Consider the following 56,180-nt stretch of genomic DNA (forward strand, 5'->3'; position numbering starts at 1 on the left):
ACGCCGACGAGGCCAACGGCACCCAGCGCCATCCAGGGCAGGGTCAGTCCGTCGTCGCCGGAGTAGAAGAGCAGGTCTGTTTCAGCCATAACGCGGGTGGCCGCAACGAAATCGGCCTTGGCGTCCTTGACGGCCACAATGTTGGGGTGCTGCGCCAGGCGGATCATGGTCTCGGGTTCGATGGCGATCGAGGACCGGCCGGGGATGTCGTAGAGCATAACGGGCACGTCCGCGGCGGAGGCGATGGTTTCGAAGTGTGCGCGCAGTCCGGCCTGGCTGGGCTTGTTGTAGTAAGGGGTGACCAGCAGGATGCCGTCGACGCCGAGGGCTGCAGCCTGCTGGGAGAGGTGCACTGAGTGTGCGGTGTCATTGGTGCCGGTGCCGGCAATGATTGCCGCCCGGCCTCCGACCGCTTCCTTGACGGCCCGGAACATGCCCAGGTTCTCTTCGTCGGTGAGGGTGGAAGTTTCGCCTGTGGTTCCGGTGACCACCAGGCCGTCGCAGCCGTCGTCCACCAGCTTGCTGGCCAGTTCCGCGGCCTGCTGGTAGTCCACTGTGCCGTCCTTCGTGAACGGCGTGACCATGGCGGTCAGGAGGGTGCCAAGGGCAGGGATGCGCGCGGAAGTGTCAGCCATGGAAAAAACGTTACCCTGTCCCCGGCCGGTTAGGACAATAGGGGCGGCGTGATGAACGTCAAACAGCCGCCTCGCCGGAGGGGCCGCCGGTGTGCTTGCGGTATTTTGCGAGGCGGCTTCGCTGCAGGATGCAGGGAACAACTTCGGTGCCGATTCCTGAGGCTTGCTTCAGCGGAAAGCCGTCAGGACCCCACAAGCCGCTCAAGCCGCACGATTCACCCAAGGGGCTCCTGCCGCCGAGGTTGGCGAGCAGCGTGAACATCCTGTTGTCCATGGCCCGTGCTCCGAGGTGGAGTGCCAGCCGGTGTTCCTCGTCCCTGGTGTAAAGGGCGGACACGCAATACACGTCAGCTCCTGCTGCAGCGGCGTCGGCTGCGTGAGCCGGTACGGAGGTATCGAAGCAGAGAGCGAGTGCAATGGTCCACCCGTCCACCATGATCAGGGTGGCGCCCTCCCCCGGCGTGAACAGCTCTTGCTCCTGGCCGTGCAGGTGCGTCTTGAACGCCGTTTCCGTGCTGCCGTCCGGATGAATGGCTACTGATGCCAGGCGCGCCGCACCATCACTTTCGCGGAGGGCAGCGCCGACAACAGCCGTAACCCCGGTCCTGCGGCAGATCTCCCGGACGTCGCCGAGGCGTTCGTCGTCCGGCATCAGCCAGGAATCGGAGCCCCTGAGGAGATCCAGCCGGTAGCCGGTGAGGGACAGTTCCGGGAAGACCACCAGGCGGGCGCCGTGATCATCGGCGTCCTCGATGAGGCGCACGTGCTCGGCAGCGTTTGCGGTGATCCCTCCGTCCAGGGGCTGGTACTGGATGGCGGCGACGGGGAGGGTGTCTGTCACGCCTCCATCCTAGGCAGCTGCCCTGACGCCCACCTCAGCAGCGGTCCTTTTGAGCGCGTGGCGGTTCACCAGGACCATGCTGGCAATACCTGCCGACGGCCGCCTGCCGCAGCCCTTCCGCCCACGCGGCCAGCCTCTGGGCTGCCCGGACGTAGTGGAACAGTTCGACCGGAGTCAGGGCGTCGATATCCGTCTCGCCGAGCCGGCGCGCGAGCTCCGCCCCCTCCGGCTGCGCGGACAGGCTGATGCCCTCCTGCTCCCACTGGATATCCTCGGAGGATTTTCCAGTCACCAGCTGGCGGAAGAGGTAGTCAACAACACCCGGGCTCATTGCCTTCAGTGGCCCGGCATCCTGTGACTCCGAAGCGGGGATATCGGGTGATGGGGTTTGCATGCGATCCATGTTATTCGAACATATATTCGAAGACAAGAGCAGTTTATTGACAGCTCCGGTACAGGCAGGTGTGAGACGATCTGGTCATGACCTCCCGTAACGCCGCCACCGCTTCCAGGACGGCTGCCGGCCGGTCGATACCGGGCCGGCTGCATGGCATCGACGCGGCGCGCGGGCTGGCCCTGCTGGGGATGATGGCCACCCATCTGCTTCCCACGTTCGAACCGAACGCCGACCTTACGCCCACCTGGATCGGCCTGACTTTTTCAGGCCGGGCAGCCGCTCTGTTCGCAGTGCTGGCAGGCGTTGGCCTTGCCTTGTCCACGGGTAAGCACAGGCCGCTGGATGGCCCGGACCTGTCGGCAGCCCGGCGCGGCGTTGCCTTGCGCGCCCTGGTGATTGCCGCCGTCGGACTCAGTTTGGGCGGCCTCGAAGTGAACCTGGCCATCATCCTGGTCCACTACGCAGTGCTGTTCCTGTGCGTCCTGCCGTTCCTGGGCATGAAGCTGAAGCCGCTCGTCGGATGGACGGTCGGTTGGATCCTTGCCTCACCGGTTTTGGCGTACTTGCTGCGCCCCTGGCTGCTGGCTGCGAACCCGCCCCTAAGGCTCGGCCACAACCCTTCCTGGGAGGATCTGTCCACCCCCACCCGGCTCCTGGCGGACCTCTTCTTCACCGGCTATTACCCCGTCTTCCAATGGCTGTCCTACCTGCTGGTGGGGCTCGTCGTCGGCCGCCTGATGCTCAACAAGGCCCTCGTCCCGTGGGTGCTCTTGATCGGAGGCACCATCGTTGCTGTCCTGGCCAAAGCCCTGGGAACCGCGGCGATGGAAAGCTGGGGCGGGCGGGCTGCCCTGGAAAAGTTGCTTGATTCCCCCGGCTATCCGTTGCACAGCGTCCTGCAGGTAAACCTGACGGGCATCCCGCAGGAGGGGTCCTGGTGGTGGCTGGCCTCGGCGGCGCCCCATTCGGCCACGCCGCTTGACCTGCTGCATACGTCCGCCGTGGCAGCGGCGGTGATCGGGGCCTTCCTCCTGCTGGGCAGGCTGGCCGAGTGGGTGGCCCTGGACCTGTTGCTGCCGCTTCGCGGTGCGGGGGCCATGACCCTGACCCTCTACTCCGTCCACGTGTGGGTGGTTTCGGGCTTCTACCTCAAGCCGCTCCCGGCCGGCTGGACTGAGGACGCGATGTACTTCGCCCACGCCGCCACAGCAGTGATTGTGGGCATGGTGTTCGTGCTGCTGAAGTGGCGCGGGCCCCTGGAATGGCTGGGGCATGCGGCAAACCAGGTGGGCCGCGGCAACGCCAAGGCCCTGCGCTGAATGCACCGCCGTTTGATGCACCGCCGTTAGATCCGCCGCTCCAGGGAGCGGGAGGGCAAAACAGGTCGCCGAAGCCCTAGGCCGGAACCTGGCCGCGGAAGAGCTTGACGGCGTCGCGCATGGAGGCGCGGGCGCGCTTGCGGTCGCCGGCGGCGTCGTAGGCGCAGCTCAGCCTGAACCAGGAACGCCAGTCTTCGGGTGCTGCTTCAGCCTCCGCCCGGTACTTCTCGAACTCCGCATCCGCTGCGGAACGGACGATCCGCCCCGCCGGGGTCCTGGGCAGCTCGTCCACGGGAAGGCCGCCCTCGGCCTCGAGGACCTTCGCCATCTGCTCGGTGCGGGCTCCGAACATGAGTTCCCGGACGAGCGCCCAGGCACCAATCACCGGCAGCACGAGGTAGGCGGCTCCGATGGCGACGGCGGCAGGATTGCTGTCCGTCAGCAGCAGAACCGAGCGCTGGAAGGACACCACCAGATAGAAGACCAGGAGGAGCGTGACTGCACCCACCCAGATTTTGGTGCGGTTCTTCCGGAGGCCTTCAACCAACCCGCCCACGGCTACAGCCCCAGGTCCAGGTAGCCGTCGAGGCCCACCGTGAGCCCGGGATGTGCGGCGACGCCGCGCAGGCCAAGCAGTACGCCGGGCATAAAGGAGGCGCGGTCGAAGGAGTCATGGCGCAGCGTCAGCTGCTCGCCGGCGCTGCCGAGCAGGACTTCCTGGTGGGCGACGAGGCCGCGAAGCCGTACGCTATGGACGCGAACGCCATCCACCTCACAGCCGCGCGCACCGGAAAGTTCGCTGGTGGTGGCATCGGGGCTGGGTGGCACCTGGACGGCCCTGCGTTCGGCGGCGATGAGCTCGGCCGTCCGGACTGCCGTGCCCGACGGCGCGTCCACCTTGTCCGGGTGGTGCAGCTCAATGATTTCGACCGACTCGAAGTACTTGGATGCCTTCGCGGCGAAGGCGGAGGCCAGCACGGAGCCAAGGGCGAAATTGGGTGCGATCAGCACACCGGTCTCCGGCCGGCTTGCCAGCAGGTTTTTCAACCCGGACAGCTTGCCGGCGTCCCACCCGGTGGTGCCGACAACGGCGTGGATGCCATGTTCAACGGCGAAGCGCACGTTCGCTTCAGTGCTTTCGGGAACCGTTAGGTCCACCACGAAGCGTGCCCCGGCAACGGTGAGCTGGTCCAGCGAATCTCCCCGGCCCAACGCGGCGACGAGCTTCATGTCAGGGGCCGCTTCAATGGCTTTTACGGCTTCGGCGCCCATGCGCCCATTCGCGCCCAGCACGGCAACGGGCATGGGAGCAGAGTGTTGTTCGGTCATGGCGTTAACCCTACCGGTGGGCCTGCGGGGCACAGGAACTGTGGAGTGTGCGTTACCTCGCAGGAACAGGCCCGAGGGAGCCTGGGCGAACCAGGCACAACAGCAGGATCAGCTGCCCGCGCCTACCCATTCCACGGTGCCGTCGGCGAAGAACTGTTCCTTCCAGATGGGCACCTGCTCCTTGATCCTGTCCACCAGCTCCGAGCACACGGCAAAGGCCTGGCCGCGGTGGGCTGCGGAGACGGCACACACGAGCGCGGGATCCCCGATGTCGAGCATGCCGATCCGGTGGGCTGCCCAAATCCGCACCGGCTGGGAAGGAGCACCACCGGCCCCTTGTGCCTCTGCCGTTTGTTCCGCTGCCAGCCGGGCAACGACGTCGGCCATCACCTGGTGGGCAGTGGGATGCGCGCTGTAGCTGAGGCGGTTGACCGCCTTGCCGCCGTCGTGATTGCGCACCACGCCGCTGAAGCTGACCACCGCCCCGGCGGTGTCACTTTCCACTGCCGCAATGGCCTGGTCAACGGAGATGGGCTCCGCGCTCAGGACCGCGCGGACCACCTCGAATGCTGTTTCAGTGCCCATGTCCGCCTTCCAACTGGTCGCAAAGGTGCCCGATCACCGGATCCAGGACGGTGAGTCCGTCCATCACCCCTTTGGGTGACCCGGGCAGGTTGATGATGAAGGTGCTTCCGGCGGCGCCTGCGTAACCGCGGCTGAGTGCCGCAAGCGGCGTTTTCGCTGCGCCGGCGCGTCGGATGGCTTCCATGATGCCGGGGATCTCGCGGTCCAGCAGCGGCAGCGTGACGTCCGGTGTCCTGTCGTCCGGGCTGAGGCCCGTGCCTCCGCTGGTAATGACGACGGCGGGGCGCTGGGTCAGCAGGGCGCGGATGGCTGCGCCCACGGGCTCGCCGTCGGGAACCACCATGGCGGGGAACACGTCAAAGCCGTGCTCGGTCAGCCAGTCGGTAATCACGGGGCCGGTTTCGTCGTCGTAGATTCCGGCGGCGGCCCGGGTGGAAGCGATGACGACGCCGGCCTTCCGGCCTTGGACGTCACCGTGGCGGTGGGGTTCCGGGGCATTCAGGATGCTGGGGCTGCTCACAGTGTCCAGTCCCCGCTCTTGCCGCCGCTCTTGGCAAGCACTTTGATGTCATTCAGTACCGCGTGTTTGTCCACGGCCTTGATCATGTCGTACACGCTCAGGGCCGCGACGGAGGCTGCCGTGAGGGCTTCCATTTCCACGCCGGTGACGCCGCGGGTCTTGACCGTTGCGAGGATGGCGACGGACTCCGTGCCAAGCTCAAAGTCCACGGTGACCTTGGACAGCGGAAGCGGATGGCACAGCGGAATCAGTTCCGGAGTCTTCTTCGCGGCCATGATTCCGGCGACGCGTGCCACGGCCAGGGCATCTCCCTTGGGCAGCCCGCCCGAGCCGAGCAGGGCCATGACGTCTGCCGTGGTGTGGACCGTGGCGGTGGCGGTGGCCTCGCGGGTGGTTTCGGCCTTAGCGGAGACGTCCACCATCTGGGCGCTGCCGTCCTGGCGCAGGTGCGTCAGTGCGGCCGGGGGTTGTTGTGCATTCACAGCATCCATACTTCCACCTCTGCCCCGGCCGCGAGCGCGGCCACTCCAACCGGGACATGAACCAGCACGTTCGAACCGGCGAGCGCATGCATCAGGTGCGAGCTTTCCCCGCCCTCCAGCTTCACGGTCCCGTCGGGCTGCAGGGTGCCGCGGCGGACCTGGTGCTTGTGTTCAGTAGACGTGAGCGGCTGGCTGAGGCGGGCACGGAGGGGCAGGCGCGGCGCCGGTGCGCCGAGCAGGCCGGCCAGGACGGGGCGGAGGAACATTTCAAAGGACACCAGGCAGCTGACCGGATTTCCCGGGAAGCCCAGGAATGGGCGTCCCTCGAAGGTGCCGATCCCCTGCGGACCACCCGGCTGCATGGCCACGTGCAGGAAGTCCACCGGCTGGTCCTGCATCGCCTGCCGGACCACCTCGTACGCGCCCTGGCTGACTCCGCCGGTGGTGACGATCAGGTCCACGGCGTCGGGCCCGGCGCGCAGCAGCGTGCGAAGCCGGTCCGGGTTGTCTGTGACGACGCCGGTGCGGCGGACGTTCAGTCCCGCCTGCTTCATGGCCGCTTCAAGGAGGGTGGCGTTGGAGTCGTAGATCTTGCCGGCAGGCAGCTCCTGGCCGGGCTCCACCACTTCGTCGCCGGTGGTGACCAGCAGGACAGTTACTGCTTTGAAGACCGTAACCTCCGGAATCCCCAGCGCCGCGAGCAGCCCCAACTGGGCCGGGCCCAGGAAGGTTCCGGCGGCCAGGGCTGTCCTGCCCGCCTCCACGTCGCTGCCTGCTGCCCGCACGTAGGTGCCGGGCGCTGCTGGAGGCAGCCACACCGTGGCCTGCGCCGTGTGCGGCAGGAAACGGTCCGGAATGGCCCGTTCAATGGGGACGACGGCGTCGGACCCCTCCGGGAGCATCGCACCGGTCATGACCGGAACGGCCATCCCGGGTTGGAGTGGTGCAGGGAATGCTCCGGCTGGAACGGGGGGCATAACGCTCAACTCCGCTCCGCCGTCAGGCACGTCAATAGAACGGATGGCGTAGCCATCCATCTGGGAGTTGGGGAAGGGCGGCAGGCTGATGGGAGCGCGGACGGCGTTCACCAGGCCTCGGCCCAGCGCCTGGTGCAGGGGCAGCAATTCCGCCCGTTCCGGTGCCCGCACATGCTGCAACAGTTCAGCGACGGCGGCGGCATGGTCAGCCACGGACCGTGCCTGGTGCCCGCCCTGATGCCGCCGGTTTGGCCCCTGGGCGCCGGGCTGGTGTTCCGGCTGGTGCGGGGCTTGCCCTACAGACGTTCCATGGTGTTGCGGGCTGGTCATGGTTCCGCCTTCGGTAGCCGTCAGGGTTTCACCTCCACTCTAATCGTGTGGAACCCGGTGGCTCCGTCCGGGGCGACAGGCCGGCTCTCCTCGTCCTGCGCCTTACCCGTCAGGTCCGTGGCACGGACCTGGAGTTCGTACTGGCCTTCCGTCAGTTCCAGGCCCAGTTTCCATTGGTACCAAGTGTCCAGCGAGATGCCTTCGGCCAGCTCCGCCTGCTGCCACTGGCCGCGGTTTACGCGGACCTCCACCTTTTCGATGCCGGTGTGTTGGGCCCAGGCGATGCCGCCGATCATCACCGTTCCCGCCTTCACCGGCCGGCCATTTCGTGGCACATCAATCCTTGAGGACGTTTTGATCGGGCCCCGCTCCGACCAGCCCCGGGGAGTCCAGTAGGCGACGTCGTCCGCGAAGCGGGTGACCTTGAGCCCGGTGACCCATTTGGTGGCCGACACGTACCCGTACAGCCCTGGCACCACGAGCCGCACCGGAAATCCGTGCTCAAGGGGCAGCGGCTCGCCATTCATTCCGACGGCCAGCAGGGCGTCCCGGCCATCCCTGAGCACCTCAAGGGGGGTGCCTGCGGTCCAGCCGTCCACACTTCGTGAGAGCACCATGTCTGCGCCGGGCTGGGGGCGGGCGAGGCTGAGCAGTTCGCGGACCGGCCAGCCGAGCCAACGTGCGTTGCCGATGAGGTCTCCGCCCACGTTGTTGGATACACATGCGATGGTTATGTGGCGCTCCACCATGGGCTTGGCCAGTAGCTCGGCGAAGGTCAACTCCACCTCCTTGTCCACCATGCCCGTGACTTTCAGGACCCCCGTGTCCGGGTCGACCGCGGGAACCACAAGCGCGGTGTCTATGCGGTAAAAGTCGGCGTTGGGAGTGACCAGTGGTTGCATGCCGTCCACCTTCACCTCCGCAGTTGGCGGAATGGCTGGCGCCAGTGATGCGGGGGCCGGCAGCGTCACACGGCTCCGGGCTTCGCTGGCCACGGCGGCGGCACCGCGCCATACTCCCGCCAGCGCACCGCCGATGACAGTGAACGCAGCTCCGCCTGCGACGGCTTGCAGGAAGCGACGGCGGGCTGGCGCTTCCGGGGACGCTAATTCCGCTCCCGCGCTCCCCCACTCATGCAGCCAGCGAATCAGGAACCTAAGCAGCACTCCGGCAGCGACTGCGGTGAGTACTGGCAACACCATCGAATTAAAGGTGACCTGGGCGCGGGTCAGGACGGCCGCCAGACCCACGAGCCCAAAGACAGCGACCACTGCGGCGCCCATAAAGCGGCGGCGGTACTCCGCTACCCCCGCCACCGCGGCCAGGGACGCCATGACCAGAGCCATTCCGGCCAGGAGAGCCACCTTGTCGGCAGTACCGAACAGCGCCACGGCCCAGTCCTTGACACCGGGAGGAACGGCGTCGATGACAGCGCCGCCAACAGCGGTAGTCGGCGACAACGACGGACTGAAAATACCCGCCAACAGCTCCCCCAGCACCACGGCGCTGCCCACCGCAACTGCCCCTGCGGCCGCTGCCCACCGCCCCTTCAGGCGTGGCGTTGACTGGTGCGGCAGCGGAGGGTGCGCGGGTTCCCGCAGCCCGCCCCCGCCGTCGTGCGTTGCCTGCCTTGGCTGGGAGCTGTCCACACTTCCAGCATAGGTTCGCAGAGTTCAGGTGGCGCGGGCTCTGCCGTGAATTCCGCTGGGTATTCTGTTGCAGCCCTTTGCGCTGTCACGGGTGTGATGCACAGCCCAACGTGGCGTAGCCTGAATTCATGAGCGTCCAGCTAGGCATGCCCCAGCCGCGGGAGGAAGCAGCGTCCCTACCGTCGGTTCCCGCTGCCCGCCCCGCTGGTGCTCCGGCCGGACTGGCGGACCGCTATGGGCGCCGGGCCACGGACATGAGGTTGTCCCTGACGGACAAATGCAACCTGCGCTGCACTTACTGCATGCCTGCCGAGGGCCTGGAGTGGCTGGCGAAGCAGGCAGTCATGTCGGCCGAGGAAATCGTCCGGATCGTCCGCATTGGCGTGGAGCAGTTGGGTGTCCGGGAACTGCGGCTTACGGGCGGCGAACCGCTGGTGCGGCACGACCTGGTGGACATCATCGGCGCGCTGCGCAGCAACCATCCCAGCCTGCCCATCTCAATGACCACCAACGGCGTTGGCTTGGCGAAAAAAGCGGCGCCGCTGAAGGCGGCAGGGTTGACGCGCATCAACGTGTCACTCGATTCCCTGCATGAGGAAACCTTCACCCAACTGACGCGCAGGCCGTTCCTGAACCAGGTACTGGCCGGGGTGGACGCAGCCTGGGCAGCCGGCCTGGGCCCGGTCAAGCTCAACGCTGTACTGATGCGCGGCATCAACGACGCCGAGGCGCCATCGCTGCTCGCCTGGGCACTCGGACGCGGCTACGAACTGCGTTTTATTGAGCAGATGCCGCTGGACGCGGACCATGGCTGGACGCGGCGGAACATGATCACGGCCGCCGAAATCCGCGAGTTGCTCTCCACCGATTTTGTCCTCAGCGCTGATCCCCGCGCGCGTGACGGCGCACCGGCTGAACGCTTTGAAGTACGACGGCGGGTGGCCGGGTCCGCTGATGGCGCTGCCGGCCCTGTCCTGGGAACCGTGGGGATTATCGCATCGGTCACCGAGCCGTTCTGCTCAGACTGCCGCAGGACGCGGATTACGGCAGAGGGCAAGATCATGAGCTGCCTCTTCTCCCGGGAAGAGTTCGACCTGCTGGGCCTCTTGCGTTCCGGGGCCAGCGACGATGCCCTTGCCCAGCGGTGGCAGGATGCGATGTGGATCAAACCTAAGGCTCACGGAATGGACCACGTGGGACTTGATGCTCCGGACTTCGTCCAGCCGGACCGCAGCATGAGCGCCATCGGGGGCTGAATCTTTTGAACGTACGTTACTTCGCTGCCGCGCGCGCTGCGGCAGGGGTGGAGGAGGAGCGCTTCGACCTGGCGCCGGGCTCCACTGTTGCCGACCTGCTGGAGACCGTTCTGTCGGTGGAGCGCCCCGAGCCTCCTGCGGGGACTCCCCCGCTGCCCCGCATCCTGTCCCGAAGCAGCTACCTGCTGAATGAAGTCGCCGTCCGGGACCATTCCGTTGTGCTGGACACGAATGACGTGGTGGATGTGCTGCCTCCCTTCGCAGGGGGCTAGGAGCAGCTTTCCCGGCAGCGTGGTAGCCCGCTCGCAATCGGGTCGCCGGCGCCGACAGTGTCAGTGCCCGCAACGCTGTTTCCTGCCGCGCTGGCTGCTCGGGTCCGCCCATCAACCGTTCCCTCAGAATGTCAGTGACTCCTTAGATGATGTTCATATGGAGATTCACTCGACAGCCCAGGCGGATGGTGCGGCAACGCTGTTTCCTGCCGCGCTGGCTGCTCGGGTCCGCTCTTCAACCGCACCGGGACCCGGACCAATTGTCAGTGCCTCCGTAGATGATGTTCATATGGGACACAGCGTGGATGGGGCAGTGGCGATGGAGGGCATTCATGCTTCTGTTGATGCCCTCCAAGCGCTCTTCCTCCAGGATGCGTCTTTGGAAGTTGCAGCGGCAGCCGCTGCAGGGGTTCACGTGCTGCAGCGCGGGTACGAGCTCCGTTTGGACCGGATGGCTGTGGTGTCACGTCTGGAAGCACAGCTCGCTGCGCTCAAGGCCCGGGATGCGGCCGAGTGCATCGAACTGCAAGAGGCCATGACCCCACCGGACGCGCCGGTGCACGAGCGGACCTATGCAGAGATGTCCGCGGTTGAGGAAATCGCTGCCGTCCTGACAATAAGCGCCGCAGCAGCAGGGGCACTCGTCACCCACTCCCGGCAGCTGTGCGCCCTGCCGCTGGCTCTGGATGCCCTGTCCTCGGGAACAATCTCGTGGCAGCACGCGAAAATCATCGCCGACGAAACCGACAGCCTTGACCCCGCCGGCGCGGCCAACCTGGCCGCCCATTTCCTGGACCCGGACGCCCCCAACCCGGCCCGCGGAGCCGCCGCCGGTGAGCTGGTCCCCTCCCGGTTCCGGACCAAAGTCCGCGCCTGGCGGGAACGCCACCACCCCGAATCCCTTGAAAGACGCCACACCAAAAGCGTCGCCGACCGGAGAGTGGAATACAGCCCCGACCGGGACGGCATGGCCTGGATCTCGGCCTGCCTCCCCGCCCACCAGGGCTTAGCCATCTGGAACCGCACCACCGCCCTCGCCCGGGGCGCCCAGGGCCCGGACGAACCCCGCACACTCACCCAACTCCGGGCCGACATCCTCGCCCGCCTGCTCCTCAGCGCAGCACCGGCCCTAAACGCCGCCCCGGAAGCCAGCGAAGACAGCACCAAAGACTGCTCCGACGACGCGATCGGGCTGGCATCCCTGGCAACAACAGACACCGAAGTAACAAGCACCGGCCAGCACGACGCCGCGGGCCCTGCCGGCGACAAGGAATACGCCGGCATCGCCACAGTCCCGGTCCCGAACTCCCAGGTCCTGGTCACCGTCCCGGTGTTCGCACTGCTGGGTCTCTCCGACGAACCCGCCATACTTGACGGCTACGGACCCATCCCCGCCTCGATGGCACGGCAACTCCTCGCCGACGGCGCCACCTCCTTCCACCGGGTCCTGGTGGATCCAAGGGACGGGGCACCACTGGAAATCGGCCGCACTCACTACCGGCTCACCAAAGCCATGAAAAAGGCGCTTCAGCTCAGGGACGGCAAATGCAGCTTCCCCGGCTGCAACAACCAGTCACTCGACAACGAGGCAGACCACCTTCACGCCTGGCAGCACGGCGGCAACACCGGCATCAGCAACCTGGCCCAACTCTGCCCAAAACACCACCGCCTCAAACACCACGGCACCTGGACACCCACAACGGCCACCAAAAACGAACCACCAAGCTGGACCTCACCCACAGGCCGGCACTACAAAGCTGAACGCCCTGACTGGGAACCACCGCGCTGGCCACCGGGGCTTCCGCCCGCGGAACTGCCGCCTGACGAACCAGCCGCGGACAGTCTTGTGGATCCGGACGATATTTCGGCCGGAGACCGTTTGTGGGATGACTTCTATGCCATGCCCCCTGCGCTGCCGGCCGACCCCTCAACGGCCAGGAGCCTGCTGCATGTCTGAAATGGCGTGCCTCGGGCGGTTGAGGAGTTGCAGACGTCAGCTTCGCTGGAACGTTGACGTCATGAACGGAACATAGGCCGAGCCGTTCCCGTCGGCCCCGCCGCCGGATTCGTCCCTTGCGGCAGTGTTTCCACGGGTGCGAAGCTCTGTCACATGGGTGAGCACTCCCCCGTCGATGCTCAGCGTATGACGGGTCCATCCGGCACTGCCCCGGCGTTCCACCCTGAGGGCGCCGCCGTGCCACGTACAGCGCGCCGGTGCACCCGGGTCTGGGCTCGCGTTGTCCACGTAGTACCAGAAGACGTTTTGGTGATCCGGGTCCAGAGTGAACATGCCGTGGCCTTCGAAATATGTCCCGTCGGGTTCCAGGTGCCGATAGCTCTGCACCACGGCGAAACCGCCGGCCACCGGCCTGTACGTCACTTCGGCTTCTACGGTGCGCTCCGGTCCCCACGGGCCGCCGACGAACCGGGTACTCCCGCGCCAGTTGCCCAGGAAGCCTGCCAATGCGTCGGGACCGCGGTTGGGTAGGGTCCGTTCCACAGTCCCCTCCCTCCCGCGCTAAGACCTGCCTGCGGCGGGTCAGAGCCCGAACGTTTCCGATTCCTCAAAGGGCCCGACGACGGTCACCGTCCGGGGTGCCGCTGCCAGCTCCGCCGCAAGGTCCTGGACCTGTTCTGCCGTGACGGCCTTGATGAGCCTGAGCGTTTCGTCAATGTCCTGGTATTCGCCGGAAACCAGTTCCGCCCGGCCCAGCCGCGACATCCGCGATCCCGTATCCTCCAGGGCCAGGACGATTCCGCCGCCCAGCTGGCCCACAGCCTTCCGAAGTTCGTCCTCGGTAATCCCGTGCTCGGCCAGCTTGTCCAGTTCCTCGCCGAGCAGGCCAAGGACCTGGCGCACCTTGGACGGCGTGCATCCCGCGTACATGCCGAAGTACCCGGCGTCGGCGTAGGAGGAAGCGAAGGAGTACGTGGAATACACCAGGCCGCGCTTCTCGCGGATTTCCTGGAACAGCCGCGACGACATGCCTCCGCCAAGCACGGCGTTCAGGACGCTCATGACGTAACGCCGTTCGTCGGTGGCAACGATCGTGGGGCAGCCCATGATGATGTTTGCCTGCTCCACCGCGCGCTTGACCACGTGGAGGCCTGCCGTCCCGGTGATCAGGGCCCGGTCGGTGGAACGCCTTTCGACAGGCGCCGCGTCGGACTTCAGCGACCACCCTGCAGACTCAAGGGCGTCCACGACGAGGTTGCAGACGACGTCGTGCTCGAGGCCGCCCGCCGCAGTGATCACGAGCTCGTCCGGCCGGTAATACCGCTGGTAGTGCTCCCATACGGAGTCCCGTGCAACTGCCTTGATGGCGTCCGGCGTGCCGCCGATGGGGCGTCCCAGAGGGTGGCTGCCCAGGACTGCTGACACAAAGTGTTCGTGCGCGACGTCCGTGGGGTCGTCGCTGTCCATGGCGATTTCCTCGAGGATGACGTCCCGTTCCTGCTCCATTTCTGCCGGGTCCAGGACGGCACCCGTGATCATGTCGGCGATCACGTCAATGGCCATGGGCAGGTCGGAATCCAGGACCCGCGCGAAGTAGCACGTGCTTTCCTTGGCCGTGGCCGCGTTTGACTCGCCGCCAACCTCGTCAAAGGCCGAAGCGATCTCGAGTGCGGTACGGCGCTTGGTCCCCTTGAAGAGGAGATGCTCCAGGAAGTGTGTGGAACCATGCTGCCCCGGGGCCTCGTCCCGGGACCCGACGCCCACCCAAAAACCAATGGTGGCTGACCTCTGGCCAGGCATCGCCTCCGTCAGCACCCGCACTCCCCCGGGCAGCACCGAACGCCGGACTTCGGAGCCGCCGTCGGAACCGTGGACCAGGGTATCGCCGCGGTGATTCTGCTCAAGCGGCAGGGGTACAACAGTCATTGAGGCCTTTCAAAAGGGGCAGCCGGGATCTGGCTGCCATCGTAACAGCGGCGGGGCCGGTGGATCATCCACCGGCCCCGCCGATTCATGCTTTGTGTGCCGGAAACCGGAACCGTTAGACCTCAGCGCCTTCAGCAGGCTCCGTGGTGTGGGCGCGCTCGGTCTCGACCTCGGCGCCTTCTTCCTCGGCAACCACCGGGGCGAGCGAGAGCTTTCCGCGGTCGTCGATCTTGGTGATTTCCACCTGGACCTTCTGGCCCACCGAGACGACGTCATCAACGTTGTCAACGCGCTTGCCGTTGGCCAGCTTGCGCAGCTCGGAGATGTGCAGGAGGCCGTCCTTGCCCGGGGTCAGCGATACGAAGGCACCGAAGGTGGTGGTCTTGACAACCGTACCCAGGTAACGTTCGCCGATTTCCGGGACCTGCGGGTTCGCAATGGCGTTGATGGCGGAGCGTGCTGCGTCTGCAGACGGGCCGTCGGTGGCGCCAATGTAGACCGTGCCGTCGTCCTCGATGGAGATGTCGGCGCCGGTGTCTTCCTGGATCTGGTTGATCATCTTGCCCTTGGGGCCAATGACCTCGCCGATCTTGTCCACAGGGATCTTCACGGCGATGACGCGCGGCGCGAACTCGGAGAGCTCGTCCGGGGTATCGATGGCCGAATCCATAACCTCGAGGATGTGCAGGCGTGCTTCGCGGGCCTGCTTCAGGGCTGCTGCCAGCACCGAAGCGGGGATACCGTCGAGCTTGGTGTCCAGCTGGATGGCCGTAACGAATTCGGAGGTACCGGCAACCTTGAAGTCCATGTCGCCGAAGGCGTCTTCGGCGCCAAGGATGTCAGTCAGTGCCGCGTAGCGCGTCTGGCCGTCCACCTGGTCGGAGACCAGGCCCATGGCAATACCGGCGACGGCGGCCTTCAGGGGCACACCGGCGTTCAGCATGGACAGGGTGGATGCGCAGACAGAACCCATCGACGTCGAACCGTTGGAGCTGAGCGCCTCGGATACCTGGCGGATGGCGTACGGGAACTCCTCCCGGGACGGCAGCACCGGCACGAGGGCCCGCTCTGCCAGCGCACCGTGGCCGATTTCGCGGCGCTTGGGCGAGCCCACGCGGCCGGTCTCACCGGTGGAGTACGGCGGGAAGTTGTAGTTGTGCATGTAGCGCTTGGTCTTGACGGGTGACAGCGAGTCGATCTGCTGTTCCATCTTCAGCATGTTCAGCGTGGTGACACCCATGATCTGGGTTTCGCCGCGCTCGAAGATGGCTGAACCGTGGACGCGGGGCAGGACCTCTACCTCGGCGGTGAGCTGGCGGATGTCCGTCAGGCCGCGGCCGTCGATGCGGACCTGGTCCTTGAGGATGCGCTGGCGCACAACGTGCTTGGTGACCGAGCGGAATGCTGCGGACACTTCCTTGTCACGGCCTTCGAACTGCTCGGCCAGGGCGGCGGAAACCTCGTCTTTCAGGGCGTCCGAAGCGTCATTGCGCTCCTGCTTATCCGCGATCTGGAAGACGGCAGCCAGCTTCTCAGCGGCAGCGGACTCAACAGCGGCGTACACGTCGTCCTCGTAGTCCAGGAAGACCGGGAACTCGACGGTCGGCTTAGCCGCGCGGGAGGCGAGGTCTGCCTGGGCGTCGCAAAGTGCCTTGATGAACGGCTTCGCAGCCTCGAGGCCCTCGGAGACAACCTCTTCGGTGGGGGCGGTGGCGCCCTGTTCCTTAATGAGGTTCCAGGAGTTGTCGGTGGCCTCGGCTTCGACCATCATGATGGCGACGTCGTCACCGGCGATGCGGCCGGCTACCACCATGTTGAAGACGGAGTTCTCCAGCTGCGAGTGCTTGGGGAAAGCGACCCACTGTGATCCGTTTTCGTCGGCAACCAGGGCAACGCGGACGCCGCCGATGGGGCCGGAGAACGGCAGGCCGGAAAGCTGGGTGGACATGGAGGAGGCGTTGATGGCCACCACGTCGTACAGCTCGTCAGGGTTGATCGCCAGGACGGTGACCACAATCTGGACCTCGTTGCGCAGGCCCTTAATGAAGGCGGGGCGCAGCGGGCGGTCCATCAGGCGGCAGGCCAGGATGGCCTCGGTGGACGGGCGTCCTTCGCGGCGGAAGAACGAGCCCGGGATGCGGCCGGCAGCGTACATACGCTCTTCGACGTCGACCGTCAGCGGGAAGAAGTCAAAGCCTTCACGCGGGTGCTTGCCGGCTGTGGTAGCGGACAGCAGGGCGGTGTCGTCGTCGATGTACACCATCGCTGCGCCGGCTGCCTGCTTGGCAAGGCGGCCGGTTTCGAAGCGGATTACACGCTTGCCAAAACGGCCATTGTCAATGACTGCTTCTGAGAACTGGATTTCGGGACCCTCCAAGAGAGTCACCTCCGTTTCTGTTTTACGGAAGTCCAGCCGCATCAACCCAGCCCAGCATCTGTCTACTGGCCCTGCACCCGGTCATCGATCGAGACCCACGGGCCGGGGCTTCTATCAACGAAGCCGTTCCCGGGGATCACTACCGAGGACCGCGAATGCGTGATGCGGTTGATCCTCCTGTTTAATTTTTCATTTGAAGAAGGCGGCCCGTTCCGTGGTGGAAAGGGCCGCCCCTAAGTCCGACTAGCGGCGCAGGCCGAGGCGCTCGATGAGCGCACGGTAGCGGGCGATGTCGGTCTTCTTGAGGTAGCTCAGCATGCGCTTGCGACGACCAACCATGGCCAGCAGACCGCGCTGGGTGTGGTAATCGTGCTTGTGCTCCTTCATGTGCTCAGTCAGATCCTTGATCCGCTGGGTCAGGACAGCAACCTGGACCTCCGGTGAACCGGTGTCGCCTTCTGCGGTTGCGTATTCCTTGATGATGGACTGCTTTACGGCGGCTTCAAGTGCCACAATAACTCCTAGGGATGTGCCGTGAGGGCCCAGGTCAGTAATTCACTGCCGGGTCTGCCGCCGCGGCTGGTCCGGGAAACCCGGACAGTGCCACACGCAACAGGAACCAGCCGCCACGGACTGCAGCCGGATCCATCCCTCAGTTTAGCGGCCCCCGCCCAATCTTGTCGAAACAGGCAAGCCTTGGCAGAAGGTGCCGTGGCCAAAGCCGCCCGCCCGCTACTGCGGCAACTGCTCCCGGATCGCTGCCATCCCGTGCAGGACCTCAGCGAAGCTGGTGCTCAGCGGCGAGAGTCCCACCCGAACGCCGTGCGGGGCGCGGAAGTCAGGGATGACATCCCCGTCCCACAGCGACTCCACGGCCCCTTTGGCGAAACCGGGGTGGTCCAGCGTGATGTGGCTGCCCCGGTCCCCCGGCTCCCGCGGCGAGGCGAGTTCGACGCCCAGGGGCGCCAGCCACGCTTCGAAGATCTCGATGGCGAAGGCCGTCAGCTTCACCGACTTCTCCCGGATGGCGGCCATTGACGCTTCCTCGATGAGGTCCAGCGTGCCCCGCATGGCCAGCATCCCGAAAATCGCCGGAGTGCCGCTGAGGAATCCGCGGATGCCGGCAGCCGGCTCATAGCCGGAGGCCATCTCAAAGGCATCCTTGCGGCCCATCCACCCCCAGATCGGCTGGTTGAGGGAGGCGAGGTGGCGGTGGTTGACGTAGGCGAAGGCGGGCGATCCCGGCCCGCCGTTGAGGTACTTGTAGGTGCAGCCTGCAGCGAAGTCCACGCCTGCACTGTCGAGCTCGATCTCCACCGACCCCGCGGAATGGCAAAGGTCCCACACCACCAGCGCCCCGGCGTCGTGTACTGCTGCGGTGATCCCCGGCAGGTCCGCCAGATGGCCGGAACGGTAGGCGATGTGGCTCAGGAGTACGACGGCGGTGCGCGGCCCTGCCGCTTCCCGCACCTCGTCAACGGTCACCCCGGCGGCGGGGTCCGTTTCGATCCAGCGGAGCGTCAGGCCTTCCTCAAGGGCGATGCCCTCAACCAGGTAGCGGTCCGTTGGGAAGTTCCCGGTGTCCAGAACGAGTTCGTTGCGCTCCGGGTCTGCCACGGCCGCCAAGGCCGCGCGGATCAGCTTGTACAGCACCACCGTGGTGGAATCCGCGATGATCGTTTGCCCGGGAGCCGCACCAAGCACTGCGCGGCCCAGCTGGTCGCCGATAGCCTGCGGCAGGTCCAGCCATTCCTCGTCCCAGCCACGGATGAGGCGGCCGCCCCAGCCGTCCCGGATGAACGTGCTGATATCCTCTGCCGTCCGTTTGAGCGGGCGGCCCAGGGAGTTGCCGTCCAGGTAGGACAACGGTGTGTCGGTGCCGATGAACTGACTGCGGTAACCGGCCAGCGGATCCTGCCGGTCCAGCTCGGCTGCCCGCTGCTGCAGGGCCGCTGCTGCGTCCTGGGGGTTTCCCACGATGGGATGCTGCTGGGTGGTCATTGGCCGATCTCCGTCCTGACTGCGAACAACTCCGGGAAAAAGGTCAGTTCGAGGGCCTTCTGCAGGAACGCGGCACCGCTGGAACCGCCCGTCCCGGCTTTCATGCCGATGGTCCGCTGCACGGTGCGCAAATGCCGGAAGCGCCAGAGCTGGAAGTTGTCCTCCAGGTCCACCAGTTCCTCGCAGGCCTCATAGGCGCCCCAGTTGTCCGCTGCGTTTTCATAGATGTACTTGAAGAGCGGCACCAGTTCCGGCGTGAATTCGTGGGCCCGGGTTACGTCCCGTTCGAGCACCGCCGGGGGCACGTCGAACCCTTGGCGGGCGAGGTATGTGAGGAATTCGTCGTAGATGCTGGGAGCGTTGAGCAGCTGCTCCAGCATGGCGTGGGCTTCCGGGTCCGAATCGAACACCGGAAGCATCTTGCGGTTCTTGTTGCCGAGAATGAACTCGACGGCACGGTACTGGCTCGACTGGAAACCGGAGGAATTTCCCAGGAAACCGCGGAACTGCGAATACTCCGTGGGAGTCAGCGTTGCCAGCACGGACCACTGCTCGGTGAGTGTTTTCTGGATGTGCTTTACCCGGGCGATGCCCTTGAGCGCTGAGCCGAGGTCGTCAGCCCGCAACCAGCCGGCGGTGCTCCGCAGCTCATGCAACACCAGCTTGAGCCACAGCTCAGTGGTTTGGTGCTGGATGATGAAGAGCATTTCATCGTGGTGCTCCGGCTGGCTGACAGGCTGCTGCGCGCTCAGCAGGGTAGGCAGCTGCAGGTAGGAGGCGTAACTCATCCGCGAGCTGAAATCACGGACAATACCTTCGTCCAGTTTCCTGGTGTTCTTCTCAACGGACACGGTACTGCCTTTCCCTGCGGATGGTTCAGCGTCTGGCCAGGAGGTCGTGGGCCTGGACCACATCGAGCCGCATCTGGTCTACCAGCGCCTCAGGCCCACGGTATGCCACCATCCCCCTGAGCCGGGCCACAAATTCAACAACTACTGTCTGGCCGTACAGATCGAAGTCCTCCACCGCTTCGTGGGGCCGGTCGATCACGTGGGCTTCGACCTGCCTGCTCACGCCGTCGAACGTTGGATTCGAGCCCACGGAAATGGCCGCCGGCCAGCGCGTCCCGGCCTGGTCCACGAGCCAGCCCGCGTAAATGCCGTCAGCCGGGATGAGCCCGCTGGCGTCGCTGGCAAGGTTGGCTGTGGGAAATCCGAGGGCACGGCCGCGGGCCGCACCGTGGACAACTTCGCCGCGCATGCGGTGGGGCCGGCCCAGCACTGCCGCGGCAGTGGCCACGTCGCCTTCCTGCAGGGCTTCGCGCACCCAAGTGGAGGAGCAGCGGCGGTCCGTGCCGTCGTCGTCATGGAGGGGGTAGCCCTCTGAACCGAACTCGCTGATCACCTGGACCTCGAACCCGAACTTTCCGCCGAGCGCCTTCATGGTGTCCAGGTCGCCGGAGTTGCCGCGGCCGAACCGGGCGTCGTGGCCGATCACAACATGGCTGGCGTGAAGGCAGTTGACCAGGAATTGCTCCACGAATTCTTCAGCGGTGAGGCTGGCGAGGTCCAGGGAGTACTTCATCACCAGGATGGCGTCCAGGCCCAACTCCCCCAGCGCCTCCAGCTTGTCATGCAGTCCCATGATGAGCTCTGGCGCAGATTCCGGGCGGTGGATCAGGGCCGGGTGGGGGTCAAAGGTGATTGCTACGGACCTTGACCGGTTGAGGCGGGCGGTGCGGATCAGCTGGGACAGCACCTGTTGGTGGCCGCGGTGAACTCCGTCGAAGTTCCCGAAGGTGACAACAGATGGGCCGAAGTCCGCCGGGACCTCGGACGGATCGTTCCAGATGTAGACCATCACCCTCGCCTTAAGCTGCCTGCACGCATCAACAATCCGCAACCATACTGGCCACGGGCTCTCTAAGATTACCCGTAATCACCAGGCACGCTTGACGCCGCAGACCGGCGACCCAGCTGTTGCACTTATCCGCCCACGGGCGCATCCCGTGCGGTCCGATGAGCTCGCAATATTTGCTACCCAGTTTTCGTCAACCCCTGATTGACAAGTTTCGGGCGTTCGGTTCGCTACTGTTGCACAGAATGGGGGGGGCCGGTTTCCCGGCTGCCCGAAGCTTAAATGGGGAGCAAACCATGGAACACGCCATTGACCGTGCGCAGGAAACGATCAGGACGCTGACTGCCCAGCACGGCCCGGACCATCCCGATGTATTCGCCGCCCACGTCTTACTGTTCACCGCCACGGCTGATGCCGGGCTGCGGCACACCCTGGTTGCCCCCTCGGAGAAACTCTTCGAACGTGCTCAGCAGGTGCTGGACCGGGAGCATCCGCTGACGCTCACCTTGGGCCATGAACATGCAGAAGCCCTGGGTGCAGTATCCCGGGACGTGGAATCTCTGGACCTGCATCAGCGGATCCACGAACTTCGCCAGAGGGTGCTCGGACCGGACCACGAGGACACCCTGGAAAGTCTGGACAGCATCGGCGCAAGGCACCGCGCCCTTTCCGATGGCCCCGCCGCCTTGTCCACCTACCACCACCTATACAACGCCAGAGTCCGGTTAACCGGTCCGTCCAGCCGGGGAACCGTGCTTGCGCGGAACGGCGTGGGGATGGCCCTGGCCACTCTTGCCCGCCATCAGGAAGCTGTGGAACTTTATGAGGAGTTAATGCCAGCTGCCGAAGGCATTTTTGACACAGACTCTTCCCTGCTCTTCAGCATTCGCAACAATTACGCAAATTCGCTGGGCGCGGTCGGACGACACGCCGAGAGCGCAGCCCTTCACAGGCAGGTATATGGCGCACGGCTCCGGACTGGGGAACCTAACCAGGTCATAATCTTGCGATCCGCAATGAACCTCTGCATAGAGCTGAGGAGTCTTGGAGACTACCCCGAAGCCCTGGCTATTCTCACAGGAGCCATCGACGCCGCAGCAGGAGACCTGGGTGCCAGGCATCCCCAGATAACCCAGGCGAAGCTGGAGTTGGTTGCGATCCTGTGGTTCTCAGGCTCCATGGAGGATGCCTTGGCGCTCCATTCGAGAATCAGCGAGGACTGCGTTCAAGCGTACGGTTTCTCGCACCCGACGACCCTTTTTTGCCATGAATCCATGGCTGAGCGGCTTGTAGAGACAGGCCAGATACCAGCCGCCACGGAAGTGAGGCGGAGGATCCATGCAGCAGCTATGGAGGCTTTCGGCGATGGCCACCTGATGAAGTTTTGGGCGCACCACGTCCTGGCTTCCGGCCTGAGTTGGTCTAAAGAACACGAAGAAGCCCTGAAATTCGCACTGCTGGCTGCAGCAGGCCGCCGGCGCTTGTTAAGCGCTGATCATCAGGGGACTGTGGAGTCCGAGATAGTAGTGGCACATACGCTGGCCTGGCTGAAGAGGCATCGCGAAGCATCAGAACATTACACCTACATCGCGAACCTGCTGAGCGCGCAGCGGGGAGATTCCGACCGCGAAGTGATAAACAACCGCTGGAGCGCGGCCCGGCAACTCTTCAAAGCCGGGGAGCACGAAACGGCACTGCCCCTCCTCCACTCCGCCTTGCAAAACCAGATCGCAACTTACGGCGAGCATGACGACAAAAGCCTCAAGATGCTCTCCCTCTTTGCGCGCAATGTGTATGAGGCGGGTGATCGGGAATCGGCGCTGGAGCACACCACCCGCTGGGCCGACCTCGTTGAGGCATCTTTCGGCAGTTCCGCCCCGGAGACCATCGAGGCCCTTACGGTGTTGGCGGACTGGTGTGAGGGTTTGGAGATTCCGGATCGAGCCCAGGCTTCCCGGCGCCGGCTGCTCTCGGCCCGACGCCTGGCGACCGGCCCCGACAGCGATGAAACCTTGGACGCGGAAGAGTCACTCATAGCCGCTCACATAATGTTCGGAGACGCCCTGGCTGCCATTCAGGCGGCCGCCGGTTTCAATGAAGACCGCCGGCAGCGGCTTGGTTACTCACATGAAAAGACTCTGAAGTCACACGCCACCCTTGCGAAATTGCTTGAACTGCAGGGTGAGTGGGAGCCCCTGATCTCGTTGCACCGGAAAGCCTTGAACGGGATCCCTCTGGAAACGAATGACGTACAGATTGTTCAGGACCATGAGTTCGCTTTAGCGGACGCCCTGGCTGCCGCTGGCAAGGATGAAGAGGCCCTGGCACTCTTCGCCCCGCTTCTCGAAGCTCAAAGGGCAACGTTCGGTGTTGCCCATCCACGGACCGTACGCGTCCAACAGGCGATAGCCCGCCTCTACCGTCGTTCGGAGAAACCAGGGGACGCCGCGCCCCACTACGAATCCCTCATTTCAGCTCAACTGAACAGTGACGGAACAGACACCCCTAAGTCGCTGGAATCTCGAATGGAGTTGGCACACCTGCAGCACGAGCTGGGGCACCCCAAGGCGCAGGATGCGTACCGCTCCAACTACGAGCTGGCCGTACGGCTCCTGCCGGATGACGCCAGGGTCCTGGCGGCGAGGAACGATTTTGCCCGCAGCTTATACGAAGAGGGCCTGCACGATAAGGCCTTCGAGTTGTTGAGGTGGAATGTGGTGGAGTCAACACGGATTTTGGGAGAGGAGCACGGCGATACGACGCGCATCCGATATAGCCTTGCAACTGCCCTTTTCGACGCTGGTCATGCCGGGGAAGCTGCAGAAATCCTCGAAGCAGCAGTGGATGACGATGCGCTCACCGGCAATGGACTGGCCAGTGTGCTGCCCATGCTGCGGATCCTCGCAGGCGCACTGCGCGAAAGCGGGCGGTCACCCGATGTGCCTGCGGCTTATAAGCGAGTGCTCAGGACTTTGTCCGGCCACTTCCCCTTCCCTGGCCACCTCACCGAAACTGAGCTACACCTTATTTTGCCGGATCCGTTTCGCTACGAAGACGCCATCGAACTGGACCTAATGAATGTGGAGGAAGCGCACAGTACGTACGGCCACCACCACCCGGATACCTTGGCCGCTGTTGACCAACTGTTGAAGACCCTCCAGGCTGTCCTGTCGGCATTGAGCCGGAACTAGTGGAACGAGCGGCGGCCCGACTTTGCCTGTACCGGCCGTCGCCGGTACAACCACACCAGGCCCAGGATGGGGAGTACCAGGGGGATGAAGCCGTAGCCGCGGCCAAAGAGCGACCAGACCGTTTCATGCGGGAACGCGACGGAATCGAAGACGCTCAGCGCACCGACCACCAGCACGCCCACCAGTTCCACCAGGACGGCCGCGACCGAAACCTTGAACCAGGTGCTGCCGGCCTTGGCCAGGGACACCGTGGCCACCACGTACACCAGGGCGGCGAACGCGGACAGCAGGTACGCCAGCGGTGCCTCGGAAAACTTGGTGAGGATCTGGTAGCCGGCGCGGGCGGAGGCCGAAATGGCAAAGACTGCATAAACGGCGATGAGCAGGCGTCCGGGCCCCGTATTGCGGGTGTTCCGGCCACCGGTTCCGTTCGCGCCTGCGCCGGTGGTGGTGTTGGGAACGGCGGAGTGCTGGTCTTTCACGCGGCGAGCTTCTTCCATTTCAGTACCAGATCTGATTCATTCGGGCGGCCATCACCAGCGCAGTGACACCCACGGCGGCCAGGACAAAGTTGCTCCACCGTGTGCGCTCCAGGATGGACCAGTAGACGGCGGCGGGCGGCAGGAGCATGGCCGTGGCCAGGTAGCCCCAGAACTCCCAGGCTTCCCCGGCGATGGGCTCTCCGGCTATGACGCGCACGATGGATCCGACCAGATACACCAGGAGCGCCACCTCGACGGCGGCGACCGAAAGGATGGTGGCATCATTCGGCGCTTTCTTCAGGATGCCGGCCAGGAGGCAGATCCCGGTAGACAGGAGCCCCACTACCAGGATGATGTAGAAATAGGCGTCCACCCTCAGCCCACCCCGGACGCGCCGGTACCCGGGCCGGTGCCAGGGGCGAACACCAGGACGGGTTTGGCGAAGCTGCCAGCATCGGCAAGCAGTGCCACCAGGCTTCCATCGGGGGCAAAGGCGGCTGCGGGATGTTCTGCTGTGGCCGCCGCCGGGCTACCGGGGGCAGCGCCGGCAGCGATGCGCCGGCCAAAGGATACTTCCGTGGCTTCCTCGGGGCTGAGCTCGCGGTTGGGCATCAGGGCCCGGGCTGCCTCGGACATCTCGAGTACGTTAAGCTCTTCCGCGAGTTGTTCGAGGGTGCGCGCCTGCTCCAGGGAGTAGGGCCCAACATGGGTCCGCCGGAGGGCTGTGAGGTGCCCGCCAACACCGAGGGTGTTGCCGAGGTCCCGGGCCAGGGCACGGATATATGTCCCGGAGGAGCATTCCACCGTGACATCCAGGTCCACGACGTCGGCCTCGGCGTCCCTGTTAATGCTGTGCACCTCAAACCGGTGGATGGTGACCGGGCGGGAGGCGAGTTTGACCTCTTCACCGGAGCGCACCCGGGCGTAGGCCCGTTCCCCGTTGACTTTGATGGCGCTTACGCTGCTGGGAACCTGCTGGATCTGCCCGGTGAGGGCCGCAACCCCGTCGTGTATCGCCTGCTCGCCCACCCCGGAGGTGCCGGCTGTAGCAGTAACTTCACCTTCGGCGTCGTCCGTGACGGTCGACTGGCCCAGGCGGATGGTGGCCGTGTAGGTCTTGGACGTGCCCACGATGTACGTGAGCAGGCGGGTGGCTTTGTTGATGCCGACCACCAGGACGCCGGTTGCCATTGGATCCAGGGTGCCTGCATGCCCCACTTTCCGGGTACCGGCAAGGCGCCGCATCCGGCCAACCACATCATGGCTGGTCCATCCCTGCGGTTTGTCCACTATCACCAGTCCAGAAAGCACGCTTCCCAGTATATCGGCGCTGGTCGTGGCACCCGCCCACGCATCGCGCGGCCCGGGGAGCATCCCCGGCCGCCCCGGGTCCGTGCCGGTTAGGATGGCAGGCATGCCTGAGCTTGCCCCCCACGTCCGCGACGTCCCCATCAACCAGATCCGGGAGATCACCGAGGCCGCATGGCGTACCCCCGGCGCCTTGGTCCTCAGTATCGGCGAGCCCGGGTTCCCACTCCCCCGCCACGTTCTCGACGCCGGGATGGCATGCCTGGACCGGGACGAAACCAACTACACCCCCAACGCGGGCATTCCGGCACTTCGCGAAGCCTTCGCCGCCAGGTTCCGGGAGCAGCAGGGCTGCGAGGTGGGCGCCGACCGGGTGTATGTGGTGGACGGCGCCCAGCAGGGCCTGCATTTCGCCATGAGCCTGCTGCTCTCCCCCGGCGACGAGATCCTGATTCCCAACCCGGGCTACCCCACGTTCGCCATGACCAGCCGGCTCCTGAATGCCATCCCCGTGGGCTACCCGCTCTACCCCGACCAGGGCTTCCAGCCCAGGACCGGCGACATCGAGGCGCTCATCACGGACCGGACCCGGGTGCTGGTCCTGAATTCCCCCTCCAACCCCCTGGGCGCGGTCCTCAGCGAGGACCTGACCAAGGAACTCGTTGAACTCGCCCGCCGGCACGACCTATGGGTGATTTCGGACGAATGCTACGAAGCGTTCACGTACGACGTCCCGCATGTGAGCCCTGCGAGGTTCGACGGCGACCTGCCGGGCGAGGCGCGCGTCTTCACGTCGCTGACCCTGTCCAAGACGTATGGCCTCACCGGGCTACGGATCGGCGCGCTGGTGTGCCCGCCGGGCCTGGAGCAGAAGATGAACAACGTCATGGAATCGATCGTCTCGTGCGTGGCGTCGCCGTCGCAGTACGCCGCGCTCGCTGCCCTCACCGGGCCACAGGATTACGTCCAGCACGCCCACGCACACTATCGGACCAACCGGGACGCGGCATCAGCCGTGCTCGATTCCAAGGGTATTCCCTATTTGAAGGCTGACGGCGCGTTTTATCTTTGGGCAGACGTGTCCCACGCCAGCGGCGGCGACGTCCGCGGGTGGGTCCGGCGCTTCCTTGCGGAGTCAGGCGTTGCGCTGGCCCCTGGGACTGCCTTTGGTTCCATCGGTGAAGGCTGGGTGCGGATCGCGCTGTGCGGCAAGCGGCAGGAACTGTTGGACGGCCTGGCCCGGCTGCCGGAACGCGCTTAAAGCGACCTGCCGGCAGCGGGTCCTTCGTTAGCTGCGGGTCCGGATAGGGCGCCGTCCAGCCAGGTGCGCAGGACGTCCGCCGGGGCAGCACCTGCCTGCCGTGCGGCCACCTTGCCGTCCACGATGACCATCAGGGTGGGTATGGCCTGTACATCGAACCTTCGGGACAACGCAGGCGATTTATCCACGTCCACCTTGACCAGTTTGACGTCGCCCGCACGTTCATGAGCCAGCTTGTCCAGGACCGGACTTACCATGCGGCAGGGCCCGCACCACGCGGCCCAAAAGTCCACCAGCACAGGTACCGGTGACCGCTCGGCAACTGCGGCGAAATCCGCGTCCCCGGCGTCCACGATCCAGGGCAGCGCGCCGCGGCAGCTGCCGCAGCGGGGCCGGCCGGCAGCGGCGGCCGGGATGCGGTTGGTCTTTCCGCAGTGCGGACACTTGACGAGGGCGGCTGGCATGCTTAGTAATCCTTCCTGCTTTTATGGGCGCCCCAGGCCTGGAAAGGAGCGTCCGACGCCGGGACGTCGCCCTTGCTGACCGGCAACAGTTCAGGGCGCGTCCCCGAAAAGTAGTCGTAGAAGACGGCGTCATCAAAGCCTGCGGAAGCAGCACCGTACCGGTCCGCGGCGAAATAGACGCGGTCTATCCGTGCCCAAAGGGCAGAGGCAAGGCACAGCGGGCACGGCTCGCAACTGGTGTAGAGGACCGCGCCGCGCAGGTCGAAGCTCCGTATGGCGGCAGCCGCCGTACGGATGGCCACGACTTCGGCGTGGGCGGTGGGATCGTTGTCGCGGGTGACGCGGTTGACTCCCTCGTGCACCTGCCCGTCGCTGGTCACGACCAGCGCACCGAACGGTCCGCCCCCGTCCGCTACGTTGCGGGTGGCCAGCGCCACCGCCTGTTCGAGGTAGTGGGTGGCATCATCGGGGTCGTGGTCCGCCTGTTTCATAGCTTGATCCTAGCCAAGGGGCTGGCGTTAGGGGATGAATTAGGGGGCGCAATAGGGGGCCGGATAAGGGGCATTCCCGGCGACACCGTTGCTCCGCAGGCATAGTCTGGCGCCAGGGGTTGCCGAATTTTATTTGCCTCCCGCGAGGCTCCTTATCCGGCCCGTCAAGGGCGCCAAACCGGAGTATCCAATGAAAATGAACTTTCCAATGCTCGCATGTCTCGCTGCTGCAGCATTAGTTATTCCTGCCTGGCCTGCAGTGGCGGGTTTCAGTGAGGACCCGCCGCATACGCTGGCCGGGGGCGAGTTCGTCGTCTCCTTCAGTGGCACCCCCGAAGCCGCCACCACCGCCATCGAGGCCGCCGGCGGAACAGTGGAGGACGTCACCTCCCAGGTGGGCGTCGCCCTGGTCACGGCCCCCGATGGCGCATTCCTGGACAAGGTGCGGGCCGTTACCGGCATCCGCGGTGCCGCACGCAACCATTCCGTCGGTGTGGGCCGGCAGGGGATGCCGCACCGCTACTCCGGGGAGCGGCTCGACGCGGCCGAGCGGGCGCAGGCGAGTAACGCCGGGAAGGCCGGGAGCTTGTCCACGCACGGGCCCGAGGCTGAGCCGCTGTCCGACCTCCAGTGGGGTATGGAGATGCTCGGTGCGACGCCCGACGGCGCCTGGGAGAAGGCGACCGGCAAGGGTGTCGACGTCGGCATCATGGACACGGGGATCGATGCCCGGCACCCCGACATCGCGCCCAATTTCGACGCTAAGCGGTCGCGGAACTTCACCACCGATATCCCGGACATCGACGGGCCCTGCGAGTACAAGGACTGCAAGGACCCCGCGAACGTCGACGATGGCGGGCACGGTACTCACGTGGCCGGCATCGTGGCTGCGGCCGACAACGATTTCGGCATCGGCGGGGTGGCCCCCGACGCGACCTTGGTTAATGTGCGCGCAGGACAGGACTCCGGCTACTTCTTCCTGTACGAGACGGTCAAGGCGCTTGTGTACTCGGGGGACATCCACCTCGACGTCGTGAATATGAGCTTCTTCACCGACCCGTGGCTCTACAACTGCACGTCCCGCGACGAGTACGTCAGCGGCACCGTGACGGACGCGCAACTGATCGAGCAGCGGCTCATCAGCGAACTGGTGCTGGGTGCGGTGACGTACGCCTCCGACCGCGGCGTGACCCTGATTGCGGCCGCCGGCAACGAGCACAACGACCTGGCCGCACCGACCCGCAGCGACGAGATCAGCCCGGACTACCCGGCGGACGCCGCGCAGCCGAGGGTAGTGCAAAAAACCTGCCTCAACCTGCCGAGCGAGGCTCCACAGGTGATCAATGTGTCCGCGGTCGGTCCGTCGGGGACCAAGGCTGACTACTCAAACTACGGGTTTGGCGACATCGAGATCGCCGCCCCCGGAGGCTGGTTCCGCGACTACGTCGGGACGCCGCAGTTCCAGAGCCCTGGGAACCTCATCCTCTCGTCCTATCCGCTCCAGGCGGCGATCGAGCAGGGCCTTGCCGACCCGAAGGGCAACCCGGTGGATGAGTTCTCGATCAAGTACTGCGACGACGGCAAGTGCGGCTTCTACACGTACTCGCACGGCACTTCGATGGCGTCACCGCACGTTGTAGGCGTAGCGGCGCTGATCATCCAGGAGCGGGGCAAGTCCACCGGCCAAGGCGGACACGCACTCGACCCGGCGACCGTGGCCCGGGTGCTTTTGCGGACGGCGGACGACCACGCCTGCCCGGTCGGCGGTGTGGAGGACTACAGCGACGAGGGGTGGACGCCGGACTGGAACGCGGCCTGCCAAGGGACCACCGGGAACAACGGCCTGTATGGCGAGGGCATCGTCGACGCAGAGGATGCCGTGGACTGACCAGATCCGCATTAGGGGATGAATTAGGGGGCGGAATAGGGGGAAATCCCGGCGACATTCTTGGCCGGCAGGCATAATCTGGCGCCGGGGGTTTCGGAAGTTTTGCCTCCCGCGAGGCTCCTTATCCGGCCCGTCCAGGGCGCCACGACGGAGTACCCAATGAATATGAAGTTTCCAATGGTCGCATGTCTCGCTGCTGCGGCGATAGTTATCCCTGGCGGGCCCGCAGTGGCGGGTTCAGATGAGCACCCTCCCCGCACGTTGGCCGAGGGTTTCGCAGGGCCTCTCAGTCTGGCGGTGGATGCGGAGGAATCCGTTCTCGTCACCCAGAACTTCGCCGGCCTCCTCAGCCGGGTCAACGACGACGGCACCACTACTGCGCTCTATCAGGCCAAAGAGGGCTGGGACGTTGGCGGCGTGGAAGTCCGGCATGGAATCACGTATTTCTTTGAGAGCGTTGGAGCCGGCCTGGGCGATCCCGAGGCTCTCGGGGGCTACTTGAAGTCCATCGACGAGGACGGAGACGTCCGGACCATCGCGGACCTGGCCCGCTACGAACGCAAGCACAACCCGGACGGCGATCAGCACTACGGCTTCGAAGCTGACGTCTCGGACGAGTGCCTGGCGGACTGGCCTGAGTTTCCGCCTGCACGCTATAAGGGCGGGGTGGACTCGCATCCCTACGGCATGGCGGTGCGGAGCGGCAATGCGTATGTAGCCGACGCGGGCGCGAACGCCATCCTGGAAGTAGACCTCGACAGCGGCCACATTTCCACTCTTGCAGTGCTGCCGCCGCGGCCCACGGTTATTCCGGAAAGTGCTACCCGTCCGGAGGAGGAGGGTGGCCTTGGCGTGCCAGCTTGCGTTGCCGGGAAGGAATACGCTTTTGAGTTTGTTCCCACGGACGTTGAGGTTGGGTCGGACGGCTGGCTTTATGTGACTTCCCTGCCTGGCGGCCCGGAAAGCCCGGCGCTGGGTGAACGCGGCGCTATATTCAAAGTCAACCGGTGGACCGGCGAGACAAAGCTCTGGGCCGATGACATCCTCTCCCCCACCGGCCTGGCCATTGGGGACGACGGGGATGTCTATGTGGCTTCCCTTTTCGGCGGCAATATCCTGAAGTTCAATGGCTCCAGGGACCACCCTTCCGAATTCCTGGCCGTTAACCAGCCGGCCGCCGTCGAATTCCAGGACGGACACCTGTACGCCACAGTTGACGCGCTGTCCGGCGCCCCGGCCGGCCCGGGAGCGCCTCCTCCAGCAGAACCGTTCCTGGGCAAGGTGATCCGGGTTCATATCGACTAGTCAGCAAACAAAGTTCTCAGGGAAAGTCGAAGGCCCGCACCATATGGTGCGGGCCTTCTGCTGACCAGCCTCGCTGGTTACTTACTGGCGTCTTCGTCGAGTTCCTCGTCGTCATTGACGTCGAAGTCCTCTTCATCAAAATCGTCTTCGTCGATGTCCACATCGGCGGACGCATCGCTCCGGTAGGGATCAGCGTCCCCCGCATGCCGGGCCTTCGCCGCCAGGGCGGCCACTTCGGCGTCGCGCTTCTTGGCTTCCCGGAGCAGATCCTCAAGGTTGGACGCGATAACGGGAATCTCATCAGAGACGAATTCAAGGGTGGGAGTCAGCCGAATACTCAGGTTGCGCCCCACCTCCTGCCGAAGTACACCCTTGGCCTTCTCCAGGCCCTTGGCAGCATCAGCCTGAACAGCCTGGTCGCCAAGAACGGTGTAGTAGAGGGTGGCATGCTGCAGATCATTCGTCACCCGGGCATCAGTAACAGTGATGCCCTCCAGCCGAGGATCCTTAACCTTCCGGCCCAGGGCCTCAGCAACAACAACCTTAATCCGCTGCGCCAACTTGGCAGCACGTGCCGGATCAGCCATGAACAACTCCTATAAAAAGAAAAATTTGGGACGTACGACGGCGGCACAGGAGCTGCCTCGAACGTTTCAGTTATGTGCCATGCACTAAAGGTGGGCCAACGACGATCCCGCAGAGTTTTGGGGGCGCCCGGGAGCGGCATCTAAGGAGATGGCCGAGGGCCCCGACCCGAGCTTGCGAGGGTTGGGAAGGCCAGCTCCGCTGCCGGAGCTGGGCGGCAAAGGATCGCAAGATCCTTTGCCGCCCAGCGTAGGAGCGGGGCGCCCCCAAAACTCGGAGGCGTCCCGCTGTGAGAAACCCTTAGACGCGCGGCTTCTCACGCATCTCGAAGGTCTCGATGATGTCGCCTTCGTTGATGTCGTTGTACGAGCCAAGACCGATACCACACTCGAAGTCCGTGCGGACCTCGGTGGCGTCGTCCTTGAAGCGCTTGAGCGTCTCAACGGTGAGGTTGTCACCGATGATCTTGCCGTCGCGGCTGATGCGGGCCTTCGTGTTGCGTCGGATGATGCCCGAGCGGACGATCGAGCCGGCGATGTTTCCGAACTTGGAGGAACGGAAGACTTCGCGGACCTCGGCGGTGCCCAGCTGGAATTCTTCGTATTCCGGCTTGAGCATGCCCTTGAGCGCCATCTCGATGTCATCAATTGCGGAGTAGATGACGGAGTAGAAGCGCATGTCCACGCCTTCGCGGTCTGCCAGTTCGGCAACCCGCTCAGCAGGCTTGACGTTGAAGCCGATGATGACGGCGCTGTCCACCGTCGCCAAGTTGACGTCGTTCTGCGTGATGGCACCAACACCGCGGTGGATGACGCGCAGCTGCACGCCTTCGCCGACGTCGATCTTGAGCAGGGCGTCCTCGAGGGCTTCCACGGCACCGGACACGTCACCCTTGAGGATGAGGTTGAGGGTGTCGATCTTGCCGTCGGCGACTGCCTGGTCGAAGTCTTCCAGGCTGATGCGCTTGCGGCGCTTGGCCAGGGCTGCGTTGCGGTCGGCTGCTTCACGCTTCTCGGCGATCTGGCGGGCGGTGCGCTCGTCAGCGGTCACGAAGAAGGTGTCGCCTGCACGCGGCACGTTGGACAGACCCAGCACCTGGACGGGGCGGGACGGGCCGGCCTCGGTCAGGGCGCTGCCGTCGTCGTCGAACATCGCACGGACGCGGCCGTGGGCCGTGCCTGCAACGATGGTGTCGCCGACGCGGAGCGAGCCGGACTGCACCAGGACGGTGGCCACGGAACCGCGGCCCTTGTCCAGGTTGGCTTCGATCGCGATACCGCGGGCGTCCTTGTTCGGGTTGGCGCGCATGTCCAGGGCAGCGTCTGCGGTGAGCAGGACTGCCTCGAGCAGCTCGTCGATGTTGAGGTTCTGGCGTGCAGAGACCTCCACGAACATGGTGTCGCCACCGTATTCTTCGGGAACGAGGCCGTACTCGGTCAGCTGCCCACGGACCTTGTCCGGGTTGGCGCCTTCCTTGTCGATCTTGTTCACGGCCACCACGATCGGCACATTCGCTGCCTGGGCGTGGTTGAGGGCTTCAACGGTCTGGGGCATCACGCCGTCGTCCGCTGCGACCACCAGGATGGCGATGTCGGTCACCTTCGCACCACGGGCACGCATGGCGGTGAACGCCTCGTGGCCCGGGGTATCGATGAAGGTGATCTTCCGGTCGTTGCCTTCGTGGTTGTGCGTGACCTGGTAGGCACCGATGTGCTGCGTGATGCCACCGTGCTCGCCCGCCATAACGTCGGACTTGCGGATGGCGTCCAGCAGGCGGGTCTTACCGTGGTCCACGTGGCCCATAACGGTGACAACCGGAGGACGTGCCTCGAGGTCTTCGTCGCCTTCGGCTTCGAGCTCTGCTTCGAAGTCGATATCAAAGGTGGAGAGCAGCTCGCGCTCCTCGTCCTCCGGCGACACGACCTGGAGCTTGTAGCCAAGCTCTTCACCCAGCAGCGCAAAGGTTTCCTCGTCCAGCGACTGCGTGGCCGTTGCCATCTCACCGAGGTGGAACAGCACGGTTACCAGTGCGGCGGGGTTTGCCTCGATCTTGTCGGCGAAGTCCGTGATGGACGAGCCGCGGCGGAGGCGGATCACAGTGTTGCCGTCGCCGCGGGGTACGCTCACGCCACCCAGCGACGGGGCACTCATCTGCTCAAGTTCCTGGCGCTTTGCGCGCTTCGACTTGCGCTGCTTGCCACGTCCGGCGCCGCCCTTGCCGAAGGCACCCTGGGTGCCGCCGCGTCCGCGGCCGCCCTTGCCAAAGCCACCACCGGCGGGAGCACCGCCGCCGCCACCGGGACCACCGGTTCCGGGAGCGCCACCCGGGCGTCCCGGGCCGCGGGCGCCGGCGCCCGGACGTCCGGCACCGGCCGGAGCCGGGCGTTCAGTGCGGTTGGGCATCATGCCAGGAGTAGGACGGTTTCCACCGGCACCGCCGGGACGCGGTGCGCCCGGGCGGGGGCCGCCGGCGCCTGCTGCGGGACGGGGCCCACCGGCACCTGCTGCGGGACGCGGACCACCGGGACGGGGGCCACCGGCACCTGCTGCGGGACGCGGACCACCGGGACGGTCGCCGTCGGTACGGCTTCCACCCGGGCGGGGCATGCCCTGGGAGGTGGCAAACGGGTTGTTGCCCGGACGGGGAGCCCGGTCACCGTCGCCGCCACGGCCCCGGGGCATGCCCTGGGAAGTAGCGAAGGGGTTGTTGCCCGGACGGGGACCGCCGGGACGGGGAGCGGAACCACCCTGTGATCCGCCGGAGCGGGTGGGGGGTGCCGGGGTTTCGGCCTTGGGGGCCGGGCGTGCACCGGGCTTTGCGCCGGTGGACGGAGCAGCGGGAGCAGCCGGAGCGCTGGCCGCCGGTGCCGCAGGGGCGCTGGCTGCCGGTGCCGCAGGAGCGGGTGCCGGTGCAGCCGGAGCTGCGGGGGCAGGTGCCTGTGCCTTGGGGGCCGGAGCCTTGGGCGCTGCCGGACCCGGAGCGGGGGTTGAAGGACGCGCCTCGGCCGCCGGAGCGGTTGCCTTGGGCGCGGCGGCCGGTGCTGATGCCTTGGCAGCAGCATCGGGGAAGGCGTTGCGCAGTTTACGCACAACGGGGGCCTCAATGGTGGAAGAGGCGGAGCGAACAAATTCGCCCAGTTCCTGCAGTTTTGTCACTGCATCTTTGGAAGTAATACCGAGCTCTTTGGCGAGCTCATGTACGCGGACCTTGGCCACATTTCTCCTGTCTCGGTCCGCACCGAGCCAGGCACGAACCGTCTACTTCTTACTGCGGGCCCAAGCCGCGATTAATGCAGAAGGGCCCATTGCAGAGCGCAACAAAGTTGTCATCGTTGCGCACTCATCGCTGGGAACTCATCGGGTTTCCATCAGATTTCTGACCCGCTTTCAGGTTGGACGGTTGGTGTTGCAGTTGCCGTGGCTGCAACTCTCGTGCCTGACTTGATCCAGTCTTCGACGGCGGCCGTTCCGGTTGCGCCCGCAAGGGCACGTCCGAAAGCCCGCCGTTTGATCGCCAGAGCCAGGCACGATTCGCTGGGGTGCAGCCATGCACCCCGGCCAGCCATCCGGCGTCGTTCATCCACCAGGACAGCGGATGATCCGCTGCCTTCGGCGACGAGCCGGAGTAATACATTCCGCTTGCCCTTTTTCCGGCAGCCGATGCAGGTACGTTCCGGTTGATTCCCGGTGGAAAGCGCTGCCACGGTCATCTTCCTGACGTTCATATCTGCTGGCCCCGGAATGCCTGACCTTTCGCTTGCTCAGCGAAAGGGGGCACGCACAGGGCGCACGACTGCCGGCCGTTGGGCGCGGCCTTTTCTATTCTAGCCCCTCCGGGCCGTTCTGCCCGAAACCCCGCTGCGGTTCCGGCGTGGCAGCCCGTGGCGGGCAGCTGGTTTGCCCTTGCCCGGGCAGCTAGTTTTCGCGCGCGGTTGCGGCGTCGGAGACGATGTCGATCCGCCAGCCGGTGAGTTTGGCAGCCAGGCGGGCGTTCTGGCCCTCCTTGCCGATCGCCAGGGACAGCTGGTAGTCGGGAACCACCACACGGGCGGAGCGGGTAGCTTCGTCGGTGATGGTGACCGAATTCACCCGTGATGGGGACAGTGCACTGGCAATGAATGTGGCAGGGTTCTCGCTGAAATCGACGATGTCGATCTTTTCGTCGTTGAGCTCCGTCATCACTGCACGGACGCGTGACCCCATTTCGCCGATGCACGCACCCTTGGCGTTGATGCCCGGGGTGTTGGCCTTGACGGCAATCTTGGTGCGGTGGCCTGCTTCCCTGGCCAGTGCCACGATCTCGACGGAGCGGTCGGCGATTTCCGGTACTTCCAGTTCGAAGAGTTTCCGGACCAGTCCCGGGTGGGACCGGGAAAGCGTCACGGACGGTCCCTTGTTCCCACGGTGGACATCGATGACCAGGGCACGCAGGCGGTTGCCGTGGATGTACTTTTCCCCCGGAACCTGTTCGGGCGGGGGCAGGAGCGCTTCAACGGTGCCGAGGTTGACCTGGACCATGTGCGGGTTGTGGCCCTGCTGGATGGTTCCGGACACCAGTTCGCCTTCGCGGCCCTTGAACTCGCCCAGGACGTTGTCGTCCTCGACGTCGCGCAGCCGCTGCAGGATGATCTGGCGGGCGGTGCTTGCGGCGATGCGGCCGAACCCCTCCGGGGTGTGCTCGAACTCGCCGATGGGGGCGCCGTCGTCGTCAATCTCTACGGCCCAGATAGTCACGTGGCCGCTCTTGCGGTCCAGCTCCGCGCGGGCCTTTTCGAAGGCGCCGGGCGACTTGTGGTAAGCCACCAGGAGCGCCTGCTCAATGGTGGGGATCAGGAGGTCCAGCGGGATTTCACGCTCACGCTCCAGAAGTCTCAGTGCGCTCATGTCAATATCCATCAGGCCTCCTCAGAAGGTCCATTGTGTTCAGGTTCCAGACCGTCCTCGTTGAGGTGGCTGAATTCGATCTCGACTTTTCCGTTGCGGATCCTGTCGAAAGGAAGCTTGATGGGATCGCCTTGCTTGGGCTTCATTCCCTTTTTGACCGCGATCTCGGGCACAAGCGTCACGCCGGCGTCATCCACGGACTTGATGCGGCCCATGATGTTGTCGCCCTGGACAACGTTGACCTTGACCATCCTGCCTTTGGCGCGGTGCCAGTGGCGGGGTTCTGTCAGCGGCCGGCCGACTCCCGGTGACGAGACTTCGAGGTCGTAGGGACGGCCGTCGTCGGCAGGATCGTTGTCCAGCACGTCGGACAGGACCTTGGAGATGTCGGCGATGACGTCGAGGCTCACTCCGCCGGTTTCTTCCTGGGGAAGGTCCACCACTACGTGGACCACCCGGTGCGAACCGGGGATGATCGCCACGTCCTCAAGGTACAGGCGGTTGGCCTGGACCGAGGGTTCAAGGAGGGCCCTGAGCCGTGCAGCTTCCGGATTGTGTGCGGCGTCAGCCTTACCCGTTCCGGTATGGTCTGATGAAGCCGTGGCTTCTGCATTGCTCACGATGCCGGCCGCCTCCCGTTAGATGATGTTGTGTGTACTAGCGTAGCTATTTTACCGGTTCATTGGTGCACGGAATTTCCCTCCCGGCGTGGCACCATGGTCTGTTGTGAAAGACCACAGCCTGGAAAACCCGCCGCGAAAGCGCTATTTCCGGTACGCCGTTTTGTCGCTCACAGCCTTCCTTGTCTTGAGCCTGGGTTTCGTCCTTATCCCGGCTGAACCGCCTGCACCCGCGGAACCGCCGTTTTCTGAACAGGCGCGAGCAGCTGCGCTGGAACAGACTTTGAGTCTGCGTTCCACCGGGCTGGCGCTTGCCGCCGCCGGGGGGAATGCGGCCGCCGGTGGAAGCCCGGCAGGCCGGCTGGACCGTGTTGTGACCTTGCTGACCATCCAGGCCCGGGCGCTGCTGCTTCCTGCCGGCCCGGCTTCCGCTGAGGCTGCCGCGTCGGCCACCGCGACGGCGTCGCTTCCTGCCGGCGCAGCCCCGCCCCCAGCTGCTCCCCCGCCGTCGAATCCTCCCGCCCAGGCGACCCTGGCTGAGTTCGCGGCCGCCCTCGCCGCCAGCGGACAGCAACGGCTCAGGGACGCAGAAACGGCCGACGGCGGCATGGCACGCCTGCTGGTGGCAAGCGGCACCGCGCAGCTTTTGGCAGCCGAACAGCTTGGGGCGCCGGGCGTACCGGCCCCGGAAGGCCAGTCACGGGAAGGCCAGGCACAGGACGGGAAGCTGTCCCCCGCCGAGGAAGCAACGGCCGCCGGCCCGGGTTCTACTGAACCGGCAGGAGCGTCTGCCTGCCCTGCGACGCCGGCGGCCGGGAGCGTCAGTGTGGGGGCAGCACTTGCCGCCGCGGCTAAAGCGGAGCTCGAGACGGTGTACGGCTACCAGGCCGCGCTCACCCGGCTTCCGCGCGAGGGGGCACCACCGGCGTCGGACTTCCTGGCCCAGCACCAGGACCTGGCGGACCAGGCCGCAGCCTACAGCCTCATGCACTGCGGGGCACCGTCCCCGCAACCACCCGGGTACGTCCTGGACCCAGGGTTCCTCGACGCCCCGGCCGCCGGGCTCGCCCGCCTGGAGGCAGCCACTTTGCCGGCCTACGGAGACATCGTGGCCATCACCGACTCAACCACCCGGGCCTGGGCCCTGTCGGCACTGCAGGGAGCAGCCCGCCGCGCCCAGCACTGGGGCTCCGATGCAAACCCGCTTCCGGGCCTCGTCCTGGACGAAGCGCAGCTTCCGCAGCTGCCGGTGTAGGAAGAACGCACGGCGCACTGGCCGCGCAGCTGTCCGGGTGGTAGCAGGCGGAGCCCTGGCGCTTGTAGCTGCGTTCAGCGTTGGCAACCTGCTCAGTGCCACAGGCGCGGTATAAGGAAGTACCCTGCCACACCGGCCGCTCCCCTGCGCCTAGGCTGGGACTGATGAGCGAGCCAGCTGCAGTACCAATCCCACCTGACCTCACTGCGCGGTACACCCGCAGCAGCGCGGGACGGGCGTGGCTCGCGTCGCTGCCGGACCTCATCCAGGGCCGGCTGGAGGACTGGCAGCTGACGCCTGACCTGCCTCCCGGCGCCCTGCCCTGGAACGGCCACGGCGGCGTGGTCATTCCGGTGCGGCAGCCGGACGGCACCCAGGCAGCCCTCAAAGTCGCCTTCCCGCACGACGAAGCCCGCGTGGAGCGGCACGCCCTGGACCTCTGGCAGGGGCGTGGAGCGGTGGCACTGCTGGCGTCCGATGCAGGAACGTGCGCCATGCTCCTGGAAAGGCTCGACGGCGAACGCTCCCTCACCGCTGTCCCGATGGACGACGCTCTGGTGGTGTGGGCGGGCTTGGTGCGGAAACTGAGCCTCAGGCCCGACGACCGGCCGCAGTGGCAAGAGTTCGAACACATCGCCGCCCGTGCTGAGCAATGGAGTGACGACCTGCCGGCGGACTGGGAACAGCTGGGACGCCCGTTTCCCCGCTGGCTGCTGGAGGCCGCCCTTGAGGTGTGCCAAACCCGCGGGGCAGTGGGACGGCGTTCGGCACGCGACGCCCTGGTCCACACGGACCTGCATTTCCTCAACGTCCTGGCCCGCCCGGCTGCGTCCGCCCCGGCAGGGCCTCCGATGCCGGCGGGTTATGCCGCCATAGACCCCCAGCCAATGATCGGCGAGCCCGAGTTTGCGGTGGCCCCGTTGTTGTGGAACCGCCTGTCCGACTTGCCCGTGAACGGGGCAGAAGCCGGCCTCCGCCGGCGCTGCGTGGACTTCAGCTCCGCCGCGGGCCTGGACCCTGACGTCGCCCGGCAATGGGCCATTGCCAGGGAAGTGGCAAACGCCCTGGTGTATGCGGGCAAGCCCGACCATCGGGGCGACCTGGCCAGGTCCCTTTGGGTGGCCAGCACGCTGGCCGGCAAAACCCTCGACGGTCTGCCCTCGGCGCACCGCCTGCCCGAGCCAGGCGAAGCGGTCGGCGCACACTGACGGCGAGTGGAGCCGCGGCAACCACCGTGGCCGTGGCGGATCAGCTGCCGCGCACGGCGGCGAGGGCGGAGGCTACGGCCGCGAGGGCGGTGTCCACCTCTTCCTCTGCTGTCTGCCAGTTGCTGACGGAAACCCGCAAGATGTCCCGGTCCCGCCAGCGGGAGCCGGTCATCCATACGCGGCCGTCCGCGATGATGCGCGCCGTCACTGCACGGGTGGTTGCGTCGTCGCTAAACGCCACGCAGACCTGGGTGTAGGCGACGTCGTTCAGCACCTCGACGCCGTCGAGCCCTGCCAGCCCTGCCGCGATGTCCGAAGCGGCGGCCGCCAGTCCGCGTACCTGGGCTGCTACGCCGTCCCGGCCCAGGCTTTTGAGCGCCGCCCACACCGGCACACCGCGGGCCCGGCGTGACAACTCAGGCACTTTCTCGAACGGGTCGCCCGGGCCCTCGGGGTCCTGGATGAGGTAACTGGTGTGCAGGCCCATGGCGGATCGAAGGGCCGGTGCGTCGCGCACGATGGCAATGCCGCAGTCGTACGGCACGTTCAGGGTTTTGTGCGCGTCAGTCCCCCACGAATCAGCTTCCTCGTAGCCGCGCGTCAGGTTTCGAAGTTCAGGCACTGCCGCCGCCCAAAGACCGAACGCGCCATCGATGTGGACCCAGGCGCCGTGCTTTCGGGCGATGCTGATGGTTTCAGGGAAAGGGTCAAAAGCGCCGGAATGAAGGTTCCCTGCCTGCAGGCATACCAGGGCAGGACCGGAACCTTCAGCAAGAGCCGCTTCCAGCGCCGCCGGCATCACCCGCCCCTGATCGTCCGCATCAACTACTGTGGGACGGCCCAGCCCGAGGTACCGGAGCGCTAGGTCCACGGTCTCATGCCGTTCCCGGCCCACGAAGCATCTGATGCGGGGTGCGCCGGCCAGCCCGTCGCCGTCGAGGTCCCAGCCGGCGTCAGCGAGCAGCCGCAAGCGCCCGGCAGCCAGCCCGGTGAAGTTGGCCATGGTGGCTCCGGTGACGAAGCCGACGTCGGACCCGGCGGGAAGTCCCAGCAGTTCCAGGAGCCATGCCCCGGCGCTTTCCTCGATGGCCGCCATGGCGGGTGCCCCATACCGAAGGCAGGCGTTCTGGTCCCAGGCGCTGACCAGCCAGTCCGAGGCGAGGGCCGCGGGCAGGGTTCCGCCGATGACCCAGCCGAAGAAGCGGCCCGAGGGCATGGCCATAAGCCCGGGCTCGGCCGTCCGGGCGAGGAGGTCGACGACGTCCTCGGCGGCCATGCCGGAGACGGGCAGCGGCCCGCCGAAGGCGTCGGTAAGGTCGTGGGCAGGTAGACGGGGTCCGACCGGCCGGGCGGGGAGGCTGCGCAGCCAGTCCCCGGCGTGGCCTGCCGCAGCGGATAAAGCACGGGCGTACTCGTCGTCACCAGGTGGCATATCTGCATGCTACGCCGCGCATGGGGTGCCCATGCGGCCCTCACCTACCCCTGTTGGGCGAAGTTTTCCTGCCAGACGTCGTACCCGAGCTTCAGGATCAGGGCGGCCACCACCACGAGGAAGACCACGCGGACGAACCGGCTCCCCTGCGCTACCGCCGTCCTTGCCCCAAGGTACCCGCCGGCCATATTTGCGATACCCAGCAGCAAGCCCAGGCCCCACAGGATGGAGCCGTGCGGCAGGAAGAACATCAGGGCACCTGCATTGGTTGCCATGTTTACGATCTTGGCTTTGGCACTGGCCTCCAGGAACGCGTAACCCATCGCCGAAACCAGGGCGATCACCAGGAAGGAACCTGTCCCGGGGCCAATCAGGCCGTCGTAAAAGCCGATGACGGCGCCAATCAGGCAGGCCACCACATAGTGCTTGTGGCCGTCGTGCCGCAGGGCGGTGATGTGCCCGGCATCCGGTTTCAGGGCAGTAAAGAGCGCCACCGCCACCAGCGCGGCGACGATAATGGGTTTGAACACGCTGGATGGCAGCGTGGCGGCCAGTATGGCGCCGCCAAAGCTGCCGGCCAGGGCGATCACGGCCATCGGCAGTGCCGTCCGCAGGTCCGGTCCCACCCGCCGGTAGTAGGTGACGGCGCTGGTTGCGGTTCCGAAGATGGATCCCAACTTGTTGGTGGCCAGCGCCTGCACCGGCGTGATGCCCGGGACCAGCAACAGGGCGGGGAGCTGGATCAGCCCGCCCCCGCCCACCACGGCGTCCACCCAGCCCGCGGCAAAACCCGCCAGCACGATCAAAACCAGCGTCGTGAGCTGGATGGACTCAAGCCCTAAGAGCACCTCGCGGGGTCAGCTGGCGCGGACGGCGTTGACTACGTAGTCAACTGCCTTGTCTACCGCAACGTTCTCGGCTTCGCCGCTCCGGCGGTCCTTGATCTCCACGACGCCGTCCACCAGGCCCCGGCCCACGGCCAGGATGGTGGGGACGCCCAGCAGTTCAGCATCGCCGAACTTGACCCCCGGCGAAACCTTGGGCCGGTCATCGAGCAGGACCTCAAGGCCCGCAGCTGCCAGGTCTGCTGCAAGCCGCTCTGCGGTGGCGAAGATGTCTTCACCCTTGCCCACAGCCACTACATGGACGTCCGCCGGCGCAACGGCACGCGGCCACACCAGGCCCTTGGCGTCATTGTTGGATTCGGCCAGCGCCGCCACGGCCCGGGTGACACCCACACCGTAGGAACCCATGGTTACCGTGACCTGCTTGCCGTTCTGGTCCAGGACCTTCAGCTCCAGGGCTTCGGCGTACTTCCGGCCGAGCTGGAAGATGTGGCCCATCTCGATTCCACGGGCAGTTTCCAGGGGGCCGGAGCCGTCCGGGGCGGGATCGCCTTCGCGGACCTCCGTGCACTCAATCACACCATCCCACGTGAAGTCCCTGCCTGCCACCAGCCCGAAGACGTGCTTGCCGGCTTCATTGGCACCGGTGACCCACGGGGTCCCGCTGACGATGCGCGGGTCCACCAGGTAGAGGAGCTTCGATGCGCTTTCGCTGCCGAGCAGCGGTTCGTCCAGCGTCAGGCCGGGTCCGAGGTACCCCTTGACGATCAGCGGCTGCTTCTTGAGGTCGTCGTCGTTGGCTGCTTCGAGGCCGATCTCGCCTGCGATCGGCAGGAAGGATCCGATGTTCGCTTCGACGCGCTTCAGGTCCACGCCGCGGTCGCCGGGAACGCCGATGACCACAAGCTGGCGTTCCCCGGTGGGCAGGGTAACGGCGAGGACGACGTTCTTGAGCGTATCCGCGGCAGTCCAGGCGCCGCCGTCGGCCTCGGAGCGGGGGGCGAGCTGGTTGGCGGCTGCCACCAGCGTTTCGATCGTCGGGGTGTCCGGCGTATCGAGGACCTCGGCCGCGGGAGCAGCGGAGAAGTCGATCTCTGCCGGCGCCACCGTGGTGACGGCCTCGACGTTGGCGGCGTAGCCTCCGGCTGAGCGGACGAAGGTGTCCTCGCCGATGTCCGTGGGGTGCAGGAATTCTTCGCTCTTGGAGCCGCCCATGGCACCGGCGGTGGCGGTCACGGGAATGACTTCCAGGCCGAGGCGCTCGAAGATGCGCAGGTACGCGCCGCGGTGGGCGGCGTAGCTGGCGTCCAGGCCGGCGTCGTCGACGTCGAATGAGTAGGAGTCCTTCATGATGAACTCACGTCCGCGCAGGAGGCCGGCGCGGGGGCGGGCTTCATCGCGGTACTTGTTCTGGATCTGGTAAAGGCTGAGTGGCAGGTCCTTGTAGGAGGAGTAGAGGTCCTTGACCAGCAGCGTGAACATTTCCTCATGGGTGGGAGCCAGCAGGTAATCGGCGCCCTTGCGGTCCTGGAGGCGGAACAGGCCTTCGCCGTATTCGGTCCAGCGGTTGGTGGCCTCGTAGGGCTCACGCGGCAGGAGTGCCGGGAAGTGGACTTCCTGCGCCCCGATGTTCGCCATTTCCTCCCGGATGATGGCTTCAACCTTGCGCAGGACGCTCAGCCCCAGCGGCAGCCAGGTGTAAATGCCAGGGGCTGCGCGGCGGATGTAGCCGGCCCGTACCAGCAGGCGGTGGCTCGCCACCTCGGCGTCGACGGGATCTTCACGCAGGGTGCGCAGGAATAGCTGGGACAGTCTTGTAACCACGGGGGGTATCCGTTTCTGGGGAAGTGCTGGAGCAACAGCAGGCCGGGCATTTCGTCTGGGTACTAATCTACCGGCAAGCGCAGTAGAGCCACGCCCGGGAATACAAAGCCCCTGGCCCCCCAGAGGGCTGGTCATCGCATCCGGGCGTGGCTCAACGCCGTTATCGCCTAAGTACTGGTGAGGACTGGTGAGACCGCCCACGCCACTCCAGCGCAGCTAGATCGAACCTAAGTGATGACAACCACAGTTGACAAGTAGTTTCAGAGAGAGAGGTCTTGATTACGGACATCCTGCGCCCTAGAACAGCACCGTAGCGAACGTTCCAACCTGCCGGAAACCAACCCGCTCGTACGTTGCCCGCGCCCGCACGTTGAAACCGTTGACGTAGAGGCTGGTGATGGGTGCGATCTTTCTGGCCTGCTCCACTACTGCGGCCATGTATCCGGAACTGAGGCCCTGCCCGCGATAGAGCGGGTTCATCCAGACGCCCTGGACCTGGGTGACCTCGGACGTGACGGCGCCCAGTTCCGCCTTGAACACAACGTCGCCGGTTTTGTTCACGTGCGCCAGGGAATGGCCTTGGCGAATCAGTCCTTCCACGCGCCGGCTATAGAACTCCCGCCCACCCAGGAAGGGGGAATAGCCCACTTCCTCTTCGAACATGGCGGCGCAGGCTGGAAGGATGCGGTCAAAGTCGGCGAGGTTTCCCGGTTCCAGACCCGGGTTGGAGGCGACCAGCGGTGGGCCCTCGATGGTCATGAGTGGTTGCTCGTCCCGTACTTCGTGCGCCCGATGGCCCAGCTCCACCAACTCCGCGTGAAGTGCCAACACCGCCGGGGCCGGTCCGAACGCGGAGGCATAACGCCGTCCGGAGGCGTTGGCCGCTTCCGCAACTGCACCGGCCAATGCAGGATCAAGCTGGACCGGCACCAGGTTGGCTCCCGCCCAGCACGCACCCACCAGGATGCCGTCGTCGAACACTCCGATGACGCCGGCCCCGCCACTGGTAGGCGCGGCGGTGCCGACAGCCCGCAGATGAGCGAGGATGAAGACGTTTGTTACCGGATCGCGCTGTGCAAGCAGCCTCAGCGCGTCCGTATCCGTCCCGTCCAGGGTGCGGACGAAAATCCCCGGCGGGTCGGGGACGTCCTTACGAGACGCTAACCACGGGGCTACCCTTGACAGCATCTTCGCCATCGGCCTCCCCCATCTCTTCCGCGATACGCATGGCCTCTTCGATCAGTGTCTCAACAATTTGACTCTCAGGGACAGTCTTGATGACTTCACCCTTCACAAAGATCTGGCCCTTGCCGTTGCCGGAAGCAACGCCAAGATCCGCCTCGCGGGCCTCGCCCGGGCCGTTCACCACGCAGCCCATGACTGCCACGCGCAGCGGAATCTCCATTCCTTCCAGGCCTGCAGTCACCTGTTCGGCGAGGGTGTAAACGTCCACCTGGGCACGGCCGCAGGACGGGCAGGAGACAATTTCAAGCTTGCGGGGGCGCAGGTTCAGGGACTGGAGAATCTGGTTGCCCACCTTGATTTCCTCTACCGGCGGGGCCGAGAGGGAAACGCGGATGGTGTCGCCGATACCCCGGGACAGGAGGGCACCGAAGGCGGTGGCGGACTTGATGGTTCCCTGGAAGGCCGGGCCGGCCTCGGTCACGCCGAGGTGCAGCGGCCAGTCGCCTTTTTCTGCCAGCATCTCGTACGCGGCCACCATAATCACGGGGTCGTTGTGCTTGACGGAAATCTTGAAGTCGTGGAAGCCGTGCTCCTCAAACAGGGAAGCCTCCCAGACAGCGGACTCCACCAGCGCTTCCGGCGTTGCCTTGCCGTACTTCTTTAGGATGCCGGGCTCCAGCGAGCCTGCGTTCACGCCGATGCGGATTGAGGTTCCGTGGTCCCTGGCGGCAGCCGCGATTTCCTTGACCTGGTCGTCGAACTTCCGGATGTTGCCCGGGTTCACGCGCACTGCGGCGCAACCGGCTTCGATGGCCGCAAAGACGTACTTGGGCTGGAAGTGGATGTCCGCGATGACCGGGATCTGGGACTTTTTGGCGATAATCGGCAAGGCTTCGGCGTCATCCGCCGAGGGGCAGGCGACGCGCACAATATCGCAGCCGGAGGCAGTGAGTTCAGCAATCTGCTGCAAGGTGGCGTTGATGTCCGTGGTGGGCGTGGTGGTCATGGACTGCACGCTGATGGGGAAGTCTGAGCCCACCCCCACGGAACCAACCTTGATCTGGCGGGTCTTGCGGCGGGGGGCGAGGACGGGCGGCGGTGCTGACGGCATTCCCAGGCTGACCGAGGTCACGTGGACTCCTAGAGTTGAAAGTGTGTTGAAGAGGCTACGCGGTGAGGCCGGCGAGCACGCCGATGATGGGTGACCACTCCGTGATGCGGGTCCCGGCGATGACTCCGGCGGCGGCAAAGGGATCCTGCTTGAGGATCGAGTTGAGGGCGGCCTCGTCTGCTGTCTTGAAGATCAGCAGCGCTCCGGCACCGTCACCGTATGGTCCGCTGGCCAGGACGGCCCCGTCCTGTGCAAGGCCCGCGAGCCATTCGCGGTGCGCTGGCCGGGCCTCGTTTCGGGCTTCGGTGGAATCGGCGGCGTAAACGTACTCAACGGCAAAAACAGTCATACCGCTACCCTATCGCCCTGCCTGCCCTTGCACCCATCCGGGCAGGCCTGGCAGCTGTTTTGGCGGGGCGGCAGGGCCCGCCCCACCTGTTCCTACGAGAGGAACAGTACTTTGACCACTGCTGCCGTTCCGGCCGCCCACAGCATGGAGGTCAAGGTTCCGATGATGAAGCGTTCGGCTGCCACGGGGGTTTCCTTCAGCTCCGCGAACCTGCCCAGGCCCTTGATGGCAACGATGTAGGCGATGGCCACCGGCTGGCCGGTGAGGATGGCCAGGCACACGCCGAGCCGTTCCAGGACGCCAATGATGGCCCCGCCACGCAGGATGCGCTGGGTGGGAGCCGGGAGTGAAGCGGAATCAGCCGACGACGGCGCGTCCGCCGCCGCGGTCAGCTCACCGTCCACGTTCTGGGTTTCGGCGTGCGGCCCGTCCACAGTGACGTCAGCGGAGGGGTCCTCGGCTGCTCTCCTGGCTTCTTCCGCAGCCTTGGCAGCATCTGCTTTGTCGTCGATGGTCCGGGCGAGACGGAACACAAGGGCGGTCACCGGCCAACCGGCGAAGCCCGCCACAAGCAGGGCGGCAACGATCCAAAGCGCGGTCACCTGACTCCTTCATTTTCGGAACGGACAATCTGGGAATGGGCGTAGTCCAGGAGCATTGCGGCTGCCGGCCTGGCTGCCCATTCTTCCTGCCAGCCGGACCGAAGGACTGCCCGGCTCACCGACTGCTCCGTAATTTCCAGATCGTGGGCAACGAGCTTCTGGCTGCCGTGCCTGCCCTCGCCGCCCTGGGATGCACGCAACCGGTCCACCACCCGCCACTGCGCCTGGGTGCGTTGCTGTACCAGCCTCCCGATGAGGCGAAGCACTGCCTGGGCATTTGCACTGGATACGGCACCTTCCCTGGCTTGGGGCGGGACTTCCCTGCCACGGCCCATGGTGCCTGACACCACTGACAGCGGAACCTGGCCGGCCGCGCTCTTGGCAAGTTCCACGGCTTTGCGCGCCGCTATGAAGCCGCTTCCGGACCCTTCCCTGGGGCTCCCCCCCGGAGCCAGCTGCACGGAACCGATGCCAATTCCCACGTACCAATTCCCGCTCCGGAGCGCGTGCAGGGCGATGTCCACCACCTCCGCGGCATGCTCCACTACGCCCTGGAGCTCGTCGCCAACGGAGCGTTCAAACGGCGCCGGGGTGAGTCCCCGCAACGCTGAGATTAGCTCAGGGACCCGGTCCACGTCGGAGGAGCTGCCCCGCTGGTCGATGGTAAGTACGTACATGCCACAACCCTAGACAGCTGATCGAGGATCATCAACCATAAACAGCTGATTATCAAATATCAGCCATAAATGGCTAAGAGGGCGTCGCCGAATCCCAACTTCCGCCGCGTTGAGCGGGGAGGGTGTGGCCTGCTCCAGTGGCCCGCCCTGACAAACCCGAAAGGTCAGCCGAAGAGATTCACCGGCTTCACGATGTCGGCGTAGATGAGGAGCGCGCTCATGCCCATCAGCAGGGCTGCCACCACGTAGGTCACCGGGAGCAGCTTGGCGATGTCGAAGGCTCCCGGGTCCGGCTTGCCGAACAGTCTGGCCAGCTGGCGCCGGGCGCCTTCGTAGAGGGCACCCGCAACATGGCCGCCGTCCAGCGGCAACAGCGGGATCAGGTTGAAGACCGCAAGGGCGAAGTTCAGCCCGGCAAGGAGCCCAAACAGCGTGGCTACGCGCGATTGGACGGGAATTTCCTCCATCGCGGCCACTTCTCCTGCCACCCGGCCCACACCCACCACGCTGATGGGGCCATTGGGATCGCGTGGCTCCTCACTGAAGGCGGCTTTCGCCACGCCCACCACGCGTGCCGGCAGGTTGAACACCACTCCTGCCACCTGCCGGATGTTCTCCCCGGCCATGGGCAGAACGGACGACGCCGGCTGGGGCACCAGTTCCGTCTGCGCACCAATGCCCAGGAAGCCGACGTCCTGGTAGAGGAGGGTGCCGGCGTCATTTGTTGCCTGCCGCCCGTCCGCCCCGATGATGGGACGGGCCGACAGCACGGGAGTAACCGTGGTGGATACCGGGGCGCCGTCCCGCTCCACGGTGATGGCGACCTCGCGGCCGGCAGAAGTCCGGATCCACTCCGTGAGCTGCTCCCAGCTGGTCACGGCTTTCCCGTCGAAGGAGGTGACGGTGTCGTTAGGTTTGAGGCCGGCCGCCGCGGCGGGCGTGAGCTGGCAGTCGGCTGAATCCGGATCCACTGTTTCGCCGGCCGCCACCTGGCACTTGGAGACGTCGGAGATAGTGGTGGTGGCCGTGGCCATGCCAAAGCCCATCAGCAGGACAGCCGTCAGCACGACGCCCAGGAACATGTTCATGGCTGGCCCGCCCAGCATAACGATGATCTTTTTCCAGACCGGAAGCCGATAGAACACGCGGTTCTCATCGCCTGGGCCCACCTCTTCGTGGGCCACGGACCGTGCTTCCGTGGCCAGGGTCTGGAACATTCCGGTGCTGGAGGGGCGGACCGATCCGTCCTCCTTGTTGGGCGGGTACATCCCGATCATGGATACGTAGCCACCCAGCGGGATGGCTTTCACACCGTACTCGGTCTCGCCTTTCCGCCGTGACCAGAGCGTGGGGCCGAAGCCGATCATGTACTTGGTGACGCGGACCTTGAAGAGCTTGGCGGGCAGGAGGTGGCCCACTTCGTGGAGCGCTATGGAGGCAGCGATGCCGATCGCCACAAAGACGACACCGAGGACAAAGAGGAGAACGGGGGTCATGGGGGTGCTTGCTGCTTCCTAGAGGCTGCTGACTGCTAAACGTTCATTGGCGCGCGCGCGTGCCCAGCTTTCAGCATCCAGTACGGATTCCACTGTCAGCCCGGAAGAGCCTGGATGTTCGCTGAGAACTGCGGCGACCGTGTCCACGATGTCGGTGAACCTGATCCGGCCGGCATGGAAGGCGGTCACGGCTTCCTCGTTGGCGGCGTTGAACACGGCGGGGAACGTGCTGCCTTGTTTGGCGGCATCCTTGGCAAGATCAACGGCCGGGAAGGACGTTACATCCAACGGCTCAAAAGTCCAGGTGGCCGCCTGGGTCCAATCGCAGGCAGCGGCGGCCTTGGGCACCCTGTCAGGCCAGCCCATCCCCAGTGCGATGGGCAGGCGCATGTCCGGCGGGGATGCCTGCGCAATGATGGACCCATCGACGAACTGGACCATGGAGTGCACCACGGACTGGGGATGGACCACGACGTCGATCCGGTCCAGCGGCACGTCGAACAGCAGGTGCGCCTCGATGACTTCCAGTCCCTTGTTCACAAGGGTGGCCGAGTTGGTGGTCACCATGACGCCCATGTCCCAGGTGGGGTGGGCCAGCGCCTCCTGCGGAGTAACATCGTGGAGTTCCTCGCGGGTCCTGCCGCGGAAAGGCCCGCCCGAGGCGGTGAGGATAAGTTTTTCCACCTCGGCCGCTGACCCCGAACGCAGGCACTGGGCAATGGCCGAGTGTTCAGAGTCCACCGGGACGATCTGGCCTTCCCGGGCTGCCGCCTTCACCAGGGAGCCGCCCACAATAAGGGATTCCTTGTTGGCCAGGGCCAGGGTAGCGCCTGACTTGAGGGCAGCCAGCGTGGGTGCGAGGCCGATTGAACCTGTGATTCCGTTGAGCACCACGTCAGCTTCGACCTCGGCGATGCTGGCGGACGCGTGCGGTCCGGCGATGATCTCCGGCCGGTAGCCCTGCTTGCCGGCTGCGGCGGCAACATCATCGATCAACACTGCCAGGCGGCGCGGGTCCCCGGCGGCAATGCCAACAACCGCTGCCCCGGTGTGCACGGCCTGGCGGGCGAGGAGCTCCGGGTTGCTTCCCCCGGCGCTGAGCGCCACCACCTCGAAAAGGTGCGGGGCGCCGTCGACGACGTCAATTGCTTGGGTGCCGATGGAGCCGGTGGAGCCGAGGAGGGCGATCTTGCGTGGCTGCATTGCTTAAGTATCGCGCACCCAACTGCCCCGGGCATGCGGCCGGAACCTGCGGTCGATCAGGCAGCTGCCAGTTCCACCAGGCCCTTGGCCAGGGTTGCCACCGCACCAAGGTAGGCGATGGCGGTAACGATGCGCCGGGCCGAAGCCGGATGCATCCGGCCGGACAACAGGTCGCCGGCCACGATTCCAGTGATCATGGCCCCAAGAATGGCCAGCCACTGCCAGCCCTCCAGGCCGGGCACATGCCCGCCTGACAGTACGTACTTACTGATGAGGGAGGTAAACCCAGTGGTGATGAAGTACGGCTGAAGAGTGGCGCTGAAGCTTTTCTGCTCCCACCGGGTGGCGATGGCATAGGCCGTGATGGCTGGACCGCCAACTCCCGCGGCGGCGTTCATCAGGCCGCTGGAAAATCCCAGGGACACCATCGGAACCGGCCCGCTGGCACGCCACGAACTCCTGGTCAACCGCTGGGACGCCAGCAGGGCGATGATGAGCAGGACGCCGATGCAGATCTCCAGCGGGGCTTCCGGCACGTTGCTCGCCAGCCAGGCACCGGGCAGCACACCGGCCAACGCCGCGAGCGCCAGCCCGAAGTACTTCCGCCAGGCTACATGCCTCCAGACCCTGGAAAGGATCAGGAGGGATGAGGTGGCACCGCAGAGGTTGATGATCATCACGCCGTCGAACGGGCCCAGCAGCACCACCAGCACGGGGGAAACCAAAAGGCCGAAGCCGAGGCCTGCGATCCGCTGGGCCAACGCACCTGCCACAACGGCGATCAGCACCAGGACAAACATCCCTCGATCCTAGTGGCAGCCGCGCCAACGGCGGGCGTAACGTGGACTGCGTGGACTGGCTCTCCTGGTTTGACGCGCCGGACTACGAGTTCGCCCGGCAGGTGCTGCAGCGAGGCGTGGCAGCACTGTTTCTCGTTGCGTTCCTGTCCTCACTGAACCAGTTCCCCGCGTTGCTGGGTGAGCGCGGACTCCTGCCGGTGCCGGAGTATCTTTCCGGCTTCAGCCGTCTGCGCCGGCCCACCCTTTTCCGGTGGCGGTATTCAGACCGGTTGCTGCGCTGGGTCTGCGCGGCAGGACTGCTGGTCTCGGCGCTGCTTGTGGCCGGCATCCCCCAGCAGGGGCCACCGTGGGTTCCGCTGATTGCCTTCCTCAGCCTGTGGCTGCTGTACATGTCCATCGTGAACGTCGGCCAGACGTTCTACGGCTTCGGCTGGGAGATGCTGCTCCTTGAGGCAGGCTTCACGGTTGCCTTCCTCGGTTCAGACCAGACCGACCCTCCGCGCACCATCCTGATCCTGATCGTGTGGCTGGTGTTCCGGCTGGAATTCGGCGCCGGAATGATCAAGATCCGCGGCGGCCGGGAGTGGCGCGACCTGACGGCTCTCTACTACCACCACGAGACACAGCCCATGCCGGGACCCCTGAGCCGGCAGGCGCACCTGCTGCCCAAACCCCTTCATAAGGTGGAAGTGCTCGGCAACCACTTCGCCCAGCTGGTGGTGCCCTTCTTCCTGTTCGCCCCCCAGCCCGTTGCAAGCGTGGCAGCGGCGATCGTCATCCTGACGCAGTTGTGGCTTGTGGCCAGCGGCAACTTCGCCTGGCTGAACTGGATTGCCATTGTGCTGGCGTTCGCAGCAGTCAGCGACCCGGTGGCGCACACCGTCCTGCCGGCGATCCCGCTGGACTGGCACGGCGGGGCCGGCGTGGAAAGGGAGACTCCCCTGTGGTGGCTTGTCATTACCTTGGCAGTCACCCTGCTGCTGGTTGTCCTCAGTTACTGGCCATTGCGCAACCTGTTCTCCCGCCGGCAGCTGATGAACGCCAGCTTCAACCGCTGGCAGCTGGTCAACACCTATGGCGCGTTCGGTTCAGTGACCAAGAAGCGCATCGAGATCGTGGTGGAAGGGACGCTCGACGACGATCCGGACAGCTCCTCCGAGTGGCGGGAGTACGGCTTCAAGGGCAAGCCCGGCGACCTCCGCCGGATGCCGCGCCAGTGGGCGCCCTATCATCTCCGGCTGGACTGGCTGATGTGGTTCCTGCCGCTGCGGACCGTCCATGAGGAGTGGTTTTACGCCTTCCTCGGCAAACTGCTGGAGGCGGACCGCCAGATTCTGCGGCTCCTCCGCCATGACCCTTTCGACGGCGCGCCGCCGCATTGGGTGCGGGTGCGCAGCTACCTCTACCGGTTTGCGACGCGCCAGGAGTTCCGGGAGACCGGGGACCGCTGGGTGCGGACGCTGCTCCACGAACCGATTCCACCTGTCTCGCTACGGCGGTCCAGCGGGCGGAAAGGCTAGACGTGGTCCCCTGCGCGCCGGATGACGGCCTCGGCGTGCTTGAGGATGGGACCGTCAATCATCTGCCCCTTGTGCTGGAAGACGCCCTGCCCCGCCGCCACGGCGGCCTGCAGCAGCTCTGCTGCCGCCGAGGCTTCCGCTTCCGACGGCGCATAAGCACCCCGCACTACTGCTGCCTGGCTGGGATGGATGCAGGCTTTGGAGCTGAAGCCGGACGCGACGGCGTCCGCCGCTTCCGCTGCCAGGCCCGTCAGGTCAGGAATGTTGGTATAGACGGCGTCCACCGCTTCCTTGCCGAAGGCACGCGCGGCCAGGAGGACGGAGGACCGGGCGTGGAGCGCCGCGGCCCGGTAAGCGCCGTCGTCGTTCCTGCTGGAGGTCCCGCCCAGTGAAGCCAGCAGGTCCTCGGCTCCCCACATCAGGGCCACAACATTGGGGGCGGCGGCGATGGAGGGGGCGTTGAGGACGCCCATTGCCGTTTCACACAGTGCGATCACCTGGTAGCCGGACAGGGCCTCCAGCTGCTCCGCACTCTCGGCTTTCGCGAGCATCACTGTCTTGTACGGGGTGTGAACCAGGCAGTGGAGGTCCTTTTCGAATTCGTCGGTCCCGGCGGGGTTGACCCGAATGATGGTCCTGCTGGGGTCCAGCTCGGGCTCCTCACCGGTGGTCCCCACCTGGGCGAGGATGGCACCGCGGGCGCGCTGTTTGTCGGCGGGCGCCACGGCGTCCTCAAGGTCCAGGATGACGGCGTCGGCGCGGGTGGCTGCCTTCTGGTACCGCTCCGGCCGGTCCGCAGGGCAAAAAAGCAGGGCAGGGCCCATCACAAAGGTCATACCGGTATTGTCCCTTCTCCCGCGCCCGGCTGCAGCGTGTGCGCCTCCCGCGTCCACATCAGGCAGCTGCGCTTCGCGACCGCCACAACCGTGCCGTCCTGGTTACGGCCCGTGTGCTCCATCGTCACGATTCCCTGGCCCGGCCGGGAGCTTGAGAGCCGCTTCCCGCTGATGACCGTCTCCGTGTAGAGGGTGTCGCCGTGGTACAGGGGGTGCGGAAAGGAGACGTCGGTCAGGCCCAGTTGGGCGATGATGGTGCCCTGGGTGAGCTGGGAAACGGATTGGCCCACCATGGTGGCCAAGGTGAACATGGAGTTCACCAGCCGCTGGCCAAAGGGCTGCCCGGCACTCCAGGCAGCGTCGAGGTGCAGGGCCTGGGTGTTCATGGTGAGGGTGGTGAACAGGACGTTGTCCGCTTCCGTGACGGTGCGGCCGGGACGGTGGGCATACAGCACACCCTCCTCCAGCTCATCGAAGTACAGTCCGCGCTGCTCGACAACGCGCTGCTCTCCACTCGTTGAACCCATGCTTGAGCCTGCCGAAACCCCGTGGTTCCCGGTCATACAGTCAGTTCCCGGTCTTCCTCAAAAAGCTCCGCGCCGGTGGCGGCCGCCACGTCCTCGACCGAAACGTTCGGCGCCAGCTCCCGCAGCACCAGCCGTGACCCGGAATCATCGGCTACGACGTCGATGACGGCAAGGTCCGTGATGATGCGGTCCACGCAGCCCTTGCCGGTCAGCGGCAGGGAGCACTGCTGGACGATCTTCGGGTTGCCGTTGCGGTCCACGTGCTCCATCATCACGATGACCTTCTTGGCACCGAACACCAGGTCCATGGCACCGCCCATGCCCTTGACCATCTTGCCCGGGATCATCCAGTTGGCGAGGTCACCGTTGGCGGCCACTTCCATGGCACCCAGGACGGCGACGTCCACATGGCCGCCCCGGATCATCCCGAAGGAGGAAGCAGAGTCGAAGAATGCGGCGCCCTTGTTGACCGTGACAGTTTCCTTGCCCGCGTTGATCAGGTCAGGATCAACAGCATCCTCCGCCGGATAAGGGCCGACGCCGAGGATCCCGTTTTCCGAGTGGAGCACCACTTCGACGCCCTCGGGGATGTAGTTAGGAATAAGGGTTGGCATGCCGATTCCCAGGTTGACGTACTGGCCGTTGCTGAGCTCCTGCGCAACGCGTGCGGCGAGCTCATTCCTGGTCCAGCCCTTGGGTCCGGCGCCGTCCGCGGATACCCCGTGCTGCTGGGCTGCGCGGCGGTACTCGGGCCGGACGCCTTCCGGGCGGGGAGCGTAGGGGCTGTTGGGATCCATGGCTATGCTCCTGCCTGCTGGTTGCCGGGAAGATGTCCGGGCGCTTCCTGTCCGGAGCGGACCAGCGCCACCGTCCGTTTCTCAATGCGTTTCTCCCCGTTGGGGGCCAGTACCACCCGCTGGACGAAGATCCCAGGGGTATGGATGTGTTCCGGGTCCAGCTCGCCCGGCTCCACGAGTTCCTCCACTTCGGCGATGGTGATCCGTCCGGCCATGGCGCACAGCGGGTTGAAGTTCATCGCGGTGGCATGGAAGACGAGGTTTCCGTGGCGATCGCCCTTCCACGCGTGGACCAGCCCGAAGTCCGGAGTCAAAGCCTCCTCGAGCACGTAGTCAACCCCGGCAAAGGAGCGCACCTCCTTCGGGGCGGACGCGACGGCGATGCCGCCCTCGGCGTCGTACTTCTGGGGCAGGCCGCCTTCGGACACCTGGGTGCCGACACCGGCTTTGGTGTAGAAGGCCGGGATGCCGGCGCCGCCTGCCCGGAGTTTCTCGGCCAGGGTTCCCTGCGGCGTGAGGACTACCTCGAGCTCACCGGCCAGGTACTGGCGGGCGAACTCCTTGTTTTCGCCAACATAAGAGCTGATGGTGCGCCTGATCCGCCCATCGCGGAGCAGAATGCCCAGGCCCCAGTCGTCCACGCCGCAGTTGTTGCTCACAGTTTCCAGCTCCGAAGTGCCGGCCCGGTGCAGGGCGTCAATGAGGGACACCGGAATGCCGCACAGACCGAAACCGCCCACGGCGAGAGAGGCGCCGTCCGGGATGTCCGCCACTGCTTCCTCGGCGGTGGCAACAACCTTGTCAATCATCGGTGATCCTTTCAGGCGGCTACTGTCCCAGATACTACAGACCCAGTTCGCGGGCGATAAGCATCAGCTGGACCTCCGTGGTGCCCTCCCCCACTTCAAGGATCTTGGAGTCGCGGTAGTGGCGCGCCACGGTGAACTCGTTGATGAAGCCATAGCCGCCGAACACCTGGGTGGCATCCCGCGCATTGTCCATGGCCGCCTCGCCTGCGACCATCTTAGCGATGGCCGCCTGGGTCTTGAACGGCCTTCCGGCGAGCATGCGGGAGGCCGCATCGTAGTAGGCCAAGCGGGCGGTATGGGCCCGGGCTTCCATCCGCGCAATCTTGAAGGAGATCGCCTGGTACTTGCCGATCTGGTTTCCGAAGGCGCTGCGTTCCTTGGCGTATTTGACCGACAGGTCCACGCAGCCCTGGGCCGCACCGGTGGCCAGCGCTGCAATGGCGATGCGGCCCTCATCCAGAATGGACAGGAAGTTGGCGTAGCCGCGGCCCTCCGCTCCCAACAGGTTTGCTTCC

54 protein-coding genes (2 of these 54 only partly in view) are annotated in these 56,180 nt (G+C 65.6%); 11 read left to right on the forward strand and 43 right to left on the reverse strand.

Annotation, left to right across the window (positions count from 1 at the left end; translation table 11 throughout):
* The 3 genes in view from dapA to AC5RUQ_RS10330 are tightly spaced (at most 58 nt apart) and all read right to left on the reverse strand, a layout consistent with a single transcriptional unit that may run on beyond the window.
* Positions 1–635 carry the 5' portion of a 4-hydroxy-tetrahydrodipicolinate synthase gene (gene dapA / locus AC5RUQ_RS10320; protein ID WP_493947244.1) on the reverse strand. The gene continues 274 nt to the left of window position 1, outside the view, so 635 of the gene's 909 nt are visible here — the first part of the coding sequence; the start codon lies at positions 633–635; its stop codon lies off the left edge, out of view.
* Positions 636–693: 58 nt separating this feature from the next.
* Positions 694–1,476 carry a carbon-nitrogen hydrolase family protein gene (locus tag AC5RUQ_RS10325; protein WP_493947245.1) on the reverse strand — a complete coding sequence of 261 codons (783 nt, stop codon included), beginning with the start codon at positions 1,474–1,476 and terminating at the stop codon, positions 694–696.
* Between the two features lie 34 nt (positions 1,477–1,510).
* The gene (locus AC5RUQ_RS10330) at positions 1,511–1,870 is read right to left on the reverse strand and encodes a hypothetical protein (RefSeq protein WP_493947246.1); all 360 of its coding nucleotides are present in this window, start codon (positions 1,868–1,870) and stop codon (positions 1,511–1,513) included.
* 86 nt (positions 1,871–1,956) lie between these two features.
* Here AC5RUQ_RS10330 and AC5RUQ_RS10335 point away from each other — a divergent pair, with 86 nt between their 5' ends.
* On the forward strand, positions 1,957–3,192 hold the full coding sequence (locus AC5RUQ_RS10335; protein ID WP_493947247.1) for a heparan-alpha-glucosaminide N-acetyltransferase domain-containing protein: 1,236 nt from the start codon (positions 1,957–1,959) through the stop codon (positions 3,190–3,192).
* A 76-nt stretch (positions 3,193–3,268) separates the two neighbouring features.
* On the opposite strand, the gene AC5RUQ_RS10340 is transcribed toward AC5RUQ_RS10335, so the two are convergent.
* From AC5RUQ_RS10340 to AC5RUQ_RS10370, 7 genes are all read right to left on the reverse strand, one after another.
* Positions 3,269–3,748, reverse strand: coding sequence for a hypothetical protein (locus tag AC5RUQ_RS10340; RefSeq protein ID WP_493947248.1), 480 nt, complete (start codon positions 3,746–3,748; stop codon positions 3,269–3,271).
* 2 nt (positions 3,749–3,750) lie between these two features.
* Positions 3,751–4,521, reverse strand: coding sequence for a 4-hydroxy-tetrahydrodipicolinate reductase (dapB, locus tag AC5RUQ_RS10345; RefSeq protein WP_493947249.1), 771 nt, complete (start codon positions 4,519–4,521; stop codon positions 3,751–3,753).
* Positions 4,522–4,629: 108 nt separating this feature from the next.
* Positions 4,630–5,106, reverse strand: a complete 477-nt coding sequence (locus AC5RUQ_RS10350) for a molybdenum cofactor biosynthesis protein MoaE (RefSeq protein WP_493947250.1) — start codon at positions 5,104–5,106, stop codon at positions 4,630–4,632.
* Positions 5,096–5,626: a MogA/MoaB family molybdenum cofactor biosynthesis protein gene (locus tag AC5RUQ_RS10355; RefSeq protein WP_493947251.1), complete on the reverse strand. Its 531-nt coding sequence runs from the start codon at positions 5,624–5,626 to the stop codon at positions 5,096–5,098. Before AC5RUQ_RS10355 ends, AC5RUQ_RS10350 begins: the two co-directional genes overlap by 11 nt.
* On the reverse strand, positions 5,623–6,117 hold the full coding sequence (moaC, locus tag AC5RUQ_RS10360; protein ID WP_493947252.1) for a cyclic pyranopterin monophosphate synthase MoaC: 495 nt from the start codon (positions 6,115–6,117) through the stop codon (positions 5,623–5,625). The genes AC5RUQ_RS10355 and moaC overlap by 4 nt, the downstream gene beginning before the upstream one ends.
* Positions 6,105–7,415: a molybdopterin molybdotransferase MoeA gene (locus tag AC5RUQ_RS10365; RefSeq protein ID WP_493947253.1), complete on the reverse strand. Its 1,311-nt coding sequence runs from the start codon at positions 7,413–7,415 to the stop codon at positions 6,105–6,107. The genes moaC and AC5RUQ_RS10365 overlap by 13 nt, the downstream gene beginning before the upstream one ends.
* 20 nt (positions 7,416–7,435) lie before the next feature.
* Entirely contained in the window at positions 7,436–8,917 is a 1,482-nt protein-coding gene (locus AC5RUQ_RS10370; protein WP_493947691.1) for a molybdopterin-dependent oxidoreductase, read from the reverse strand.
* 275 nt (positions 8,918–9,192) lie between these two features.
* On the opposite strand from AC5RUQ_RS10370, the gene moaA reads away from it, so the two are divergent.
* The 3 genes from moaA (at position 9,193) to AC5RUQ_RS10385 (ending at position 12,549) form a co-directional block, all read left to right on the forward strand.
* Entirely contained in the window at positions 9,193–10,320 is a 1,128-nt protein-coding gene (gene moaA, locus AC5RUQ_RS10375) for a GTP 3',8-cyclase MoaA (RefSeq protein WP_493947254.1), read from the forward strand.
* 5 nt (positions 10,321–10,325) lie between these two features.
* Positions 10,326–10,592 carry a MoaD/ThiS family protein gene (locus AC5RUQ_RS10380; protein ID WP_493947255.1) on the forward strand — a complete coding sequence of 89 codons (267 nt, stop codon included), beginning with the start codon at positions 10,326–10,328 and terminating at the stop codon, positions 10,590–10,592.
* A 289-nt stretch (positions 10,593–10,881) separates the two neighbouring features.
* Positions 10,882–12,549 (forward strand): HNH endonuclease signature motif containing protein, encoded by a 1,668-nt coding sequence (locus tag AC5RUQ_RS10385; protein WP_493947256.1) that lies wholly within the window; start codon positions 10,882–10,884, stop codon positions 12,547–12,549.
* A 36-nt stretch (positions 12,550–12,585) separates the two neighbouring features.
* Here the strand turns inward: AC5RUQ_RS10385 and AC5RUQ_RS10390 are convergent, their stop codons facing one another.
* From AC5RUQ_RS10390 to AC5RUQ_RS10420, 7 genes are all read right to left on the reverse strand, one after another.
* Positions 12,586–13,092 (reverse strand): DUF1579 family protein, encoded by a 507-nt coding sequence (locus AC5RUQ_RS10390; RefSeq protein ID WP_493947257.1) that lies wholly within the window; start codon positions 13,090–13,092, stop codon positions 12,586–12,588.
* Between the two features lie 39 nt (positions 13,093–13,131).
* Positions 13,132–14,475 carry a M16 family metallopeptidase gene (locus AC5RUQ_RS10395; protein WP_493947258.1) on the reverse strand — a complete coding sequence of 448 codons (1,344 nt, stop codon included), beginning with the start codon at positions 14,473–14,475 and terminating at the stop codon, positions 13,132–13,134.
* A gap of 115 nt (positions 14,476–14,590) precedes the next feature.
* Positions 14,591–16,852, reverse strand: a complete 2,262-nt coding sequence (locus tag AC5RUQ_RS10400) for a polyribonucleotide nucleotidyltransferase (protein ID WP_493947693.1) — start codon at positions 16,850–16,852, stop codon at positions 14,591–14,593.
* 243 nt (positions 16,853–17,095) lie between these two features.
* Positions 17,096–17,365: a 30S ribosomal protein S15 gene (gene rpsO / locus AC5RUQ_RS10405; RefSeq protein WP_493947259.1), complete on the reverse strand. Its 270-nt coding sequence runs from the start codon at positions 17,363–17,365 to the stop codon at positions 17,096–17,098.
* A 219-nt stretch (positions 17,366–17,584) separates the two neighbouring features.
* Positions 17,585–18,853 (reverse strand): kynureninase, encoded by a 1,269-nt coding sequence (locus AC5RUQ_RS10410; protein ID WP_493947260.1) that lies wholly within the window; start codon positions 18,851–18,853, stop codon positions 17,585–17,587.
* The gene (gene kynA / locus AC5RUQ_RS10415; RefSeq protein ID WP_493947261.1) at positions 18,850–19,704 is read right to left on the reverse strand and encodes a tryptophan 2,3-dioxygenase; all 855 of its coding nucleotides are present in this window, start codon (positions 19,702–19,704) and stop codon (positions 18,850–18,852) included. The genes AC5RUQ_RS10410 and kynA overlap by 4 nt, the downstream gene beginning before the upstream one ends.
* Before the next feature lie 25 nt (positions 19,705–19,729).
* Positions 19,730–20,713 carry a bifunctional riboflavin kinase/FAD synthetase gene (locus AC5RUQ_RS10420; RefSeq protein ID WP_493947262.1) on the reverse strand — a complete coding sequence of 328 codons (984 nt, stop codon included), beginning with the start codon at positions 20,711–20,713 and terminating at the stop codon, positions 19,730–19,732.
* Between the two features lie 293 nt (positions 20,714–21,006).
* On the opposite strand from AC5RUQ_RS10420, the gene AC5RUQ_RS10425 reads away from it, so the two are divergent.
* Positions 21,007–23,901 (forward strand): tetratricopeptide repeat protein, encoded by a 2,895-nt coding sequence (locus AC5RUQ_RS10425; protein ID WP_493947263.1) that lies wholly within the window; start codon positions 21,007–21,009, stop codon positions 23,899–23,901.
* Here the strand turns inward: AC5RUQ_RS10425 and AC5RUQ_RS10430 are convergent.
* The 3 genes from AC5RUQ_RS10430 to truB are packed head-to-tail and all read right to left on the reverse strand — an operon-like array spanning position 23,898 to position 25,694.
* Entirely contained in the window at positions 23,898–24,401 is a 504-nt protein-coding gene (locus AC5RUQ_RS10430; protein ID WP_493947264.1) for a hypothetical protein, read from the reverse strand. The two genes, AC5RUQ_RS10425 and AC5RUQ_RS10430, sit on opposite strands and share 4 nt — an antisense overlap.
* A gap of 1 nt (position 24,402) precedes the next feature.
* Positions 24,403–24,756 (reverse strand): hypothetical protein, encoded by a 354-nt coding sequence (locus tag AC5RUQ_RS10435; protein WP_493947265.1) that lies wholly within the window; start codon positions 24,754–24,756, stop codon positions 24,403–24,405.
* 2 nt (positions 24,757–24,758) lie between these two features.
* Entirely contained in the window at positions 24,759–25,694 is a 936-nt protein-coding gene (gene truB, locus AC5RUQ_RS10440) for a tRNA pseudouridine(55) synthase TruB (protein WP_493947266.1), read from the reverse strand.
* A 103-nt stretch (positions 25,695–25,797) separates the two neighbouring features.
* Between truB and AC5RUQ_RS10445 the strand changes: the two genes are divergently transcribed.
* Positions 25,798–26,952 (forward strand): pyridoxal phosphate-dependent aminotransferase, encoded by a 1,155-nt coding sequence (locus AC5RUQ_RS10445; RefSeq protein WP_493947267.1) that lies wholly within the window; start codon positions 25,798–25,800, stop codon positions 26,950–26,952.
* On the opposite strand, the gene trxA is transcribed toward AC5RUQ_RS10445, so the two are convergent.
* Together trxA and AC5RUQ_RS10455 are read right to left on the reverse strand one after the other, a co-directional pair.
* Positions 26,949–27,416: a thioredoxin gene (trxA, locus tag AC5RUQ_RS10450; protein ID WP_493947268.1), complete on the reverse strand. Its 468-nt coding sequence runs from the start codon at positions 27,414–27,416 to the stop codon at positions 26,949–26,951. The two genes, AC5RUQ_RS10445 and trxA, sit on opposite strands and share 4 nt — an antisense overlap.
* A gap of 2 nt (positions 27,417–27,418) precedes the next feature.
* Positions 27,419–27,907 (reverse strand): nucleoside deaminase, encoded by a 489-nt coding sequence (locus tag AC5RUQ_RS10455; protein WP_493947269.1) that lies wholly within the window; start codon positions 27,905–27,907, stop codon positions 27,419–27,421.
* Between the two features lie 196 nt (positions 27,908–28,103).
* Here AC5RUQ_RS10455 and AC5RUQ_RS10460 point away from each other — a divergent pair, with 196 nt between their 5' ends.
* Both AC5RUQ_RS10460 and AC5RUQ_RS10465 read left to right on the forward strand, forming a co-directional pair.
* Positions 28,104–29,795, forward strand: coding sequence for a S8 family peptidase (locus AC5RUQ_RS10460; protein WP_493947270.1), 1,692 nt, complete (start codon positions 28,104–28,106; stop codon positions 29,793–29,795).
* A gap of 165 nt (positions 29,796–29,960) precedes the next feature.
* The gene (locus AC5RUQ_RS10465) at positions 29,961–31,100 is read left to right on the forward strand and encodes a ScyD/ScyE family protein (RefSeq protein WP_493947271.1); all 1,140 of its coding nucleotides are present in this window, start codon (positions 29,961–29,963) and stop codon (positions 31,098–31,100) included.
* A gap of 77 nt (positions 31,101–31,177) precedes the next feature.
* Here AC5RUQ_RS10465 and rbfA read toward each other — a convergent pair whose 3' ends face one another.
* The 5 genes from rbfA to rimP form a co-directional block, all read right to left on the reverse strand.
* Entirely contained in the window at positions 31,178–31,687 is a 510-nt protein-coding gene (rbfA, locus tag AC5RUQ_RS10470; RefSeq protein WP_493947272.1) for a 30S ribosome-binding factor RbfA, read from the reverse strand.
* Between the two features lie 298 nt (positions 31,688–31,985).
* Positions 31,986–34,901: a translation initiation factor IF-2 gene (gene infB, locus AC5RUQ_RS10475; RefSeq protein WP_493947273.1), complete on the reverse strand. Its 2,916-nt coding sequence runs from the start codon at positions 34,899–34,901 to the stop codon at positions 31,986–31,988.
* A 152-nt stretch (positions 34,902–35,053) separates the two neighbouring features.
* Complete coding sequence (locus tag AC5RUQ_RS10480; RefSeq protein WP_493947274.1) at positions 35,054–35,410, reverse strand: YlxR family protein; 357 nt, start codon at positions 35,408–35,410, stop codon at positions 35,054–35,056.
* Between the two features lie 190 nt (positions 35,411–35,600).
* Complete coding sequence (nusA, locus tag AC5RUQ_RS10485) at positions 35,601–36,581, reverse strand: transcription termination factor NusA (protein WP_163164472.1); 981 nt, start codon at positions 36,579–36,581, stop codon at positions 35,601–35,603.
* A complete protein-coding gene (gene rimP, locus AC5RUQ_RS10490; RefSeq protein WP_163164470.1) occupies positions 36,581–37,189 on the reverse strand; it encodes a ribosome maturation factor RimP in 609 nt (202 codons plus the stop codon). Before rimP ends, nusA begins: the two co-directional genes overlap by 1 nt.
* Positions 37,190–37,472: 283 nt before the next feature.
* On the opposite strand from rimP, the gene AC5RUQ_RS10495 reads away from it, so the two are divergent.
* Positions 37,473–38,444: a DUF4439 domain-containing protein gene (locus tag AC5RUQ_RS10495; RefSeq protein WP_493947275.1), complete on the forward strand. Its 972-nt coding sequence runs from the start codon at positions 37,473–37,475 to the stop codon at positions 38,442–38,444.
* A 164-nt stretch (positions 38,445–38,608) separates the two neighbouring features.
* Entirely contained in the window at positions 38,609–39,652 is a 1,044-nt protein-coding gene (locus AC5RUQ_RS10500; protein WP_493947276.1) for an aminoglycoside phosphotransferase family protein, read from the forward strand.
* 40 nt (positions 39,653–39,692) lie between these two features.
* Here AC5RUQ_RS10500 and AC5RUQ_RS10505 read toward each other — a convergent pair whose 3' ends face one another.
* The 11 genes from AC5RUQ_RS10505 to AC5RUQ_RS10555 all read right to left on the reverse strand — a co-directional run bounded on the left by AC5RUQ_RS10505 (position 39,693) and on the right by AC5RUQ_RS10555 (position 51,176).
* Positions 39,693–41,084, reverse strand: a complete 1,392-nt coding sequence (locus tag AC5RUQ_RS10505; RefSeq protein ID WP_493947277.1) for a pyridoxal phosphate-dependent decarboxylase family protein — start codon at positions 41,082–41,084, stop codon at positions 39,693–39,695.
* A gap of 44 nt (positions 41,085–41,128) precedes the next feature.
* Positions 41,129–41,932, reverse strand: coding sequence for a sulfite exporter TauE/SafE family protein (locus AC5RUQ_RS10510; protein WP_493947278.1), 804 nt, complete (start codon positions 41,930–41,932; stop codon positions 41,129–41,131).
* Positions 41,933–41,941: 9 nt separating this feature from the next.
* Positions 41,942–43,753, reverse strand: coding sequence for a proline--tRNA ligase (locus tag AC5RUQ_RS10515; protein WP_493947279.1), 1,812 nt, complete (start codon positions 43,751–43,753; stop codon positions 41,942–41,944).
* A 297-nt stretch (positions 43,754–44,050) separates the two neighbouring features.
* Positions 44,051–44,941, reverse strand: coding sequence for a GNAT family N-acetyltransferase (locus tag AC5RUQ_RS10520; RefSeq protein WP_493947694.1), 891 nt, complete (start codon positions 44,939–44,941; stop codon positions 44,051–44,053).
* Entirely contained in the window at positions 44,904–46,070 is a 1,167-nt protein-coding gene (gene ispG, locus AC5RUQ_RS10525) for a flavodoxin-dependent (E)-4-hydroxy-3-methylbut-2-enyl-diphosphate synthase (protein ID WP_104042819.1), read from the reverse strand. The genes AC5RUQ_RS10520 and ispG overlap by 38 nt, the downstream gene beginning before the upstream one ends.
* A gap of 34 nt (positions 46,071–46,104) precedes the next feature.
* Positions 46,105–46,398: a YciI family protein gene (locus AC5RUQ_RS10530; RefSeq protein ID WP_461174468.1), complete on the reverse strand. Its 294-nt coding sequence runs from the start codon at positions 46,396–46,398 to the stop codon at positions 46,105–46,107.
* Between the two features lie 92 nt (positions 46,399–46,490).
* A complete protein-coding gene (locus tag AC5RUQ_RS10535) occupies positions 46,491–47,000 on the reverse strand; it encodes a hypothetical protein (protein WP_493947280.1) in 510 nt (169 codons plus the stop codon).
* Positions 46,997–47,677, reverse strand: coding sequence for a MarR family transcriptional regulator (locus tag AC5RUQ_RS10540; RefSeq protein WP_493947281.1), 681 nt, complete (start codon positions 47,675–47,677; stop codon positions 46,997–46,999). Before AC5RUQ_RS10540 ends, AC5RUQ_RS10535 begins: the two co-directional genes overlap by 4 nt.
* A gap of 164 nt (positions 47,678–47,841) precedes the next feature.
* Positions 47,842–49,173 carry a M50 family metallopeptidase gene (locus AC5RUQ_RS10545; protein WP_493947282.1) on the reverse strand — a complete coding sequence of 444 codons (1,332 nt, stop codon included), beginning with the start codon at positions 49,171–49,173 and terminating at the stop codon, positions 47,842–47,844.
* 18 nt (positions 49,174–49,191) lie between these two features.
* Complete coding sequence (dxr, locus tag AC5RUQ_RS10550; RefSeq protein WP_493947283.1) at positions 49,192–50,376, reverse strand: 1-deoxy-D-xylulose-5-phosphate reductoisomerase; 1,185 nt, start codon at positions 50,374–50,376, stop codon at positions 49,192–49,194.
* Between the two features lie 56 nt (positions 50,377–50,432).
* Positions 50,433–51,176, reverse strand: a complete 744-nt coding sequence (locus AC5RUQ_RS10555) for a TSUP family transporter (RefSeq protein WP_493947284.1) — start codon at positions 51,174–51,176, stop codon at positions 50,433–50,435.
* Positions 51,177–51,226: 50 nt separating this feature from the next.
* On the opposite strand from AC5RUQ_RS10555, the gene AC5RUQ_RS10560 reads away from it, so the two are divergent.
* Positions 51,227–52,696 carry a lipase maturation factor family protein gene (locus AC5RUQ_RS10560; protein ID WP_493947285.1) on the forward strand — a complete coding sequence of 490 codons (1,470 nt, stop codon included), beginning with the start codon at positions 51,227–51,229 and terminating at the stop codon, positions 52,694–52,696.
* Here AC5RUQ_RS10560 and AC5RUQ_RS10565 read toward each other — a convergent pair.
* The 5 genes in view from AC5RUQ_RS10565 to AC5RUQ_RS10585 are tightly spaced (at most 34 nt apart) and all read right to left on the reverse strand, a layout consistent with a single transcriptional unit that may run on beyond the window.
* The gene (locus AC5RUQ_RS10565; protein WP_493947286.1) at positions 52,693–53,532 is read right to left on the reverse strand and encodes an HpcH/HpaI aldolase/citrate lyase family protein; all 840 of its coding nucleotides are present in this window, start codon (positions 53,530–53,532) and stop codon (positions 52,693–52,695) included. The genes AC5RUQ_RS10560 and AC5RUQ_RS10565 overlap by 4 nt on opposite strands.
* A complete protein-coding gene (locus tag AC5RUQ_RS10570; protein ID WP_493947287.1) occupies positions 53,529–54,059 on the reverse strand; it encodes a MaoC family dehydratase in 531 nt (176 codons plus the stop codon). The genes AC5RUQ_RS10565 and AC5RUQ_RS10570 overlap by 4 nt, the downstream gene beginning before the upstream one ends.
* Positions 54,060–54,091: 32 nt before the next feature.
* Positions 54,092–54,856 carry a CoA transferase subunit B gene (locus AC5RUQ_RS10575; RefSeq protein WP_493947288.1) on the reverse strand — a complete coding sequence of 255 codons (765 nt, stop codon included), beginning with the start codon at positions 54,854–54,856 and terminating at the stop codon, positions 54,092–54,094.
* Between the two features lie 2 nt (positions 54,857–54,858).
* Complete coding sequence (locus AC5RUQ_RS10580) at positions 54,859–55,665, reverse strand: CoA transferase subunit A (protein ID WP_493947289.1); 807 nt, start codon at positions 55,663–55,665, stop codon at positions 54,859–54,861.
* Positions 55,666–55,699: 34 nt separating this feature from the next.
* Positions 55,700–56,180 carry the final stretch of an acyl-CoA dehydrogenase family protein gene (locus tag AC5RUQ_RS10585; RefSeq protein ID WP_493947290.1) on the reverse strand. Its footprint extends 683 nt past the window's final position, so 481 of the gene's 1,164 nt are visible here — the last part of the coding sequence; its start codon lies off the right edge, out of view; it ends in the stop codon at positions 55,700–55,702.

It is taken from the genome of Arthrobacter sp. MDT2-3 (assembly GCF_059090465.1).

Coding starts and splice junctions, on each gene's coding strand:
- AC5RUQ_RS10330 (WP_493947246.1), bottom strand. CDS start 1,870: ATGCAAACCCCATCACCCGATATCCCCGCTTCGGAGTCACAGGATGCC.
- AC5RUQ_RS10335 (WP_493947247.1), top strand. CDS start 1,957: ATGACCTCCCGTAACGCCGCCACCGCTTCCAGGACGGCTGCCGGCCGG.
- dapB (WP_493947249.1), bottom strand. CDS start 4,521: ATGACCGAACAACACTCTGCTCCCATGCCCGTTGCCGTGCTGGGCGCG.
- AC5RUQ_RS10350 (WP_493947250.1), bottom strand. CDS start 5,106: ATGGGCACTGAAACAGCATTCGAGGTGGTCCGCGCGGTCCTGAGCGCG.
- moaC (WP_493947252.1), bottom strand. CDS start 6,117: ATGGATGCTGTGAATGCACAACAACCCCCGGCCGCACTGACGCACCTG.
- AC5RUQ_RS10365 (WP_493947253.1), bottom strand. CDS start 7,415: ATGACCAGCCCGCAACACCATGGAACGTCTGTAGGGCAAGCCCCGCAC.
- moaA (WP_493947254.1), top strand. CDS start 9,193: ATGAGCGTCCAGCTAGGCATGCCCCAGCCGCGGGAGGAAGCAGCGTCC.
- AC5RUQ_RS10385 (WP_493947256.1), top strand. CDS start 10,882: ATGGGACACAGCGTGGATGGGGCAGTGGCGATGGAGGGCATTCATGCT.
- AC5RUQ_RS10395 (WP_493947258.1), bottom strand. CDS start 14,475: ATGACTGTTGTACCCCTGCCGCTTGAGCAGAATCACCGCGGCGATACC.
- AC5RUQ_RS10410 (WP_493947260.1), bottom strand. CDS start 18,853: ATGACCACCCAGCAGCATCCCATCGTGGGAAACCCCCAGGACGCAGCA.
- AC5RUQ_RS10420 (WP_493947262.1), bottom strand. CDS start 20,713: ATGGTCTACATCTGGAACGATCCGTCCGAGGTCCCGGCGGACTTCGGC.
- AC5RUQ_RS10425 (WP_493947263.1), top strand. CDS start 21,007: ATGGAACACGCCATTGACCGTGCGCAGGAAACGATCAGGACGCTGACT.
- AC5RUQ_RS10430 (WP_493947264.1), bottom strand. CDS start 24,401: ATGGAAGAAGCTCGCCGCGTGAAAGACCAGCACTCCGCCGTTCCCAAC.
- AC5RUQ_RS10445 (WP_493947267.1), top strand. CDS start 25,798: ATGCCTGAGCTTGCCCCCCACGTCCGCGACGTCCCCATCAACCAGATC.
- trxA (WP_493947268.1), bottom strand. CDS start 27,416: ATGCCAGCCGCCCTCGTCAAGTGTCCGCACTGCGGAAAGACCAACCGC.
- AC5RUQ_RS10455 (WP_493947269.1), bottom strand. CDS start 27,907: ATGAAACAGGCGGACCACGACCCCGATGATGCCACCCACTACCTCGAA.
- AC5RUQ_RS10460 (WP_493947270.1), top strand. CDS start 28,104: ATGAACTTTCCAATGCTCGCATGTCTCGCTGCTGCAGCATTAGTTATT.
- AC5RUQ_RS10465 (WP_493947271.1), top strand. CDS start 29,961: ATGAAGTTTCCAATGGTCGCATGTCTCGCTGCTGCGGCGATAGTTATC.
- rbfA (WP_493947272.1), bottom strand. CDS start 31,687: ATGGCTGATCCGGCACGTGCTGCCAAGTTGGCGCAGCGGATTAAGGTT.
- AC5RUQ_RS10480 (WP_493947274.1), bottom strand. CDS start 35,410: ATGAACGTCAGGAAGATGACCGTGGCAGCGCTTTCCACCGGGAATCAA.
- nusA (WP_163164472.1), bottom strand. CDS start 36,581: ATGGATATTGACATGAGCGCACTGAGACTTCTGGAGCGTGAGCGTGAA.
- AC5RUQ_RS10500 (WP_493947276.1), top strand. CDS start 38,609: ATGAGCGAGCCAGCTGCAGTACCAATCCCACCTGACCTCACTGCGCGG.
- AC5RUQ_RS10505 (WP_493947277.1), bottom strand. CDS start 41,084: ATGCCACCTGGTGACGACGAGTACGCCCGTGCTTTATCCGCTGCGGCA.
- AC5RUQ_RS10520 (WP_493947694.1), bottom strand. CDS start 44,941: ATGCTGTCAAGGGTAGCCCCGTGGTTAGCGTCTCGTAAGGACGTCCCC.
- AC5RUQ_RS10530 (WP_461174468.1), bottom strand. CDS start 46,398: ATGACTGTTTTTGCCGTTGAGTACGTTTACGCCGCCGATTCCACCGAA.
- AC5RUQ_RS10540 (WP_493947281.1), bottom strand. CDS start 47,677: ATGTACGTACTTACCATCGACCAGCGGGGCAGCTCCTCCGACGTGGAC.
- AC5RUQ_RS10545 (WP_493947282.1), bottom strand. CDS start 49,173: ATGACCCCCGTTCTCCTCTTTGTCCTCGGTGTCGTCTTTGTGGCGATC.
- dxr (WP_493947283.1), bottom strand. CDS start 50,376: ATGCAGCCACGCAAGATCGCCCTCCTCGGCTCCACCGGCTCCATCGGC.
- AC5RUQ_RS10555 (WP_493947284.1), bottom strand. CDS start 51,176: ATGTTTGTCCTGGTGCTGATCGCCGTTGTGGCAGGTGCGTTGGCCCAG.
- AC5RUQ_RS10565 (WP_493947286.1), bottom strand. CDS start 53,532: ATGACCTTTGTGATGGGCCCTGCCCTGCTTTTTTGCCCTGCGGACCGG.
- AC5RUQ_RS10570 (WP_493947287.1), bottom strand. CDS start 54,059: ATGGGTTCAACGAGTGGAGAGCAGCGCGTTGTCGAGCAGCGCGGACTG.
- AC5RUQ_RS10575 (WP_493947288.1), bottom strand. CDS start 54,856: ATGGATCCCAACAGCCCCTACGCTCCCCGCCCGGAAGGCGTCCGGCCC.
- AC5RUQ_RS10580 (WP_493947289.1), bottom strand. CDS start 55,665: ATGATTGACAAGGTTGTTGCCACCGCCGAGGAAGCAGTGGCGGACATC.